Raw genomic sequence first — 56,963 nt, forward strand, 5'->3', positions numbered from 1 at the left:
CCTGAAAGGCCGGCGCGAAGACCGGGCATTCCGTCACCGCGGCCTCCGATCCTACCATGCGGCCTCCACCTCGGCAGCGTTTCTACACAGCCTCGGTCGACTGCGGACTGGCCGCGGTGACGGCGGTCTGAGCCGGAGACGGGCAGGCGCGTTAAGATAGCAGCAGCCTTCCACTGACGGCGAGCCTTCCGTTTCGCGGTAAACCTTCGGCAGAGAGCGCGCCCTTCCCAACGCTCCCTATGATGTCGCGTCGGAGTGGTTGTCGTCTCTCTCGGTTAAGCGAGGCTTTTAAGGGGCAGAGGCTGGTGTGTCTGGACTTGGAGACACGTCTTCACGGCGTTGCTTGCTGGCGCGCCTCTACCAACTGCGGCCGTTCTGGGTGGTCAGGGTGCGGCGACATAGCCAGCAACTTCTGGAAATAGGCCCTGGCGTTCTGGCCGTTGCCGGCTCGCTTGGCCGCCTCGGCGGCACCATATAATGACCAGAACCGATTGGGCTCCTGAACAAGCGACGCTTCGAACGCTGCCAGCGCTTCCTCCGGCTGGTTGTCCGCTAATAGCATCTCACCCAGCATCTCCCGAGCCGGCGCCAACGGTCCAGGCGTTACAGACGCCAATTGGGTCTTGTCCTCAAGGTCAGCGGCCTGGCGCATGCCCGTCAGTGCTTCTTGGACACGACCTTCCTCTAAAGAAAGGGTTGCCGCAACTTCTCGCCGCTGAATATCCGTCTGCCCTGCCCAATAGTCCTCGCCCTGCTGGGCGAGCTTGTCGTGGATTTGGTCCAGCGATGAGATCGCCGACCGCGCGGCGGCCGCGTCTTTCAGGTGCGCCGCGCCCAGGCCCCGCGCAAAATAGGTGATCGATTCTGCGTAGGGAAACCGGCTCGGCGTCGGCTCGAGCTTGGCCGCGCTTGCCCAGTCCCGGCGTTCGAGCGCGTAACGCGCGGGGATCGCGGCGTGGGCGTAGTAAGCCGCCGAAGCAGGCGCGGCGCCGTTGGCTTTGGTGGGATCGAAGCGGGAAAACACTTGGACGGAGGCCTCGGCAAGCTGCCCGGCAGCCTTGTCCTGTCCAGTCTGCAGGTAGGCGTAGATCATGTAGTCGCTGGCGTGCAGTTCGTCGGCTGGTTGGTCGGCCGCCCGCGCCGAGGTCGCCGAAGCCAGGTTGGTGTCGATCGAGGCCTGCCAGTCGCCGATCCGTGTGAAGGTGTGGGAGGGCATATGCAGGGCGTGGGGCGTCGAGGGCGCGATCGCGCCGTAGCGCTTGGCCGCCTCGGCGGCGCGTGACGCCAAGGCCGGCTCGTCATAGGCGTGGATGATGTAGTGGGCCAAGCCAGGATGGTCGGGGTACCTGGCGAACAGGCCTTCAAGGATCGCGCCGGCCTTCAGCTGCTTGGCGTAGGTCTTGTCGGCGGGATCGGCGGCCGCTGCGAGCGCCAGGGCGTAAAAGATCCTCGCTTCGGTGTCCTTGGGATAGTCGGCGGCCAGTCGCTCCATCGCGCGTTCGTAAGCGACGCTTCGAGCGTCCTGGTCCAAGATCGCCGTCTCGGTGTAGAGGTGCGCTACCGCCTCGATATAGGCGCGTTCGCGCGAGGTCTTGGCCTTCAGGACGCGGCCGGCCTGGACCGCCTCGAGGCCTTGTTTCAGCTGTAGCGGCGACTTGAAGCCGGCAAACGGGTTGCTCCAGCTGCTCAGCGCGATCCCCCAATATGCGATGGCGCAACTGGGGTCAGCCGCGAGCGCTCCACGATAGCCGTCGGTCGCCGGACCAAATTGGAAGGAGTGCATGAGCGCCACGGCGCGATTGAAGCGCAGCTGCGCCTCCGCGTTGCACGATGTCTCGAAGCTGACGCTGCCAAGCCGCTCCATCGCCGCATGGTCATGCCCCACCATCTGTGCCGACGCCGGGCCTACAGAGAGCGCGACCAGGAGCCATGCGGCAAGAAAAATCTTCAATCTCATGAGCCTGGCCGTTCAGATAAGGACTCGGGACATAGACATTTTGCCCGTCGAAAAGTCCATCGCTGTGGACGTAGAAGACGGGCGAGTCTCAACCTCCGCATGATGATAGTGGTTTGCAAGCGCAATTTCGCTTGAGCAGGAACGGGTAAAGCGACTTTGAATGGCGAGTTTCAACAAAGGCCGACGCTCACATCAACGAAGCGGAATGTCGTAAGCGGCTCAAGACCGGACGCGAAGCGGTTGATGAACGAACGGCGGCAGAGCTGCTCGCGCCGTCCAAAACCGGCCGGTCCGGACTGTCCCCGACCCCAGTCATAGCTTGGCTCACGTTTCGGACCAAATTGACGCCCTCAGACGCCTCGGCGCGGCGAGATACCGGTCAAGAACCACGCGCCTCAACGTTGATCGAACATCTGACCGACTCCTTGCCCTTCAGCGACCGCATCCATCACTCCTTGATCGCGGCTTCGTTCGCCTTCATCAGCGCAATCGCCTGTCGCTGCGCGACCCATTGATCGGGATTGCTCACCTGCAACAGCCGGTTACCGGCATCCCATTGATTGCGGTGCATGGCGTGCGCCGCCCGCTGCTCCGGCCAAAGCCAACTTTCCGGCATCGATCGCGCGATGGCCCCGGGGAGGATGGCAAAGAGGATGATGCCTCTGAACCTGATCCTGCATGGTCCTCACTCCTTCAAACACCGCAGCCGGCGCCGGAATGGCGGGGGGCGCGGCAGGAGCGGACCGACAGGCACGTCGACGAGGCGGGCTGCACCCGTAGGGCTGCAACGCAGTGGAAGACCTGGGCGCAGCCCAGGTTGCGGCCTGCCGCGATGGGACTACAGGGCAGCGACGCTCCCCCGCCAGACCGACGCCGGCGGCCAACGCCATCGCGCCTGCGCGATGTCCATCACGCCGGGCGGGGCGGCTGGCCTTGCCCATCTTCCCTGACTAATAGGCGCTGTTAGGTGCTTGCTGGGGAACCACGGTGCATCTCAGGCGCGGCCCCCTTGCGCTGCGCCAGCGCCATCTCAATCCTGATCACGGGGCGCCATTGGATCACAAGCGAACCAGGACCATGCCATCAGGACCGAGAACCCAGAACGCATTCTCCGCCTCAACGCCGTGCTCGATCGTACGGGCCTCAGTCCCGCGACATTGTATCGCAAAGTCCAGGTCGGCACCTTCCCGAAGCAGATTCGTATCGCTTTACGCTGCGCTGGCTGGCGAGAATCTGAGGTCAACGAATGGATGAGGAACCCGATGTTTTATCAGGCGAACGATGCCACACGCTGATGGCCGCGCTCGCCGTATCCTTGCGCCATTACACTGTAATTCGGCCGGGTTGCGTATTGCCCCCTAACAATGGCGAAATGCGCGCCCGCGGGAAGGTGATCGAGTCCAGATCCTATTCACCCAGTTCCGACGAACGGCGCACGAGAGAGCAGACGAGGGAACGCCTCACCCCGGCTTGAATAAAAATTCTTTGAAATAAAATGGTTATGTCAGAAAATTGGATGCCCCGTGAGGATTCGAACCTCAATTAACGGAGTCAGAGTCCGTAGTCTTACCTTTAGACGACAGGGCATCACTGACAGGCGGCGCAGATAGGCAGCCTGAGCGGCGCTGTCAACACGCTGAGCGGCTCTGACGAGGCACGCCCTTGCCGTTAGCGCGCGCTGCCACTACTCTTGGCGCCAAGTTCCGTCGGCAAATGCCGAACGGCGAAACAGAAGAGACAATATTATGGCGCAACGGCCCGGTCAGGCCGCGCCGCGCCCCGGTACAGCAGCGGGGGGCAGAGCGCATATGCTGCCGCCTCGCGGTGGCCCCAGACACAGCTATGCCGCGCTCGATCTCGGCACCAACAATTGCCGGCTGCTGATCGCGCGCCCGTCGGACGATGGCTTCGTGGTGGTCGATGCCTTTTCACGGATCGTCCGGCTCGGCGAGGGGCTCGGGGCAACCGGCCGATTGTCCGACGTGGCGATGGACCGCGCGGTCAGCGCTCTGTCCATCTGCGCGGACAAATTGCGGCGGCGCCATGTCGCGCTCGTCCGTTCGGTCGCGACCGAAGCCTGCCGCCGCGCCACCAACGGCCCTGAATTCGTCCGCCGGGTCTATCGCGAGACCGGCATCGCGCTCGAGATCATCACGGCCGAGCAGGAGGCACGGCTGGCCGTGCTCGGCTGCCATGCCTTGCTCGAGCCCGGCGAAGGCAAGGCGTTGATCTTCGATATCGGCGGCGGATCGACCGAACTGGTGCTGATCGACGTCGACAGCGGCAAGCCGGTCGTCCACGACTGGTACAGCGCGCCGTGGGGCGTGGTTTCGCTGACCGAGAGCGAGCCGCATATCGGATCCGATCGTGACGGGCTGATGGAAAGCTATGCCCGGATGCGCGCGCGGGTGGCGGACAGTTTTTCGGGCTTTGCGGCCAAGCTGCGCGCCGCGCAGGTTCCGCCCGGGCGGCTGCTCGGCACCAGCGGCACGGTGACGACGCTCGCCAGCGTCCATCTCGATTTGCCGAGTTATGATCGCCGCGCGGTCGACGGGCTGATCGTGCCCGCCGAGGCGATGCGCGGGATCAGCACCAAATTGTCGGGCATGACGGTGGCCGAGCGCGCGACCCTGCCCTGCATCGGCAATGAGCGCGCCGATCTGGTGGTCGCCGGCTGCGCAATCCTCGATGCGATTATGGACATATGGCCCGCCGACCGGCTGGGCGTCGCCGATCGCGGCATTCGCGAAGGCATATTGCGGTCACTGATGGCCCGCGAAAGGATATCGGCATGACCCGCGGCATCGGCCTCAAACAACGGGTGAAGACCGCGCGCGGACGGACGGCGGCGTCGACCCGCTGGCTCGAACGCCAGCTCAACGACCCCTATGTGAAGAAAGCCAAGGCCGAAGGCTATCGATCGCGCGCGGCCTATAAACTGATCGAACTCGACGAGCGCTTCCACATCCTGCGCGGCGCGACCCGGGTGATCGATCTGGGCATTGCGCCCGGCGGCTGGACCCAGGTCGTGCGCAAGCAATGCCCGAAGGCGAAGGTGGTGGGGATCGATCTGCTGCCGACCGATCCGATCGACGGCGCGATCATCCTCGAAATGGATTTCATGTCCGACGAGGCCCCTGGCCTGCTGGCGGCGGCGCTCGACGGCAAGGCCGATATCGTGCTGTCGGACATGGCGGCGAACACCGTCGGCCACACGCGCACCGATCATCTGCGCACGATGGGGCTGGTCGAGGCCGGCTGCCAGTTCGCGAGCGAAGTGCTGCGCCCCGGCGGGACCTATGTCGCGAAGGTGCTGGCAGGCGGCGCCGACAACAATCTGGTCGCCGAGCTCAAGCGGCTGTTCGCCACGGTGAAGCATGCCAAGCCGCCCGCGAGCCGCAAGGATTCGTCCGAATGGTATGTGATCGCGCAGGGGTTCAAGGGCGTGGTGGGGAGCAATGGGGCTGAGGTTTAGGCCGCAGTCTTACCGAATCTTGACCGCCGCCGCAGGCGCCGCGCCGCCCTGCGTGGCCGGGCAGGTGCGATAATGGAACGCCGTGTCGAGGCACAGCCACACTTCCTGCAGCCAGCCGTCCTTGCCGACGTTCAGCCGCATCTGATCGGCCCTCAGCCCTTTGTTGGCGGCCGCGAAGGCCTGCTGGAAGGTCAGCGCCGCCACCGTCTTGCCGCGGAAAGGCGCCATGTCGGGGAAATGCAGCGCGCGATACAGGCCCGAGCCTTTGCGGAAGAAGGGGGCCGGATCATGCCCCATGCACGTCCCATGCTTTTCCCATTCGTGCTGGATCAGTTGCACCGAGGGAGTGTTGCACAGATTGTCGCGGATCACCGCATCGGGCACCAGCCGCGCGGGCGTGCAATATTGCGGCCATTTCTCGGCCACGCCGTCCGGCCATAGCCCATGCAGGGTGAAGCCGAATTCGCCGACCGCACCGCCGCACTGCAGATGGTCCTTCGGGCTGGTCATCCGGCTCGCGCAATATTGTGGGGACCAGCTTACCGATAATGTGTAGCCGCCGATCGGCAGCAGGCGGCGCGGTTCATCACGGGTCGGCCCTTCGAGCATCGGCTTGGGCAGATCGGCGGGGACCGCACAGCTCTTGCCTTCCGACGTGGTCGCCAGCGGCTTATAGGCGGCATAGCTGTTCGCCGCCCGCGAGCCAAGCGCCTGCGTCGAAACGGCCAGGGTGGCGACGATCATGAGGGCGATTCGCATCGCCCATATTAGGCACTAGAGCGTGCGGAAATCGAGACCGATATCGGCGGCCGGCGCCGACTGGGTGAGCCGGCCGACCGACACGAAGGTGACGCCGGTCGCGGCGATCTCGCGGATCGTATCGAGGCGGACGCCGCCCGAGGCCTCGGTCGGCACGCGGCCGCCAACCAGCGTCACCGCGCCGCGCAAGGTGGGCGGGTCCATATTGTCGAGCAGCAGGTGGGTCGCCCCCGCCGCCAGCGCGGGTTCGATCTGGTCGACGCGATCGACCTCGACGATGATCCGCGCGATCCCGGCGGCCACCGCGCGACGCACCGCCTCGCCGATGTCGCCGGCCACCGCGACATGATTGTCCTTGATCATCGCGGCATCGTCGAGCCGCATGCGATGATTGGTCGCGCCGCCCATCCGCGTCGCATATTTCTCCAGCACGCGCAGGCCCGGGATCGTCTTGCGCGTATCGAGGAGGATCGCAGGCGTGCCGGCCATCGCATCGACATAGGCCCGCGCGAGCGTGGCGATGCCGGTCAGATGCTGGACGGTGTTGAGCGCCGATCGCTCGGCGGTCAGCATCGCCCGCGCACGCCCGCGCAGCCGCATCAGCACGCCGCCCTTCGCCACGCGCGCGCCATCCGCCACCAGCGTCTCGATCGCCACATCGGGATCGAGCGCGCGGAAGAAGGCTTCGGCGATCGGCAGCCCGGCGACACTGATATCCTCGCGCGTCGCCATCACGCCTTCGAACATCGCATCGGCCGGGATGACGGCGGCGGCGGTGATGTCGCCGCCCTGCCCCAGATCCTCGGCCAGGGTGGAGGCCACGAAGGCCGCGAGATCGAAATCGGGGAGTGCGAAGGTCATGTCGCGCGCCCTAACCGAGCGGCCCGACGGGAGCAAGCGGGGCATGTTCGATCCTATATTTCGATGCAAACATCGGTGGTGACGCTGCCGAGGTGCGTGCCACCTTAATCCTCCCCAACGCCGACCAGCATGAATGGGGCCCATGCGTTCGGCTGGGCCCAGGTTTGGTTAAGCCCTGCATCGTTGATCCGATCGGCACGCGGATCCTGCCGGATCCTGCGCATCGCCTCGCGAAGGGCCTCCGATCGCAGCATGCCGGGGTTCGCGCGCTGAAGCTTGACTGCGAGGGTGGTAAGTTCGGCGGCGACATCGTCGCGAACGGGCCAATAGGATGCGAGGATGCTGCGCGCACCGGCAAAGAAGAAAGCGCGGGCCAATCCGGTCAACCCGCTCGATCCTTCCATTCCGGCGGCAGTGTTGCATGCGGACAGGATCACCCAATCGGCATCAAGATGCAGCGTCGCCGCTTCCGATGCGGTCAACAGCCCGTCATCCTCCGTCCGTGCCCTTGCGGGGGGCGTGAAGACAAGCCCCGGTTCACCGCCGCCCCCTTCTGAGGCGGTCAGACCATGCGTGGCGAATGCCAGCACGCGGACGTGTGACAGATCGCTGGTGCGGATCGCCGTCTCGGTGTTGGCTTGCGCGAGGTGCAGCGCATCGGGCTTTGCCCCGAATATATTCGCCATCTCGCGCAATTCGCCCGCGGTGTGCGGAAGGCGACTCAGGTTGCGGAGCATGGCGAGATCCGCAAGCCCCGGTTGGGGAGAGGTCCCGTTCCCCCCTCGCAGCGCGGTCGCGCCCTGCCAGTCTGCCCCGTATCGGGCACCGCGCCCACCAACCGGGCTCGGTGGGCCGTCAACCACGGGGTCTCCAAAGCCGGCGAAGCTGCCGGGCGCCGTGGGTACCACCGCCCTTGCGCCGAGCTGGCGCAACGCGACGAGCGACTGGAGCGACGGCAACTGGATCAACGCAAAATCGTCGGCGAACCAGCGCGTGGCGCGCAAGGCGGCAGGATCGTTGTCAGCGCCTTGCGGTTCGCCGCTCACCAGCAGGGAAAAGGGCATTGCCCCCAGCCGGCCGGCCGACGCGATAAAGACCTGGCGCTTGCCAGCGAGCGTCGGCAGCATCGGCTCAATCAGTTGCCGGAAAAGCGCATAGGCCGTTTTGCGCGGATAGCCATCGGCACCGCCGCCGGTGCCTGCATCCCAACGACGCTTTTCCGCAGGCGTGAATTTGACGTCGGCATAGGCGGCGTAGAGCAATTGGCGCGCCATATCGTCGATGTCGCGGCCGGGCAGCGCGGAGCGTCGCCACTGCACCCCCTCCCCCGTGACGGCAAGCGCATGGACGCCCGTCACACCAGGCACGAACAGGAGGACAGCCTCGTCGCGCCGGAGCGCAGCCCGTGCCTGCACCAGCGTGACCGAACCCGGGCGCAGCAGGTTGAAAAATTCGGGGAAACCCTCCCGGATCGTCGCGTCGGTGGCCGTGAGCTGGCCGGCGATCGCACCCAGCCGGGCAATCAGATCCAGCCGCTCCTTCTCGGGACGGTTCGACGCGAGGCTGGCGGCAAGCTGGCCTTCGATCGCACTCGCATCTTTTGCGAGCGCATCGCGGCGATCGAATTGTGCCGCCAGTGCCGGCGCAAACCCCTGCCGCAACCGTTCGGCCGCCATCAAGGCGATCGCGCCGTCGGTACTCGACACCATCGCATCCTGCGCGATGCCGAGCGCCTCGGCACTATGATCGCCGTTCGGGGCCTGGGCACCGAACAGCACGTCGAGCATCAGGGTGTAATAAGCGGATGTCCCCCGGAATATCGCATCGATTTCCGCGGCACTGGCCTGCCGCGTCGCGCGCAGGCGCCGGAATTGAGCGCCCTCCATGGCGATCCGGGCCTGCGCGAGCGCGGCCGCAGGGTCGGCTGTCATCAGGCTGCGCGCGTGGAAATAATGGAACAGGCTCGTCGTCGGATGATAGAGTCCGTCGAAGCGCAATTCGGTGCTCGCGGCAAGCCCGTACAGCCGCCGCGCCTCGTCCATCTTGCCCTGGCTGGACAGGGCATCGGCCAGCTGCCTTGCCGCACTTGCGGTCGCAGTCGCGCAGCACATGCGGTTCGGCCCAACCCATGACTCGATCCCGATTTTGCGCATTCGGAAATCGAACTGCGCGCGGAACAACGGCTCGGCGGCGGCGGCATCGCCCCGGGCGAGCAGAATAGCGCCCAGCCCGGCCTCTGCATTCATCCGGACGACCTCGTTGTCGCCAGCCAGCGGAATGGCCTTGCGGTAAGTCGCCTCGGCGTCGGCGACCTTGCCTTGCCGCGCGAGATTATTGGCGAGCCCGTTCAACACGATCGGCGCCGCTTCGGCACGATTTTTGCCAAGATCGTTTTCGGCCTGGGTGCCGGAAGGATCGCGGAGCCATTCCTCCCACAAGGGCTGGGCCGCGGCATAATCACCGACCAGTTCGTACAGGTTGATGAGCATATGCTTGGTCTGGTTCACGGCGAAGCGGTGTGCCGGCCCCGCCTGTGTGTAGAGCGCGAGCGCGAGCTGCGTTTCCAGCATCGCTTCACGATAGCGGCCCATCTTGCGCAGCAGGCCCGCAAGCAGATGCCGGTCACGTCCGAATGCCGCGGCATCGGGGGACGCAACCCCGGCCCAGGACGTGACGATCCCGCGTGCGATCGGCTCGGCTTCCTCGGCACGCCCTTGCGTGCTGAGCAGGCCCGCCAGCCGGCGCGACGCTTCGAGCCTGAGCGGGTCCGTGGCGGGCAACGCGGACAAGGTCTGGAAGGCCTTGCGCAGCCATGGTTCGGACTCGGATATCCTGCCGCCCCCGCCGAGCTGAAAGACATTGGCGGCACTCAGTTGCCAGCGGCCGAGATCGGTCGGCGCTGCGTGCGGATCCAATTCGAGCAGCGCAATCATCCGCTGCGCGGCGGCTAAAGCTCGGTCGATCTCCCCGGCCGCATATTCGGCAGTGTAGAGGTTCAAAAGAACGGTCTTGGCGAGCGGAATGTTGGCTTGATGGTGCCGCAGAATGATGTCGGCCGCGCGCCTGTAAACCGCGACGGCTTCGGCTGGCCCACGCTGCTGCAGCAGATTGCCGCCGTGGTTGGAAAGCGCGATTGCGTAAGCTTCGCTTTCCTGGCCGCGCAACAATCCCATGATTTCCGCCATTCGCGCACTGATCGGAATCGAGTCTGGCGAATTGCCGGCGCGATAGATCGCGTCGCTGGAGCGGGCAAGCGCCGCATATTCGGCCTCGAGCATGGAGGTCGCCGGTAGGGCCGGCACCTCGGCTTGCACGCTGCCCCACGTCACTGCGCCGTCATGGAGGATGATGCACAGGCCGAGCAGCGGCGCTATCCAGCGCCGCCCCGCGGCGAGATCAATCGGCATGCTTTTCCATGCTCTCGAGCAGTTGCTCATCACACCCGTTCGCGATCAACGTCGCCGCATAGGCCATGTTGGAGACGGGTACCGACGGGACGACGCGCAAGCCGATCGAAGATTCAGCACCCGATTTCGCGTCGCGAATCCGAAACGAATTCAATCCGTTGCGCAGGGCAAGACCCGATGGCCATTTCACGCGTCGATCATATTCATCAAATTGCACCATCGCATCGGGCCCACCCGATGCGGATTTCACCTGATATGCGACGAGCGAGTCGGCACGAACAAGGTAGGTCTGCCAGCCATCGATCACGCACTGCACGAACGAGGCCGTCGGCGTGATCGTGTTAACCGGCGCTTTGGGCGCACGCGAACCGGCAATGACGGCACGCTGCCCGCCCTCAAAATCGAAGAGCGAGATCGGCTTGCTCGGCGCGCTCGCTTCGGCAAGGTTCACAATTGCCGGCCCGCGCAATTCGCGAATGCCGCGATTATCGAGCAGCGCCAGGAAATCGCCCTGCTGCAGCTTCACGACGGCATTATCCGGAAGGTTCGTCCCTGCCCTGATGCGGGAGGCCAGAACGCCCGCCGATCGGACAACCAGCAGGTCCGCCTGCGCGCAAGCTGGCACACATGCCATCACCGCGGCGATTGCCAAGATTTCCGTTCGCACCCGCGCCCCCCACAGATCGATAAGCCCGAACAGCACAGCATGACGGCACGATCCCGGCTTATTCTTATGGGCTACGGCGATTTAGTAAACTGCCCGATAGCGCCACCGATATCGCTGATATTCGACTGGTGGTGTGCCGGTAAGGCAGTTCGCGCTCAAGCCCAGAAGGCCCGACCCCGGGCTTCGGACTGGTCGATGGGTCTCCGCATGGATCGAGCGGCGACAGTCGACGTTTTCGACGCACTTCGAGCCACTTCTAAAACCGTTACAAAAGAACGCCTGCCAAATACTTGATAATATTTAATTATTCGCAATTTTCGTCGCGAAAAAATTTCGCTGCGGACCACCGTTTCATCCGGTGTGCCGGTGATCATTATTACCACAAGGCGCCCGAAATGGGAAGACCGGCCAGCATCGATCGCGCCGTTCTGCGCTACGTCACCGGTCGTTCGATTGCCTCGCGGATGCGGCGCGACAGCATAGCCATCGTGAACGGCTTGGGCAGGAAATCGACGCCGTCGTCGAGCCGGCCGTCGCGCAGGATCGCGTCGCGCGTGTAGCCGGATGCGAACAAGGTCCGCAGGCCCGGTTGGCGCTGGCCAGCGATGCGCGCCAATTCCTGCCCCGTCATGCCGGGCATCACGACATCGGTGAACAGCAAATCGATCGGGCCGGCCCGCGCATCGAGCAACTGGAGCGCCGATGGGCCGTCGGGCGCCTCCAGCACATCATAACCAAGTTCGCGCAGCGAGGTGGTGGTGTGGGTGCGCAGTGGCGCATGATCCTCGACGACCAAAACCGTCTCCCCGGCGCCCGGCGCGCGCGACCATTCGTGGACCGGCCGCACCACCGGTTTCGCATCGACCGCCATGCGGGGCAGATAGAGGCGGACGATAGTCCCCTCGCCCGGTTCCGAATCGATATAGACGTAGCCGCCGGACTGCTTGACGAAGCCATAGACCTGGCTGAGCCCGAGGCCGGTGCCCTTGCCGACATCCTTGGTGGTGAAGAAGGGCTCGAACGCCTTGCCGACCACGTCGGCCGGCATGCCGATGCCGGTATCGCCGATCGCGATCATCACATAAGCGCCGGCCGCCAGCCCGATCCGCGTTGCTCCGCCATCGCGATCGATGGTGAGATTGGCGGCTTCGATCGTCAGCGTGCCATGGCCGTCCATCGCATCGCGCGCATTGACCGCGAGATTGATGATCGTCGCCTCGAGCTGGTTCGGATCGATCTCGACCGGCCACAACCCGTCGGCGAGCCGGCGTTCGACCAGGATCGCCTCGCCTGCCGCATGCCCGATCAGATCCGACATGCCATCGATCAGCGCGCCGATATCGGTGGGCTTCGGTTGAAGCGGCTGGCGGCGCGCGAAGGCGAGCAGCCGCTGGGTCAGCACCGCCGCATGTTCGGCGCCATGACGCGCGCTTGCGATCGATCGCTTGATCCGCGCTTCCGCGCCATCGCCCAGCTTGTGCGCCATCCATTCGAGATTGCCGATGATCACCGTCATCAGATTGTTGAAATCATGCGCGATGCCGCCGGTCAGCTGGCCCACCGCCTCCATCTTCTGCGTCTGGCGGAGCACCTGCGCCATCGCATCGGCCTCGGCCACCGCTTTCTCAACGCGCTGTTCCAGCGTGGCGTTGAGATCCATCAGCGAATCGTTCAGCCTGACATTTTCGAAGGCGATCGCGGTGGACCGGGCGAGTGCGGCGAGCAGCTGGACCGTATCCGGATCGGGCGCGCCCTTCTGCGCCCAATAGGCGCCGATCGCGGCAACCGGCTCCCCGAAGCCCACCGGGGTCATCACCATGCTTTTGACGAAGGTGGTGCGATAGGCGTCGACCGGCACCCGTTCGTCATCATAGATATCGGGGATCACCGCCGTCCGCCCGTTGAGCATCGCCCAGCCCGACACGCAGTGTTCGAGCGGGAAACGCTGCCCGGTCCACAACGGCTCGACCGCATCCTCGGCGATATAATGGCAGCACCCCTCGCTGCGCATGACCACGGCGATGCCGTCCGAAGCGCTGATCTCCCGCGCCTTGGCCCGCACGATCGACACGATCGCATCGAAACTGCGCGCTTGGGCGAGCTGCTCCACGGCGCTCACCAGGGCCATCCATCGGTCGGGGCGCGTCGTCAACTGATTCACACTGGGGAGAATATCGGCGGTTGTGATTCGGGGCGAGTCCTAAAGATGGCGGGGTCGTGCGCTGGCGGATGGCGGCGGCCACCGGATTCACACATGGCAGCCGCACCGACAGATTGTGCTGAAACAGCAGCTTCCTGGCACCCGTCATCCCAGCGAAGGTTCATAGGCGCGAACTTAGAAAGCCCTCTTTCTTTGGGAGAGCCTGATCTGAATTAAATATTACGTCCCCGTAATTCTCGTCGACGTCCCCGTAATTCTCGGAATTCCGGTCACTTGCCCTCGCGCACCAGCTTGATCGCGGCGGCGACCTCGGCGGGCGCCAGCTTCGACCGCGTACGAAGGTAGAACCGGATCGCTTCGACATCGGTATCGGCGATGTCGTCGAACGGCGGCATGCCGTTCGCCTTGAGCGCCCCGCCCTTGACGATCTGCCGGAACGCGAGCGCATTCACGATCATCGGCGAATAGCGAAGGTCCGGCGCCGATCCGCCCGATACGGCGCGATTGCCGTGGCAGCCCATGCATCGGATGAATGTCGCCTCGCCCTTGGCCGCCAGAGCGGCATCGGGCTTGAACGTCGGATCGGCCGGAATCGCCAGCGGCGGCAAGGCCGTCGGCTTGAAGCCGTCGGTACCGCCGATGGCGAAGGTGAGCACCTGACGGGTCAGGCGATAATCGGTCCGCCACGCCTCGCCGCCGATCGATCGCGTGCTCGCGCCCTCGCCGCCGGGGCCGGTAATCACCGTGATATATTGCTTCCCGTTCATCCGGAACGATATCGGCGCGCCCTGGACGGGAGCATCGGTGGGATAGTTCCACACTTCCCTGCCGGTCCGTGCGTCATACGCCATCAGCCGGCGATCGAGCCGCCCCTGAAACACCAGCCCGCCCGCGGTCGCCAGCACGCCGCCCGGCCATGCGCCCGGCAGCTTCTTTTCCCAGGCCAGCGTCTGCGTCACCGGATTCCAGGCGCGCAGAAAAGCGTGCCGCCCGCCCGGCAGATCGGCCTCGGGCACCAGCTTGACGCCGATCCCCTGGATCGGGCCGCCGGTCGTCCCGTCGCCGATCAGCGCGCCCTGCTGGATGATCGGCACATAGACCAGCCCGGTCTGCGGGCTATAGGCCTGCGGCGCCCAGGAATGCGCGCCCGTCGGGCCGGGCCACAGTTCGAACAGTCCGGGCTTGCCCTGATAGCGGATGCCGGGATTTTCGATCGGCCGGCCGGTCTTCTGGTCGATGCCTTTGGCCCAGGTCACCTTCGCGATCGCCCTGGCCGAGATGAACTGCCCGTTGGTGCGATCGATCACATAGAAGAAGCCGTTCTTCGGCGCCTGCATCAGGACCTTGCGATCCTTGCCGCCGATCTTCAAGGTCGCCAGCGTCATATCGGTGGTGGACGTGCAATCCCATTGTTCGGCCGGGCAGGTCTGATAATGCCAGACATATTCACCGGTATCGGCGTTGACCGCGACGATCGATGCCAGGAACAAATTGTCGCCGCCGCCGGGGCTGCGCTTGAGGTGGTCATAAGGAAAGCCGTTGCCGACGCCCAGATAGATCAGGTTGAGCGCGGGATCATAGCTCATCGCGTTCCAGACGGTACCGCCGCCGGCCTTGCGCACGCCATCCTTGCCGAACCAATCGCCCTTCCACGTCGGGCGCATCACCTGTTCGGCCTTCGTGGTGGCGGGCTGCGACGGATCGTTCGGAACCGTGTAGAACCGCCAGGCGAGCTTGCCGGTCTCAGCGTCATAGGCCGAGACATAGCCCTGGATCGGGCTCACATCGGCGCCGCCATGGCCGATCAGCACCTTGCCCGCGAATACCCGCGGCGGGCCGGTCATCGTGCGCATTTCGGAGATCGGGAAATCGCGTGTCTTCCAGATTTCCTTGCCGTTCGCGGCGTCGAGCGCGATCAGCAGGCCGTCGGCCGCCGCGACGAAAACCTTGTGGTCCCAATAAGCGACGCCCTTATTGCCCCAGCTGAGCTGGAAGCGCGATGTCGTCCGATCCCGCGCGCCGCTATCATATTCCCACAGCAGCTTGCCGGTCAGCGCGTCGAGCGCGCGGATGTGCCCGTGACCCTGGGTGAAGAAGATCTTGCCCTCGGCGGCGAGCGGCGTCGTCGGAGAATAATTGGGGGGGAGATCGAAATGCCAGGCGAGCTTGAGCGCGGATATGTTGCCCGTGTGGATCTCGTGCAGCGGGCTGTAGTGCGTCTCGTCACCGGTGCGCCCCCAGCTCGGCCACGCATCGGCATCGGCCATCATCGCCTCACCGATCGGCTGCGCCGTCAGGCCGTAGCCCCCAAGCATCAGCGCCGCAAAAGCGCCGCACGCAAGCTTAACCCGTCTTGACGGCCCCGTCATGATATCCTCCCGGTCATCCTCTTTGGCGGATCATCCGCTCTTATTTGCGGCAGGGTAACAGATATCGGGCCGATGGGTAGGCGGCATGCGGCATCGCGGTATGCGGATCGGCACCATCAGGCTGATGGCCGGCGTGATCGAAATTGCAGCGGAGAGCATTATCGGCTGTGATTCGGCGCGCGCCCTAAAGATGCGTGGGAATTGGGCCTCGGCGCATGGCGCGGGAGTGCCGGCTTAGTGTTAGAAGGGATTTCTGTTTCGTTGGCTACAGGCGGTATCAACTTAGGGGTTATTGCGGCTGTCACAGTAGCTCCATTATGATTCGACCTGCTGATTAAGTCGGAATTGGATCAATCTCAGGTTGCGCATCTCTGTGCCAGATGGTCCTGTCCACGCGGGGCATCATCGGGGGAACTTTATGCGTAAATCTGCAGTCGCTGCCATTTCTTCTTTTGCCTTGCTGCTGCCAAGCTGCACGATGATTACGCAGGATCTGCGGCATCCCGGTGGGTATCCGGCCTATGAGCTGGACAAGCGAACATTCAATGCAAGCCACTCGAAGCAAATCGTCCTGCTGCGTGCGGCCATCGTCGTGGCGATGGCCGCCAGAATGTCGAATGCGACCGTCCAGAATGTTGAAGAGGCAGATAGTGTAGCTCGATATCTCGGCGTCGCCGCGCAAGAGATCAACTATGCCGCCGCCGACATCTATCCAATCGGCGACGTCGATCCATGCTCGGTAGGACCTAATGCGGTTGCACGATCCGCTAAGCCGGTTGAAGCGCAGTTGGCGGACACCTTGCACGATGCGGCGCTTGCCGCCAATACAGCGCAGGCTGCCGCTCGCGATGCCTTGCAAGCGCGCGCGGATGTTCAAAAATTTTCCCAGGATATCACGGCGGCATTTCCCGGCGCTGCACCGGCAGTCGCCCCTATGCCCGCAGCGGCGGCAGACCCCGACCAGTGCAACGGGTATTATGTCAATTTCGAATCTGATCTTCCGTTACTCGACGGGCGTATCATCCGGCTCCTATATGCAACCTTACCCCAGGACCGGATCAAAGACTTCGCCGCCGACGTCGGGAAGGGCAATGTTATGGGTAGCGCCTGGAATGCCGTGAAAATCATTTTCGTCGGGGTCAAGGGTCTGCATTACGCGGCCGGGACGTACCGGTCGGGGCAAGAGGCGCTGGTCGCCAATTTCGGGAATGGCGGTGACGGCGTCTGCAGGGTGACGCCCAAAGGCAACGAAGCGGAGTTGACTGTGTGGGACGCGATCGATTGTCTCGGCCTGTCACATGATTCATTGCTCGGTGAGCAACCTGGCCCGGTCGCGCGCGACAAGATGCCCACCCAGATTACCCCGCGCACCTTCAACGCTATCATGGCGATCGCCCGCACATCCTGTGTGCGCTTGCCCCTGGGTTCGGGGTCAAGTTCCGCTCCGGAGCTGAAGGCACAGCAGCATTTGCGGCGCGAGGCCTGCGGCAAAATTTATTTCGATCCGACAAAGCGGCCAGCTCGGATTTGATCTTGCACACATAGTGCGCGGCATCTCTCGGATTGGCGAGGTGATCGTCAACCACATCAATCCTTTCGACTGAAAAGTTTGCCAGGTTATCCATTCTGCGCGTTCAGTCCCCCGGCAAACTCAGGGCGCGCCGCCGCTGAACAACCTGCCCCGTCAGCAGCGTCGATAATTTAGGGGTTGCTGCACCCGTCACCGGAACCCGCGAACATCGTCGGTGTTGGCGGATCTCGGGCGCGCGCTGGATGTTTTTGCTATCAGGATTGCTGACACCCGGCTTGCAGAGTGAAGGATGCCGATCGCATGGCTGAAAATCTGACCATCTGGACCTTCGACTGGGTGCCCAGGGGGCCGCGCGGGTTCGTCCGCGATATGCGGCTGCGCTGGGCAGCCGAGGAAGCCGGGCTGCGATATGACATTGGCACGGTTCCGTTCGAGGATCGCCAGCCAAGCCATTTCGATCGGCAGCCGTTCGGGCAGGTGCCGTTCCTGACCGATGGCGATATCACGCTGTTCGAAAGTGGCGCGTGCCTGCTGCACCTGGCGCGCAAGAGCGAGATCCTGATGCCGGGCGACGCGCGCGGCGAGGCCGAAACGATCGAATGGGTGATCGCCGCGCTCAACTCGATCGAGATGATCAGCGTCCCCTGGTGGTTCCTCGGGCTTTCGGGCGAGCGCGAAAATGGCCTGTCTGGCTGGATGGACAGCCGGCTTGCGCATATGGAGGCGGTATTGAGCCAGCGCGAATGGCTGGTGGAAGGCCGGTTCACCGTGGCCGACCTGCTGATGGCGGACGTGCTACGCATTCCCGTCGTCCGCACGCGTGGCGACCGCCCTGCGACCGAGGCCTATATCCAGCGGCTTGTGGCGCGGCCTGCTTTCGAGAAGGCGCATGCCGATCAGATGGCGCATTTCGCGGCCGGGGATGAGAGACGAGCAAGGGGCTGAACGTTGCGTTGCGGTGCCGGATGCAATGGCCAAGGCTGGTCAATTCATCCCAACGGCGTCGCGCGACACGTGTCAACCATGACTTGACACACAAAGTCGTGTCAACTATCACTTGACGCGTGGAGATCGAGAGCATCCGCCATAAGGGCCTGCGCAAATATTTCGAAACCGGCAATCCCAAGGGGCTGGTGGGCGAACCCGCCCGTATCGGCAAGATGCTCGCGTTCATCGTGGCCGCCGCCGCGCTTGAGGAGTTGCGCGTACCGCCGAACTACGGATTGCACGAACTTACCGGCGATCGCGCGGGAACATGGGCGATGACGGTTACGCGCAACTGGCCGTTCAGCATCAACGCGCAGGGCGCGTTGGAAGACATGGATCTGGAGGACTATCATGGCGCTTAAGATGCACCCCTCGCTCGCCGTCCATGCCGGCGACTGGCTGAAGACCGAGATCGTCGAACCGCATGGCATCACCGTGAAGGCGCTTGCCGCGCATCTCGGCGTATCGCGCCAGGGGCTGAGCAACCTGCTCAACGGGCATGCCGGCCTGTCCGCCGACATGGCGCTGCGCTTCGAGAAGGCGTTCGGCGTGAAGGCCGACACGCTGCTGCGGATGCAGATGGCCTATGATCTGGCGCAGGTTCGCGAACATGAGGATGAGATCAGGGTGGAGCGGGTGGCCAAAGCGGCCTGATCTGATTTATGCATCATGCTCCCGGAATTCGGGACATTGTTCGGCGGGATCAAGCGGGGCGCTCGCTGCCCAACCGCCCGTCACGCAAGAATCCTGGGAGCCGGCGATGCAGCGCATGACGATAGAGGAAAACCCACCCGAACCGGCGACCGCCCCGGCCGGCGCGAACGGCCACCGGCTGTGGGTCCGGCTGACGCACGGGCTGATCGCGGCGGCGGCGATCGTGCTGATCGTTTCCGGCGTCACCATCTTGATGGCGCATCCGCGGCTCTATTGGGGGACGGCGGGAAATGATCTGACCGCGCCGCTGCTGGAAATCCCGCTGGGGCCGAATGCCGGGCATCGCGGCTGGTCGAAGCCGACGCCCTTTTTCGCGGCGCCCGCGGGCCCGGTGACCGCCAACCGGCTGAACGAACCGTGGAACCGGAATAGCTGGGCGCGCAGCCTGCATTTCCTTGCGGCGTGGGGCTTCCTCGCCGGGCTGTTCTTCTATCTGCTGCTCGCCATTTTCACCGGCCATGCCCGGCGCAACCTGTGGCCGCGGCGCGGCGAGCTGGCGCGCGCGAACCTGTGGCAGGACGTCCGGGCGCATCTGCGCCTGCCGACGCCCGCGGCACCGCCCGGCCCGCCTTATGCGATCCTGCAGAAGCTGGCTTATGCGCTGGTGGTGTTCGTTGCGCTGCCGCTGATGCTGCTCACCGGGATCACCATGTCGCCGGCGATTTCGGCGAGCTACCCGATCCTGCTCGATGCGTTCGGCGGCACCCAGTCGGCGCGCACGATCCACTTCTTCACCTTCGCCTTCATCGCCCTGTTCCTGCTGGTCCATCTCGCGATGATCCTGCTCACCCGACCGCTGCGCCAGGTGCGCGGGATGATCCTGGGGAAGTGACATGACCGAAAGCCGCCTCTTGCTCTCGCGCCGTTCGCTCATCGGCGGGCTCGCCTCCACCGGCGGGCTGTTGCTCAGCGGCTGCAGCCGCAGCAACGATCCGCCGACCTATGGCAATATCCTGCGGATGGGCGACAATCTGACCTATCACGCCCAACGGCTGCTGCTCTCCGGCGGCGCGCTGGCGCGCGAATATGATCGATCGGAGATCAGTTCGATGCCGGCGATCGGAACGGTGGACCCGGCGTTCGGCGCGGGCGGCGACGCTTATGGCGCGGTGCGCCGCGATGGCTTTGCCGATTGGCGGATCGAGGTTTCGGGCAGCGTGGACCGGCCGCGCAGCTTCTCGCTCCCCGACCTGCGGTGCATGCGATCGCGCACGCAGATCACCCGCCATATGTGCGAGGAAGGCTGGACGGCGATCACCGAGTGGACCGGCGTGCCCTTGTCGGCCGTGCTCGCGGCCGTCGCGATCCGCTCCACCGCCCGCTTCGTCGAATATTACAGCTTCGATGGCTGGGCCGACAGCATCGACATGATCGATGCGCTGCACCCGCAAACCCTGCTGGCCTATGGCATGAACGGCCGCGACCTGCCGATCGCCCATGGCGCCCCCGTCCGCATGCGGGTGGAGCGGCAGATCGGCTATAAGAGCGTCAAATTCCTGCAGCGCATCGTCGTCTCGGATCATTTCAACGACTTCGGAAAGGCCAGCGCGATCCAGCAGGGCTGGGCCTGGCATGCGGGGATTTAGCGAAAGTCCGGCTGAATTGCGTCTTGCCGGGCTATACTTCGAGAATCCCGTCACCTTCCAGCGAGGACGCCATCATGGCCGGTGAAAAGCAGGAAACCCCATGGCCATTGCCGAGATTCAGTTTCTCGGTCACCGGCATGCCCGGCCATCCGGTCTTCCAGGAGGTCACCGGTCTTGAGACCAAAGGCCAGGTGATCGACGATCGCGCCCGCAAGAGCTCCATCTTTTCGCCCGTCCAGATGCCGGGGCACGCCAGGGTCGGCAATGTGACGATGAAGAAGGGCATCTTCGTCGCCGGTCCGCTGCTGTGGACCTGGTTCGAATCGATCCGGATGAACCGCATCGCGCGATCCAATATCGTCGTGAGCCTGTTGGATCAGACCGGCGCCGCACCCTATCGGTGGCAGCTCAACAACGCCTTTCCGACCAAAGTGACCGGCACCGATCTGAAATCGGACGGCAACGAGGTCGCGGTAGAAAGCATCGAGGTGGCGTTCGAGACGATGACCATCGCACTCGGGGGATCATAGGCGGTGGCGAGTGCCTATTATCCGCCGCCCGCCTTTGCCTTCTCGGTGGCCATCGCTTCCGGGGCTTCGACGGCACCGCCGGCGAACATCGACGCCGCGTTCCAGGAGGTTTCCGGAATCGATCCCAGGATCGATATCGAAGATGTCCGCGAAGGCGGCACGAGCAGCTATGTCCATCAGCTTCCGGGCGTCACAAAACATTCCAACCTCATCCTCAAGCGCGGCTACGTGACGTTGGGCTCTCCGCTCGCCGACTGGGCCGCGCAGACGGTGGGATCGACATTGGGCACGGCTATCAAGACGGAGACGCTGAACGTCTTCCTGCTCGGGCCGGCGGGGGAGGTACTGGTCACCTGGAGCTTCGCGAATGCGTGGCCGGTCAAATGGGAGGTCGGCGCGCTCGATTCGAGCGATAAAACGTCGGTGCTGACCGAGACGCTTGAGATCTCCTAAGCGACGGTCAGCAGAGTCATCACGGCGGCAAGCCGTTAGGTTGCGGTGCTCGCGGCCAACCCCCTTTGACCTAATTTATGCATGATGACCCCGAAATTCGTGCCAAAAAACTCAACTCTATCCACGTGAGCAGACTTTTTTGTTGCCCTGCAAAGAGGTTGTTTTTCACCTGCGAAAATACGTCTATCGAGTAAGCGAAGCAGCAATTTAGTGGGCCAAATGCGTGATCGATCAGAAGGCAAGCCAGCGCGTCGAGGAACTCAGGGCGCAGATATCGGCTGAGCTAGAGAAAGATAATCCAGACTGGCGGGTTATCGAGAATGCTGGCCGAGAGGTCGTTGACAGCGATCCTGATGCCGTTCGATTTTCAGTGGACGCCGCCCATATTCAGAGGCTGGGCGAGCAGTTGGTCGGTCGTCAAGAGACGGCCGTTTCTGAACTAATCAAAAACGCCTTTGATGCCGATGCGACCGAAGTCCTTCTGACTTTTGAGAGCCAGAATGCAAAGGGCGGCACGCTGGTCATCGAGGATGATGGCAGCGGTATGACCGATGCGGTCATCCGAAGCTCGTGGATGCGAATTTCGACGGATGCAAAATCGGTTGAACCGCGATCACCCATTTTCGACCGCATACGGGCCGGGAAAAAGGGTATCGGACGCTTTTCGGTCCAACGCCTTGGCGAAGAACTGATGTTCGAGACGAGGCCGCGTGGCCTTCCCTTCGGGTTCCGCGTGCGGTTTCAATGGGACACAGACTTTATCGTGGGCAGCGATTTGCACGACGTCTTCAACCGGATCGAACGCTTCGCAAAAGCGCCGGATGATCACGGAACCCGCCTTGAAATTTGCCGGCTTCGAGACGCATGGCCGACTCCGGCCATCGAGCGTGTCTGGCGTTCGGTCATTCTGTTACAACCACCATTCATAGCGCAGTCTTTGCTGGTATCAGGGGCAGCTTCACCCGTTACCCAGGCGACGAATATCGACCCTGGCTTCAGGGTAAATATTAATGGCACATCAAAAGAAGAAAAGGTCGAGCTATTTTCCCTAGAAAGAAGTTTTCTATCGCAGGCTCTCGCAAAAATTACTGCGTCCATAGATGCAGATGGAAGCGCCGTTGTGAAGGTTTTTTCAGATAAGCTGTCTGTCAATGACGAAACCAAAGTGGAAAAGAAATATACGCTGACCGGTCCGGTCGATCTGGAAGCAAGCTATTTCATCTACCAGCGAGATACCTTGTCGGGTATGAACATGGCCGTCGCGGCCAATATGGGGCGTAATTTCGGCGGCATGCGCATTTACCGGAACGGATTTCGCGTCCTCCCCTATGGTGAACAGAGAGACGACTGGCTCCGGCTTGACGAAGATGTTTCCCGCAGAAACCTCCTGATACCAGCAAATAACCGCAATTTCTTTGGCCAGGTTCTTCTCGACACGGACAAAAACCCACTTTTTGAAGAAACCAGCAGCCGGGAAGGATTACTTGAAAACGAAGCTTTTGATGAACTGCGCGCTTTCGCGCGCTGGGCGCTGGAATGGAGTACGCTGAGAATAGCATCCGCGCGAAATCGCAAGCGCACAGCCGGCGAACGTGGTTTTGTCCGTGAAGTCAACAGGCCCTCGGAACTCATAAAGCGCATTATAGAGAACAAGCCCGAACCGACAGCGTCGGAACCCATCATAAGTAAAATTCAATTTCTGGAAGTCCAGGACGCGGTCGAGGCCTATGAGAAGCACGTAGAAGAAGAACGAGCCTCAGCACTAGAATACGGTGAGATGCTAAGGATCCTCGCATCCCTTGGGCTTTCCATCAGCGTTTTCGGCCATGAGGTAAAGGGCGCGCAGGGTGCCTTGGGCACAGATCTTATGTTGCTTAAAGATCTGATCGATGAGATGCCCGACGGGGCGCTCAGACAGGAGATCGAGGCTCAGTTCGATGAGCTTCAGATCGCCTCCGACCGCCTTTTCGATATAGGCGGCTATATCGCAGGCCTGATGTCCAGCACGGAAAGCCGTGCACTACAGGAATTGTCAGTAAAGGGAGCGATCGAAAGGTTTGAGCGTCAGTTTTCTGAATATATGACTAAACAAAATATCATATTCCATGTCCGAGTCGATGAATCACACCTGCGTACGGCGCCAATGCATGCTAGTGAATTCGACTCTGTACTGCTGAATTTTCTGACGAACTCCATAAAATCGATGAAGAAAGCGAAGGTCTCCGAACGTCATGTCAGCATCGACGCCCGCCTTATCGGCGACCTAATTATCGTGGGCTTTGAGGATAACGGCGTAGGAATACCTCCGGAGAATGAAGAGCGAATATTCATGCCTTTCTTCACGACGACAATGGGGACCGAAGACGATGGTGTAACCGGCCCCGGCACAGGCCTTGGCCTGAAAATCGTTTCAGATATCGCCGAAAGCTATGGAGGTAGTGTTGCAGTTGCGGTACCGACCAACGGCTACACCTGCCGCCTTGAATTCAGCGTTCTTGCAAAAAAATAAGGTGGCTAAGAGATGTTAAACGGCTTCTTTATCGACGATGAAGATCTTAGCTACGCAAAAATGCTGACCACGCGAGGTGTTCTGGTCTTCGAGGGCAGAAAGACAGGGCCACTTACCCAGCTTGCCAAGACCATATTCTCAGCGCAACCTTCAATCGTAGCGCTCGACTATCGCCTCGATGAGGATCCGGGAGAAATGGATCCCGCAGACACGTACAAGGCCAGCGTGTTAGCACAGAAGCTACGTGACGATGCCATCGACCTTCCAACAAAAGATTTCCCGATTGTACTGGTCTCAAACGAGCCACAACTTGATGCTCTGTACCGACCCGACAAAACCGCCCACGATTTGTTTGATAGGGTCTATGGTAAGCGGTTCATTCTGAACAATCGAGCTCAAGTTCGGGCAGAGGTTATTTCCCTCGCAAAAGGGTACCAACTGTTGGCGGCCGTAAACGGAAATTACGACCTCGCGTCTCTGCTTGGCCTAGCGGCAGATGATAAACCTTTGCTCGACCACCAAGAACTCCAGGTTGCGGCAAAGTCTGCGGCTGCCCCTCATATTCTGGCCCGCGTCATTTTGCGCAACCTCATTTTGCGACCCGGGCTCCTTATCGACGATAGCGATGCCGCTGCTAGGCTCGGCATCGAAGAACCATCTTTTCAAGGCATTGCAGGCCGTATCGAAGGCGACGCCTCATATAAGGGCGTCTTTGCAGGCGGAGGCCGGCGGTGGTGGACGCACAAGCTCGTCGCCTGGGGCGAGCAAATTCTGGGGACCCGGATCACGTCGCTCACCGCGGCACAACGTGCAGAAGCACTGTCGGTCGCTTTGGAAGCTCCCTTAGCTCCAGCTGCCTCGACATGGGACGGTTCGGTTGATCAACTCGTCGCCATGGCATGCGCCTCGTGTCGCCTAGGCACCGATATATCACATTCTGTAACGGCCTTTGATCCTCATCTACCTCGATATGCTCTGCGAAAGAGGATCTGCTGGAATTGCGTTCAGACCGATCGGTACAAGGCTCAAACGCCTCCACTTCTCATTGACGAAACGGACCAGCGTGTAGCTACCCGCGTGCTCGGTCTCAAACGCCCTCCTAAAGTTAGTGGTGCGGCGTGACACTTGCTGCTGAAGATGCCGCAACTGCGCTGCGCTCAATCGCCACCAAACTCCTCGATGCGAAAATTATAACGGACTTAGGATACAGCACACTCTCAGAAGAAGCCCGACGCATTGGGATGGCTCGCACTGCTCGGACGTGGTCGCTCAAAATCAACCGTGGTGCCGAAGTCCAGTTCGACTGGTGCCTCGATAAGAACGGAAATGATATTCGTCCGACCATAATCGCTGATCTGGTTGTCGACCAAAATCACGCAATATTTCCGCCTTTTTCTTCACTCGTCATAGCGGTCGAACTCCATGATCTCAATAATCATCCAGTTGCCCGCTGGCACGTCGACCGCGCCAACTCAACAGGCAACGTACAGGATGGCCCCCTATTTCATCTCCAATATGGCGGACACAATGCGGAGAATCGCACATTTGACGCTGTGTTGAAAGAGCCGCGCTGGTGTCACCCACCCTTGGACGTCGGATTGTTATGCGAAATAGTCGCCGCGAATTTCTTTACGGAACGATGGGAAAAGGACCTGCGCTACGACACCGCTTGGTGCGACAGCATACAAACCTTCCAAAAGCTATGTTACACGACCTATATCAAGCAGATGCAGTCCTATCTGAACGCCAGCCATTCTACCGCCCTCGGTCAAATGTGGACGGATAGTTGGCACCCTCGCGTCTAGGGCAGTTTGCGTCTTTCTGGCCGTCTGCGCAAACGCATGCTTTGCAGCGCGTCTCGAAACAGTTTGGATGTTCGCCCAACAGCGATACCGCAAGCAGTGAAGATGAGCTTGTCGGCTAATTTCATGGCTTCAGCCTGCCCTCCTTCACGCAGCGCCTTATCGATCGCTGTTACCGCCTGGTCCAACATCTCTGGCTTCATTTTTGGCAGAAGGAGGTCGATGCGCTCCGCGTCCCGAGGCTCATGCTTGAGAACACCAGATCCATATCGGCGACCAACCAGTTCCGCCGATATCTGAGAAAAAGAAGTCAGCATGCTGATGCTAGCCAGCCTTTGAATATTTTCAGTGACATCAGCGTGGAAGAACACTCTGTGAACGGTGTTCGTGCTCACGCAATTCAGGTCATTCAGAACCAATCTTGGCCCTTCATGGTGCATCACCGGTAAAAATGCGTGCGGGCAGTTTCCATCGTTGGGAGCTGACCAGATCGTTCTTTTCTTGAAGGTTGAAATTTTGGCGCGTCGCTCGACGTCGAAACTTGCCAAATAGTCCCGAACGCGTTGGTTGTCCGGACTGCAACTAGAGTCGATGAGAAGCGCACGCCCCCCACCCTCAAGATATTCCGCCATGTCCGCCCGTTTGAATGACAATCCCTTTGTCGCGCGGAATTTTGCAAGCACTGGCGTACAGTCGGCTTCTTCAAGGCCGGCGGCGCGCGCACCTTCCTGCGAGAGGATGAAAAAATCATTATCTCCAGTGACAATCCCGATTTGTACGCGGGCGACCGCTCCCAATGTCGTGGCGACGGGCTTCGCCTTGAGCGCATCGAATGACGTGATCGCCAACTCGTCCATACTCAACATCGCAGGGCATATGGCCGTAGTAATGCCCCGCCATTCGCCCCCATCCCATTGGGGTATCAAGGCAGCCAAATCATCGACGGTCCGTGCTTCACCAAGCTCACTTTTTCGACCCACCTCTTTGTCGCCATAACCATCCGCCAAAAGCACGACTGTCTCCTCGTCCGTGCCTTCGGTCAGAAAGATCCGCTCACGAATCACGATTGCCAAGCTTCGCCTAAAATGCTCGGCAATATGAAGACGGATGGGCGCCGCGTAGTCGGCTTGCAAAAAGGCGCCAGGCAATACCCAAGCCATCCGTCCGCCCAACGCCAGATAGGACAGCGAGTGCGAGATGAAGTAGGCCCAAAGGCTGCTTCTGCCTCCAATGTCGGAGACCACACCGGGCTCGGCAGCCAGCTTTTTGAGTTTGCCGCGATCAATTTTATGGTGCGGGATATATGGCGGGTTGGCCAATATGGCGGAGAATTTGGCAGGCCATTGAGCTTCGTTCTGACGATCGAGAAAGTCACCCAAAACGAAGCCGCTCGTATCGACCGGCGAACCGAATACCTCAGCGAGATGATCAAAAGCGATGGGATCGATGTCGCAGCCGTAGATCGATTCGGACGGCATCGCACAGCCAAGCGCAATTAAGGCATCGCGTGCAGCCTCTAAAAACCCGCAGCCGCCAAAACTCGGCTCGAGCACGGTGTCCGCAGAAGTATTAATTGCCCAATCAGCCAAAAGCCTGCTGAGGCGAGGTGGTGTATAGAATGCTCCCAGCTGCCGGCGAACCGTTAGGTTCCGCTCGTTCCGGGCAAGGGCCTCAGCTATTCCAGCCATCATCATTCATTGGCAAACGTCCACCCACATCAATTTATTCGTTTTGAAGGCCTTAAAGCTCAACTTCCTGCAAGCAAACGGATTGAAGGACGCTTACGCCTTGGCTCTTCATTTGTCTCCAGGTTTGTATCTCGATCGAGTTCGGGGAACCGCCTCTGGTCCAACCGGCGGAACATCCACATGTCGGCGCAAAACGTGCCGCGCTGTGCCGGTAGTGTCTGCTTTCTAGGCTACGCCAATGGCACCGCTCCGGTCTGAAACGTCGGCCACGAGGTTGCCCCGCCCTACAACTTCGGCCTTCCCACATCCGGCCCGCTCACCCCGCCGGTCATCTCCAGCATCCGATCAAGCGACCGCTTCGCCGCCACCCGCGTCGGCTCGTCCACCTCGATCTGCGGCGTCAGGTCGCGCAGCGCGAGGTACAATTTCTCCAGCGTGTTCATTGCCATGTACGGGCAGGCATTGCAGTTGCAGTTGCCGTCCGCGCCCGGCGCGCCGATGAAGGTCTTGTGCGGGGCGGCCTTTTCCATCTGGTGGATGATGTGCGGTTCGGTGGCGATGATGAAGAGGTCGCTGTCCGATGCCAGCACATAGTCCAAAATCCCGCGGGTCGAGCCGACATAATCGGCGTGATCGAGGATGTGGACCGGGCATTCGGGGTGGGCGGCGACCGGGGCGCCCGGATACTCTGCCTTGAGTTTCAGCAGCTCGGTCTCCGAGAAGGCCTCGTGGACGATGCAGCTTCCCTCCCACAGCAGCATATCGCGCCCGGTCTTGCGCGCGAAATAGCCGCCGAGGTGGCGATCGGGGGCGAAGATGATCTTCTGGTCGGCGGGGAGCTGCGACAGGATGGTTTCGGCCGAGGAGGAGGTGACGATGATGTCGCTATGCGCCTTCACCGCCGCCGAGCAATTGATGTAGGTGAGCGCGAGATGATCGGGGTGCGCCGCGCGGAACGCCGCGAACTGATCGGGCGGGCAACTGTCCTCCAGGCTGCAGCCGGCATCCATATCGGGCAGGATCACGGTCTTTTCGGGCGAGAGGATCTTCGCCACCTCGGCCATGAAGCGCACGCCGCAAAAGGCGATGACATCGGCATCGGTGGCGGCGGCTTTCCGGGAGAGATCGAGGCTGTCACCGACGAAATCGGCGAGATCCTGGATCTCCGGCGCCTGATAATAATGGGCGAGGATCACGGCGTTACGCTCCTTGCGCAGCCGATCGATTTCGGCGCGCAGATCGAGCCCGATCAGGTTTTCGACGATGGCGTTCATGATAGTCTCCTCATCCGGCGATCAGGCCGCCAGACTCCATTGATCCCTGTCCTGCCGCACGATCCCGCGCAAGCGCAGATCGATCAGATGCGCGAGCACCGACAGGCCCGCCGCATCGTGCAGGCGCGCGTCGACGCCGGCATACATCTGCGCGACCATCGCCGGGATGTGGCCGGTGTTCTTTTCGAGCAGGCGCAAGATCTGCCCCTCGCGCTGCTTGCGGTGGCCGATCAGCCCGCGCACGAAGCGGTGCGGGCGTTCGATCGGCTCGCCATGGGCGGGATGATAGATCACGTCCTGCGGGCGGTTCATCAGCCGATCGAGGCTGGCCATATAAGCGGCCATATCGCCATCGGGCGGCGCGATCACCGTCGTCGACCAGCCCATCACATGATCGCCGGTGAAGACGGCCTGCGCCTCCGGCAGCGCATAGCAGACATGGTTGGAGGTATGGCCCGGCGTATCGATCGCCTCGAGCGTCCAGCCGTCGCCGGTGAGGGTGCGGCCGTCGGTCATCACATCATCGGGCGTGTAGCTGCGATCGAACGAGGCATCGGCGCGCGGGCCGGCATCGTCGATCGCCACCGGCGGCGCACAGCCGATGATCGGGGCGCCGGTGCGCGCCTTCAGCTCGGCCGCGGCGGGGCTGTGATCGCGGTGGGTGTGCGTGCAGACGATCGCCTTGAGCTTCGCATCGCCGATCGCCGCGACGATCGCATCGATATGCGCGGGCATGTCCGGGCCGGGATCGATCACCGCGACCTCGCGCGTGCCCACCAGATAGGTCTGCGTGCCCTTGTAGGTGAAGGCCGACGGATTGGGCGCGAGGACGCGCCGCACGAGCGGGTGCTGCGTCTGCGCGATGCCGGGGCGTTGATCGGTCATGGCGTGCATGTGGCATCCGGGGCGATGCATGTGAAGGGGGGAAGAATTTTAGCCTTCTCCCGCTTGCGGGAGAAGGTTGGATGAGGGTCTTCTTCTTCTGCCTTCCGCAGCCGCATCGGCGATTGCTTGCAGCACCCCATTGAAGCTCTCGTTTACGTCTATGTTCCAGAACCGTATGACGCGATAACCCCGCGCTTCGATATATGCCGTTCGCGCGGCATCCGCCGCCGCGTCATGCTGGCCGCCGTCCAGTTCGACGACGAGATTTGCTTCGGCGCAGAGGAAATCGACCACATAGCTGCCGATCGTGGCCTGGCGGCGAAACTTGAAGCCGGCGAGTTCGCGGTTGCGCAGGGCGTACCACAGCTTGCGTTCGACATCGGTCATGTCGCGACGCAGCGGGGTGGCGAACGGGCTGATCTGGCGGCGGACGGGTGGCACGGGTGTAAGTTATAGAAGAAAGAAGACCCTCACCCAACCCTCTCCCGCAAGCGGGAGAGGGCTCAAGGCTAGAAGGCGCCGCTCAGCTCTGCGCGACGCCTTTTTCTTCCATCAGGTCGGCGAGTTCGCCGGCTTCGTACATTTCCATCATGATGTCCGAACCGCCGACGAATTCGCCCTTCACATAAAGCTGCGGGATCGTCGGCCAGTCGGAAAATTCCTTGATGCCCTGGCGGATGCCCTGATCCTGGAGGACGTCGACCGTCGCATATTGGACGCCGAGATGATCGAGGATGGAGATCGCGCGGCTGGAGAAGCCGCATTGCGGGAACAAGGGCGTGCCCTTCATGAACAAAAGCACATCGGCCGAATTGACCGCGGATGCGATCCGCGCCTGGACGTCGTCGGTCATAATCAAACTCCTGTATTCGGAACGGCAGTGGTAAGCTGGAGCGCGTGCAGGACGCCGCCCATGCGGCCGCCCAGCGCATCATAAACGAGCCGTTGCTGCTTCACGCGGTTCAGGCCGCGAAAGGCCTCGCTTACCACGCGCGCGGCATAATGATCGCCGTCGCCGGCCAGATCGGTGATCTCGATCGTGGCATCGGGCAAGGCCGCCCGGATCATCGCCTCGATCTCGTCCGCCGCCATCGCCATTATTTGGCTTCCATCAGCTGCCGGCGCGCCTCGACCGTCTTCGATTCCAGCGCCGCACGGATGCTGGCATCGTCGATTTCGACACCCGCCGAGGTGATATCGCCGAGCAGCTTGCGGATCACATCCTCGTCGCCGGCTTCCTCGAAATCGGCCTGAACCACCGATTTGGCATAGCTATCGGTTTCCTCGGGGGTGAGCCCCATCAGGGCAGCCGCCCATTGGCCGACCAGGCGATTGCGGCGGGCGGTGACGCGGAACGCCATTTCCTGATCATGGGCGAACTTGCTTTCGAAAGCCTGTTCGCGTTCGTTGAAAGTCGTCATACCGTCCCCTGCTGGTCGCTTCGCTGTTCAGATAAGCATGCGCGGCCCAAGGCGCAACGGGCGCCGCCGACGTTTTTGCCCGCTTTCACGCCCGCCAAACAGACTCTCACAGCCAGGGGCGATCGGCCTTCATGCGGGCTTCGAACGCCGAAATCGCATTGTCGCGCGCCATCGTCATGCCGACCTCGTCGAGGCCGTTCATCAGGCAATGCTTGCGGAACGGATCGATTTCGAAGGCGAAGCGATCCTGGAACGGGGTCGTCACCACCTGATGTTCGAGATCGACGGTGATCGGATCGGTCTTCGCGACCTCGACCAGCCGGTCGACCGCTTCCTGCGGCAGGACGACGGTGACGATGCCGTTCTTGAACGCATTGCCTGAGAAGATGTCCGAAAAGCTCGGCGCGATCACTGCGGTGACGCCCATGTCGAGCAAAGCCCAGGCGGCATGTTCGCGGCTCGATCCGCAACCGAAATTGTCGCCTGCGACGATGATCTTCGCGCCGGCATATTCGGGATCGTCGAACACATTGCCCGGCTGTGCGCGGATCGTCTCGAACGCGCCCTTGCCGAGGCCGGTGCGCGTGATCGTCTTGAGATAATGCGCGGGGATGATCACGTCGGTGTCGATATTCTTGAGCGCGAGCGGAAAGGCGCGGCCCTCGACCTGTTTCACGGCGTCCATCAGGCGACCTCCACCAGTTCGCGAACATCGGCGAGATGGCCGGTGACCGCCGCCGCCGCCGCCATCGCCGGCGACAGCAGATGCGTGCGCGCGCCCGGCCCCTGCCGGCCGACGAAATTGCGGTTCGAGGTCGAGGCGCAGCGCTCGCCCGGCGGCACCTTGTCCGGGTTCATCGCGAGGCACATCGAACAGCCGGGCTCGCGCCATTCGAAGCCGGCCTCGATGAAGATCTTGTCCAATCCCTCGGCCTCGGCCTGGGCCTTCACCAGCCCCGAGCCCGGCACGACCAGGGCCTGCCGCACGTTCGGGGCGACATGGCGCCCCTTGGCGACGACGGCAGCCGCGCGCAGATCCTCGATCCGGCTGTTGGTGCAGCTGCCGATGAAGACATGCTCCACGGGCACATCCTGCATCCGCATGCCCGGCGTCAGCCCCATATAATCAAGCGATTTCTGCGCGGCGACCTGCTTGGAGGGATCGGCGAAGCTCATCGGATCGGGCACGACCCCGGTGATCGCCACGACATCCTCGGGGCTGGTGCCCCAGGTCAAGGACGGCGCGATCGTCGACGCATCGATCGTGACGACCTTGTCATATTGCGCGCCCGGATCGGTGGCGAGGCTCTTCCACCACGCCACCGCTCTGTCCCAATCGGCGCCCTGCGGCGCCATCGGGCGGCCCTTCAGATAAGCGAAGGTGGTCTCGTCGGGCGCGACCAGGCCGGCACGCGCGCCGCCCTCGATCGACATGTTGCACACGGTCAGCCGGCCCTCGACCGACATTTCGCGGAAGACGTTGCCGGTATATTCGATGACAAAACCGGTGCCGCCGGCCGCGCCGATCCGGCCGATGATCGCGAGCACGACATCCTTGGGCGTCACAGCCGCCCCCAGCACGCCTTCGACGCGGACTTCCATCGTTTTCGACGGGGTCAGCAGCAGGGTCTGCGTCGCCAGCACATGCTCGACCTCGGACGTGCCGATGCCGAACGCCAGTGCACCCATGCCGCCATGCGCCGAGGTGTGGCTGTCGCCGCACACGATCGTCGTACCGGGCAGCGAGAAGCCCTGTTCGGGGCCGACGACATGGACGATGCCCTGTTCGGGCGCGACCGCATCGATATAGCGGATGCCGAATGACGGAGCATTCTTCTCCAGCGCGGCGAGCTGCTGCGCGGATTCGCGATCGGCGATCGGCAGGCGTTTGCCGTCGACATCCTTGCGCGGCGTGGTCGGCAAATTGTGATCGGGCACGGCGAGCGTGAGATCGGGCCGGCGCACGGTGCGCCCGGCGACGCGGAGACCTTCGAAGGCCTGCGGGCTCGTCACTTCATGGACCAGATGGCGATCGATATAGATCAGGCAGGTGCCGTCGTCGCGACGTTCGACGACATGCGCGTCCCAGATCTTTTCGTAGAGGGTGCGGGGCTTGCTGGACATGGCCGCCGCTCTAATCGCGGCGACGGAAATGTCAAAGCAGAGAGATGAGGGCGGGGTATAGCGGCGCTTTGCGCGGCTCGCGAAAATCCACCCCGTTGCGGGCGAGGATCACATTATAGGATCATATTGTGAGCCCCCCCTTCGAACTGGACGCGACCCGAAACGCGATGTTAGGCCGCGCCGAAGCCGCTCATCGGAAAGCCGCCGCACATGAAGAGGGACATCGCCATGAATCCGAACGCGCCCGATGGCGATTACACGATGCTGATCGATCCGGGATTGCGGATGGCCGCGCCAGATGTCGGGGCGACCACGATCGATTTCGAACGGCTGTGGCGCAAAGGGCGGCCGCCAGCGCCACCCGAAGACAGCCTGCCGCTGCACCCTGACATCGCCGAGATCAGCATCCCCGGACCCGGCGGTGCACCCCCGCTCCCGCTGCTGGTGATGAATGCCGGCGCGCGCGGTGCGCCGCGGCCGATCGTGCTGTTCCTGCACGGCGGCGGCTATATCGGCGGATCGGTGCGGCGCGAGGCACCGCGCATGCAGGAGGTGGCCCGGGTTCATGACTGCATCGTCATCTGCCTCGACTATCGGCTGGCGCCGGAAGCGCCGTTTCCGGCCGCGCGCGACGATAGTTATGCGGCGCTCGCCTGGATTCACGCCAATGCCGAAGTGCTGGGCGGCGATGCCGCGCGGATCGTGGTGTTCGGCGAGAGCGCCGGCGCCGGGCTGGCGGCTCAGCTCACTTTGGTGGCGCGCGATCGCGGCGAATTTCCGATCCGCGCGCAGATCCTGGTCTATCCGATGATCGACGACCGGGCCGGCAGCAGCCGCATCCCCGCCCCCCATATCGGCAGCTTCATCTGGACGGGCGCATCGAACCGGTTCGGCTGGAAATGCTATCTGGGCACCGAGCCCGGCGGCGACGACATTTCGCCCGAAGCGGCGCCCGCGCGCGCCACCGATCTCGCCGGGCTGCCGCCAGCCTGGATCGGCGTCGGCGGGCTCGACCTGTTCGTCGACGAGAGCATCGCTTATGCGCAGCGCCTGATCGCCGCCGGGGTGCCGACCGGCCTGCTGGTACTGCCTGGCGCCTATCATGGCTTCAACCGGCGCGCGCCCGATGCCCCGATTTCGCGGGCGTTCAATGCGGCGTGGAACGAGGCGCTGACCGGCTATTTCGCCATGGGGGGCTGACGCCGCATCCGAAATTTCCGTCGGCGGCGCCCATCGCGAGATTTTTTCGCCGCCGATGTCACACCCGCCGAACCTGGCTCGTCATGTCACCGGAACCCACGAAAGGAACCGGAACCATGACTGCCCAAATCGATCTCTTTGCCGCCGCCCCCGCGCTCATGAAAAGCTGGATGGCGGTTTCGATCGCCGCCGCCGCCAGCCTCGAGCCGCGCCTGATCGAACTCGTCAAGATCCGCGCGTCGCAGATCAACGGCTGCGCCAATTGCATCAACATGCACACCGCCGAGGCGCGCCAGCAAGGCGAGAGCGAGCAGCGCATCTATCTCCTCTCGGCGTGGCGCGATGCGCCATGCTATGCCGACCGCGAGCGTGCCGCTCTCGGCTGGACCGAAGCGTTGACCCGGCTGTCCGAAGGACACATGCAGGCGGCGGCCACCGAAGCGCTGCGCGCCCATTTCACCGATGAGGAACAGGTGAAACTCACGATGATGATCAATGTCATCAATGGCTGGAATCGCTTCGCGGTCGGCTTCGGCCTGTGGATCGAGCCCGAGGCCGCGAAGGCGCCGCAGCCGGCCGAAGCCGCCTGATGGAGCGCGAGGATCCGGCGGACGCGGCGGGTGCGGCGGCGAGTTTCCACCCGCAGCGCCGCCGGCTTCTGCGCATCGCCTATCGCATGCTCGGCTCGGTCGCCGATGCCGAGGACATCGTGCAGGAGGCCTTCATCCGCTGGATGGGGGCCGATCGCGCTGCGGTGCACGAGCCCGCCGCCTTCCTCCACCGGATCGTGACGCGGCTCTGCCTCGACCGGCTCAAATCGGCCAGCCATCAGCGCGAGACCTATATCGGCCCGTGGCTGCCCGATCCGATCGTCGCGGAGGAGGAAGATGAGGATATCACCTTGCCGCTGATGCTCGCGCTCGAACGGCTGTCACCGCTCGAGCGCGCCGCCTTCCTTCTGCACGACGTGTTCGGGCTGGGCTTCGAGGAGGTGGCGGCGACGATCCGGCGCGATGCCGTCGCCTGCCGCCAGCTCGCGGCGCGCGCCCGCACCCATGTTCGCGAAGCGCGCCCGCGCTTTCCGGTCGAGAAGCAGCGCGGGCTCGAGATTGCCGGCGCCTTCTTCGCGGCGTCGCGCGGCGGCGACATGACCGCGCTGGGCGCTATGCTCGCCGCCGATGTCAGCATCCATTCGGACGGCGGCGGCAAGCGCCCCGCCGCCCCGCAGCCGATCCTCGGCTTCGCCCATGTGATGAAGGTCCACAAGGGGCTGGCGGTCTTGTTCGCCCGACATGGCTCACAGCTTGTCCGCACCGCCCTGATCAACGGGCTGCCCGGCTTCGTCACCCGCGAAGCCGATGGCGAACTGCAAACCACCGCGCTCGACATCACCGACGGCAAGATCAACGCCATCTATGTGATGCGCAATCCGGATAAGCTGCGGCATTTGCATTAGGGGGCGTGACTTTGCCGTTCGCCTTCTCCCGCTTGCGGGAGAAGGTTGGATGGGGGGTCTTTCTTCTTGTTTTCGGCCATGATCCGGATCGCGAGACGGAAAGCAGAAGACCCTCACCCAACCTCTCCCGCAAGCGGGAGAGGGGTTATGTCAGCGCGCATGGGAAGGTGCGCGCCTCACGTCAACGGCACCTGCCTCACGCTCGCAACGCCGACCGCAGAATATCCATCGCCTGATCGAAATCCCCTGCCAGCGCACCAAAACCGAGGCGGAAATGGTCGGGGCGGTCGAAGCAGTCGCCGGGGACGATGAGCAGGCCAATTTCGGCCAGCCGTTCGCAAAAGCCCCGGCAGTTCCGGCTATCATCGAACCAGGGGAAGGCGATCGTGCCGCCCTGCGGCTCGGCCCATGAGAGTATGCCGGCCGCCTCGCTTATCACGCCTTTCACCTGCGCCAGATTGGCCGATGCCACGTCCTGCAGCCGCGCCAGCACGGCGCCGCGATTGCGGAGCGCAAAGGCCGCAATCGCCTCGTTGATCGGCGAGCTGCTGATCGTGAAATAGCTGCGCGCATCGATGATCCGCTTGCGGCGGGCCGGATTGGCATCGATGATCCAGCCGAGCCGCAGACCCGCGAGCGACAGCGCCTTCGACATATCGCTGATCACGATCACATTGCCGATATCGGCGGCGGACGGTTGCGGATCGCCGAAATAAAGCGGGTGATAGACTTCATCGACGATCAGCGGCACGCCGCGGGCGGCCAGCCTGTCGGCGAGCGCCGCGATCTCGGCGCGGTCCATGACACTGCCGGTCGGATTGTGCGGCGTGTTCACCAGCGCGAGCACGGTCGCGGGATTGACGGCTTCGAGCACGGCATTCGCCGTCTGCCGATAGTTTTGCGCGCGCTGAAGCTGATAGAAAAGCGGCTCCAGCTGCCAGGCCTGCGCCATCGCGGCGAAGGCCGGGAAAGCCGGGGCCGGGAGCACCACGTTGCCGCCCGCGTTCGATGCTAGGCAGAGCAGGATCGAGCAGGCTTCGGACGCCCCCGTCGTCACGACCACCCAGTCCGGATCGACACCATGATGCGCGGCAATCGCTTCGCGCAGTTCGCGGCCGCCATCGGGCGGCGCATAGCCGATCGCGACATCCTCTATCGCGAAGCGGCTTTCGCCGAGCGCCTGCAGATCGCGCAGGCTCCAGCTGGGGCCGGTGCTCGATGCGAGATTATATCGGGGCGGGTTCGGCCGGAACTCATGCGATGCCATCCAATGGTCCAGCAAGAAGGGCGGCAATTCCATTTCGACAACAGCTCCCGGCGCGATTGCGCGACGTGAAGCCGGCGCACATCCAACAGATATCCGCAGAGGATGCCGGCGCAACCCTTTCCCTACTTGTCCTCGAAATTTACAGGCCAAGCCGCCAGCGCAGGAGCCGCACGAACGGCTCCGGATCGTCGAGCCGGAGGGCGACCGTGCAAAAAGGCGCCCGCCGCCGCAGGGGGGATCGGCGGGCCTGGGGCGCGTTGAGCCGGAGGAGGATGTTGGGCCAGGCGAGCAAGGCGGCGTTGAGGGTGGCGGGATCGCGAACATCGGCGCCCGCAAAGCTGGTCTCGACCTTGGCAATCCGATCGAGCGGTATCCGCTGGTCGATCAGGAAGCCGGCCCGGATGCGGACGCCATCGGGGGTGATCAGGACCGGCCGGAGCCGGAAGGATTTGATGAGCCCGACGAGGTAGATCAGCCCGACATCGCTGAGCACGAACATGACAAGCGCCGCCGCGCGGCTCCAATGCCCGACGAAGATATGATAGACGCCGACCTCGATAGCCGACAAAGCGAGCAGGATCGCGCTGATCGGCGCCAGATGCCGGTGATAGGCAAAGGCGCGGGCGTCGGCCGGCACATCGGCCGGCCCGCCCCAGCGAAACAGCGCCATATGCACCACCGACAGTTCGGCGGCGGCGAAGCGGACGAGCGCGGGCGGCAGGAATTCCGAGGCGGCGGCGATCCACCGCTCGTTCGCCGGGACGCCAGCCGATCGGAATAGGCGTCGCGCACGCAAGGCGGCCCATGCGGTATGGCTCAGGACCATGATGACCATGCCGACAGCGATGGCCGGCATGGCGACGAGCGCCTGCCGAAGTGCGGCGGGAGAACCCAGCCAGACGGCGAAGCTGGCGGCGGCCAGGGCGCCGAGCACCGCATGCCAGCCCGGGCGACGGCCGGGAGCGCGCGCGACGAGCGCCAGCACCATCGAGTCCGATGCGATCCAGAGGAAGAGGAGCAGTGCGATCGTGGGATATGTTGCGGCAAGCGCGGTTCGTGCAGCGAGCGCGGCCAGCGCGACGATGAGGAACGGCGCGACGGTCGTGGCGAAGTGCCTCGGGGTGACGTTGCTATACGTTCGGGTGTTCATGTCACACTCCACGTATGTGCCGGGCGTCGGAGCTTGCTGGGTACCCGGCAATTCACTTCATTGATCAGGTCGGTTACGATGGCAAGATCGGTAGCACGGGAACTTTTGCGCTTTGGAGGGGCAGCACTAGACCGCTATGACGACTCCTTTGGATTGAGTGGAGCATCAACGAAGCCCATACCTGTTGTACGTTGCCACTGATGTAAATGTAGAATAGATCCCCTAAAAATATCGGGGGATTAACATGAAGGTTTTTATCAGTTGGAGTGGGAGCCGCAGTAAAGACTTAGCTAACGCTCTTCGTCAATGGCTTCCTATGGTGCTCCAATATGTCGAGCCTTGGGTGTCTGACAAAGATATTTCGGCGGGAGAACGCTGGGCCCAGGCAATCGCGGGGGAGTTAGAATCGGCCAATTTCGGGATCATTTGCATCACACCCGAGAATATTAATTCAGAATGGATTTTGTTTGAATCTGGAGCGCTTTCAAAATCCATGCTTGATGGAAAAGTAATACCACTCTTATTTGGCCTTGAGTTAAGCGATCTGAGTGGACCGCTCTCTCAATTCCAAGCTCAAAAAGTTGAGCAAGCCGGAATCATGGAAGTTGTAAGGGCAATTAACAAAGTTGCCGAAAAACCAGCATCTCAGCAAATTGTCGATCAACTGGTTCCTACACTTTGGCCTCAACTTCAAGAAACCCTATCGAAAATTCCGGCCATTGCCCCTTCGGAAAAACATAAGCGGCCTTCACATGAGATTCTTGAAGAGCTTGTAACGGGTGTTCGTGGCATTAGTTCAAGAATACGCGACTTTGACCCAGAAACAACAGACAAAGAACGCAACATTCGCAGAAGAAAAACAAGACTACACCCCTCTCTTATTAAAGAAATAGGATTTATATCCTCGGAAATAGACGATAAACCTACTATTTTACTGTTCCTTTCCGGAGTTCTTCGAGAGGATTTTCCTTGGCTGTCGGAGATTTTGACCGAATCTTATCGTGAAATTCGATTCAGCGGACCAGATGAAATCGAAACGTCATTTAACCGACTTCGTCACATGGTTATGCATTTAACGCACCACCCTGTGATGCGAGAGTTATCTGGCTATTCGAAAGAATCTATGATGCTTGCTGAGGAACTGCCGATGATTTTGGACATGGCCTTTAGCAGCTTATTAGATCGCAATACACCGCGTCGTATGGTTAACACATTAGCGAAAGGCAAATAAACGGCGATATTTTGGGTTACGGGGTTACGGTGCCACGTGCATAAATCCCTTTTCTTTGGCGGATGCTAAAAAGATGGGGATGTCGAGGCCGACGATCCGCGCAACAAATCCGTGACAATATGCGCGATTCATGCTATAGTATTGAAATGTCTTCTGAAACTCATCAGCATCAGATCCTAATGCGTTATTCGCAAGGCGAGACGAGCACCATGCAGGTGCGCGGCGCCCTCGGCGATATCAGCTTCGGCGAACTTTTGATGAAAATGGGGGCGGAAGGCCTGCCCCTGCCGGTAACGCCCATACAAGGGCGTGAAGGCGTCGTTCGGCGGCTGCGCGAGGTTCTGTTTCCGCGGTCATGAACACCCATGAACGCATAAGGCTGTTCGTCGTCGAATCCGGGCCGCTCATTACGCTCGTGGCGGGGCGATAGCGGCCTGCCAGCGCATGGATTCCCCACCCCACGCCCAACTCCATGACGGGAGCGAAAAACCCCTCCACGACCTCCTCATCATCGGCGGCGGCATCAACGGTGCCGCGATCGCGCGCGATGCCGCCGGGCGGGGGCTCTCGGTGCTGCTCGTCGAGAAGGACGATCTCGCCAGCCATACCTCGTCGGCGAGCACCAAGCTGATCCATGGCGGCCTGCGCTATCTCGAATATTATGAATTCCGGCTGGTGCGAGAGGCGCTGGGCGAGCGGGAGCGGTTGTTGGGGATTGCGCCGCATCTGATCCGGCCACTGCATTTCGTGTTGCCGCAGCCGCCGGGCGGGCGGCCGGGGTGGCTGATCCGGATCGGCCTGTTCCTCTACGATCATCTCAGCGGCCGTGGGACGCTGGAGCGATCGAAGGCGGTGCGGCTAAGCGGCAGCGGCTATGGCGACGGGCTGAAGCGCGAGACGGCCAAGGGCTTCGTCTATTCGGACTGTTGGGTCGACGATGCGCGGCTGGTCGCGCTGACCGCGCGCGATGCCGCCGATCGTGGCGCCGACATCCGGACGCGCACCGCCTTCGTCGCGGCCCGCCGCGACGGCGCGGTCTGGTCCGCGACGATCCGCGATGGCGGCGGCGCGCAGGCGGTGCGTGCGCGGGCGATCGTCAATGCGGCCGGGCCGTGGGTCGGGCAGGTGCTGGGGCTGACCGAGGGGGTCGCGCCAGAGCGGCCGCCGCGGCTCGTGAAGGGCAGCCATATCGTCGTGGGCCGGCGCTTCCGGGGCGAGCATGCCTATATCTTGCAGAATCCGGACGGGCGGATCGTCTTCGCGATACCCTATGAGCAGGATTTCACCTTGATCGGCACCACCGACGTGCCCTTCTCCGCCGACCCGCAGGCGCCCGCGATCGACGCCGACGAGACCGCCTATCTGTGCGAGAGCGTGAACCGATATTTCGCCGCGCCGATCGGCCCGGCCGATGTGCTGCACAGTTTTTCGGGGGTACGGCCGTTGTTCGACGACGGATCGGACGACGCATCGGCGGTCACCCGCGATTATGTGCTGAAGCTCGGTTGTGACGAGGGCCCGCAATATCTGTCGGTGTTCGGCGGCAAGATCACCACCTGCCGCCGGCTCGCCGAACATGCGCTGACCGATCTGGCGCCGTTCCTGCCCGCGATGGGGCCGGCGTGGACCGCCGATGCGCCGCTGCCCGGCGGGGATATCGCGGGCGGCGATTTCGATGGCTTTGTGGCCGGCGTGCGGGCGCGCTGGCCGTTCCTGCCGGGGCCGATGGCGCTCCGGATGGCGCGGGCTTATGGGACGCGGATCGATCGGATCATCGGCGATGCGCGGTCGATCGACGATCTGGGCGAGGATATGAGCGGCGGGCTGCACGCGGCCGAGGTCGATTATCTGGTGGCGCAGGAATGGGCGCGGACCGCCGACGATATATTGTGGCGGCGGACGAAGATCGGGCTGCATACCGGCGCTGCGACGCGGGCGAAGCTGGAGAAGCGGCTGGCCGGCGCGGGGGGGTAGCCTTGCGTGAGCGGAACCAATTCCTCTCCGAGCTTGGCTCGGGGAGGTGGCAGCGCGAAGCGCTGACGGAGGGGCAATGCGCAACCGTTCCGCAGGCCCCTCCACCACCCGCTACGCGGGCACGGCTGCTCTGCAGCCGGCTCCTTCCGCAACATGCCGCCGGCATGTTGCGAGCATACGCCCCCCTCCCCGAGCCAAGCTCGGGGAGGAATTTGACGTGCCGCCCGGCTTGCGGATCGGAGGAGGCAAGTCCAGCATGAGGATAAAATCAGCGCGGAGCGGAGATGATCGGGAAGCGGCATATATTGGCGATCGATCAGGGCACGACATCGACGCGCAGCATCGTCTTCGATGCCGCCGGCAGCCCGATCGCGACTGCACAGGCTGAATTCGCGCAGCATTATCCGCAGAGCGGCTGGGTCGAGCATGATCCCGAGGATATCTGGCGCGACACGATCGCCACCGCGCGCGCGGCGATCGCGCAAGCCGGGCTCGATGCGGCGGCGATCGCGGCGATCGGGATTACCAACCAGCGCGAAACAACGGTGCTGTGGGACCGGGCGACCGGCAAGCCGATCCACAATGCGATCGTCTGGCAGGACCGGCGCGGGGCGCCGCTCTGCGCGGATCTGAAGGCGGCGGGGCATGAGCCGATGATCCATGAGCGGACCGGCCTGCTGCTCGATGCCTATTTCTGCGCGACCAAGCTCGCCTGGCTGCTCGATCATGTCGATGGCGCGCGGGCGCGGGCCGAGGCCGGCGAACTGGCGTTCGGGACGATCGACAGCTTCCTGCTGTGGCGGTTGACCGGTGGACGGGTGCACGCGACAGACGCCACCAATGCCAGCCGCACCCTGTTGTTCGATATCCACCGGCAGGACTGGTGCCCCGATCTGCTGGAGCTGTTCGGCATCCCGCCCGCGATCCTGCCCGCGGTGCGCGACAATGCGTGGCTGTTCGGCGAGACCGAGCCCGATCTGTTCGGCGCGCCGATTCCGATCGCCGGCATGGCGGGCGACCAGCATGCCGCGCTGATCGGCCAGACCCGCTTTGCGGCGGGCGAGGCGAAGGCGACCTATGGCACCGGCTGCTTCATGCTGCTCAATATCGGCGATGTGCCCGTCACGTCGGACAATCGCCTGCTCGTCACCATGGCCTATCGGTTCGACGGGCGACCGACTTTTGCGATCGAGGGATCGATCTTCGTCGCCGGCGCCGCGGTGAAATGGCTGCGCGACGGGCTCGGGCTGATCACCCATGCGTCGCAGACCGACGATATGGCGACCCGTGTTGCCGACAATGGGGGCGTCTATATGGTGCCCGGCTTCGTCGGGCTGGGCGCGCCGCATTGGGAACCCGATGCGCGCGGGCTGATCACCGGGCTGACACTCGGCACCACCGCCGCGCATCTCGCCCGCGCGGCGCTGGAGGCGGTCGCATATCAGACCGCCGACCTGATCGACGCGATGGCGCGCGACGGCGCAAAACGGCCCGATGTGCTGCGGATCGACGGCGGCATGTCCGCCAATGACTGGCTGTGCCAGTTCCTGGCCGACATCCTGAATCTCACGATCGAGCGACCGGCGGTGCTGGAGACGACCGCGCTGGGCGCGGCCTATCTGGCGGGGATGACGGTGGGGCTGTGGAACGGGTGCGACGGCGTCGCCGCCTTACCGCGCCGGATCGACCGGTTCGCGCCGCTTCTGGATGCCGATGGCCGCGAGGCGCTGTTGCGCGGCTGGCGGCGAGCGTTGCGGCAGGCGTTGATGGTGGAATAGCGGGCTATCGGGCCTCGTCGACGAGCGCCGCCAGCCGCGGATGCGGTTTGTCGGCGAGCGGGTTGACGACCGTCAGCCCCCGCGTGACGAAGCCATGCTGCATATCTTCGGATAGCAGCAGCGCGCAGCCGGCATCGGCTGCTGCGGTCAGGATCAGCGCATCCCAGAATTGCAGCTTGTGATCGACGGCGAGATCGGCGGCGGCCAGCGCGGTTCGATCCTCCGAAGCGGATGTTCCGAATGCCCCGGCAAATTCGATCAGGATGGCGCGTGCATCTTCGGGCGATGCGCCGCTGCGCCGGAGGACGACGAACAGTTCGCCGAGCGCCTGCGCCGGCGCAATCAGGGTGGCGCCCGCCGCAAGCCGGCGGATGATCGTCCGCGTCCTGGCGATCTTCTCTTCATCGTCAGCGGTGCGCTGGACCCCGGCCAGATAAGCGAGGATGTTCGTATCAAGCCCGATGCGGATCATTCGTAGAGATCGTCGCGCGACCAGTTGCCCGCGGTGCGGCGCGGCAACCGCTCGACGAAATCGAGCAACATTTCGACCGCCCGCTGCTCCTGCACCCGATCGATCGGAAGCAACCGCGCGACCGGGCGCCCGCGCGATGTCACGGTGAAGCATTCGCCATCCGCGACGTTGCGGAGCAGTTCGGAGAAATGCTGATTGGCTTCGCTGGCGCTGATCGATCGGTCCATGCGCCATATCTAGGCGAAACCACTAGATTTTGCAACGCCTGCCGGGACATGCCCCAAGGCTATGGGCGTCGCTATCCGCTCACTTATCCAGCCCCGGCCAGTCATGAAACGGCTGGCGATAGAGCATGTCGAGCACTTCGAGCTGCATGCCGGTCGGTTCGACCGCGTTCGAATTCCACAGCATCGCGACACCCGCTTTCAGCACCGGATCGAACAGGATCAGCGAGCGATAGCCGTCGACCGCGCCGCGATGGCCGATCACCTCGCGCCCGGCATAATGATAGATCCTCCAGCCGAGGCCATAGGACGCCTCCTTGAGCGCCCGATCCCAATCGCGCAGTGCGTGGCTGGAATAGGTGCGGATGCGCGGGGTGTGCAGGGTGCGCAGCACGGCGGGCGAGAGCACGCGCGGCGCCTCCCCCATCTGCGCGCGCATCCACAGGCCGAGATCGATGATCGACGAATTGACCGCGCCGGCGCCCGGTATCCGATAATAAGCGTCGCTGACCGTCTTCTCGCGGCGGCCGTCATGCGGGCGCGCCCAGCTTGGCGCGGATTCGAGCCCTGCCTTCGATGTGGTGGCCGATTGCATGCCGAGCGGACCGAACAGCTGATCCTGCACCAGCGTGCCATAAGGCGCATGGCCGGCATGTTCGGCGATCTCGCTCGAGGCATCGTAAGCGATATTCTGATAGCCATAGCATTTGCCGGGCGGGCACATCGCGAACAGGGCGCTTAACCGGCTGCGGATCGCCTTGGGATCCTGGCCGTCCTCCAGATCCGAATCATAGGCATTCTTGACGATGCCGAGACTTTGCGAGAGCAGATTATCGACGGTCGCGATCCGCTCATTGCCCTTCGGCAGCTTCAGCGACGGCGCCCAGCGCGCCACCGGATCGGTGAGCGACAACTTCTTCTGCTCGGCCATCTTCGCGAGCAGCGTCGCCGCGACCCCCTTCGACAGCGATGCCCAGCGGAACACGGTATGCGCGGTCACCGGCGGGCCGCCGTCGGTCGTCACGCCATAGCCCTTGGCGAAGCTGATCTCGCCATTTTCAATAGTGACGATCGCGACCCCGACCACCGACTTGCGCTCGGCCAGCCGCTTCATCCGCGCATCGAGGCGGGTATAATCGATCCGCGTCGGGCCGCTCTTGGTGATGCCGATGCGGCTGAGATCGATCGACAGCCGCTTGAAGACAGGCTTTGGCGCGACCGGCGACGAGCGCAGATAGAAGCCGCCCACGGCGATGAATGCGATCAGCAGCGTCAGCAGCACAGCACCCGCCACCACCAAGCCTCGTTCGACCGAAACGACGGCGGGTACGGGTGCATCGGGATCGACGGAGGGATTTTTTATGTTTTTGGGATCAGGCATGAACGAGATAGGAAACCCTGAAAGGCCAAAGGAGACGCGGCATAGCATCGCGGGAGCCGGTTGGCGGCAAAGAACCGCCACGCCTCATCGCAGGTTAGGCACGGTCTGCCCCTAGCGGCCGTCCATTCCGATCCTCCCCCGCCAGGGGGAGGTGGCAGCGCTAAGCGCTGACGGAGGGGGAGGACGGCGGCGCTCCCGCAACCAGAAAGTCGCTTCTGCCCGCCCCCTCCGTCGCCTCCGGCGCCACCTCCCCCTGGCGGGGGAGGATCGAAATGGGCCACCGCGAGCGCCGTGCGCGCGTCGCGAGGAAGATTCAGGCGGCGTAATGCGCCGTCGTCCTGGCGGCGACGTCCTCGGCGGTCACGCCGGGCGCCATCTCGACGAGCCTGAACGGCGATTTGTGATCGGGCCGCTGAAACACGCACAGATCGGTGACGATCATGTCGACGACATTCTTGCCGGTCAGCGGCAAGGTGCAGGCCGGGATGAATTTGGGATCGCCATTTTTCGACGTATGTTCCATCACCACGATGATCTTCTTGACCCCGGCGACGAGATCCATCGCGCCGCCCATTCCCTTCACCATCTTGCCGGGGATCATCCAGTTGGCGATATCGCCATTTTCGGCGACTTCCATCGCGCCGAGCACGGTCAAATCGATATGGCCGCCGCGGATCATCGCGAAACTGTCCGCGCTCGAAAAATAGCTCGACGAGGGCAGTTCGCTGATCGTCTGCTTGCCGGCATTGATCAGATCGGCGTCCTCCTCCCCTTCATAGGGAAAGGGGCCGATGCCGAGCATGCCGTTTTCCGATTGCAGGGTGACCGTCATCCCTTCGGGAATGTTGTTGGCGACCAGCGTGGGGATGCCGATGCCCAGATTGACATAATAGCCGTCCTGCAATTCCTGGGCGGCGCGCGCCGCCATCTGGTTGCGATCCCAGCCTTTGATTTCCGCGGCCATCATGCCACCTCCCTCTGCCGGACCGTCCGGAATTCGATCCTTTTGTCATAGGGCGCGCCGAGCACGAGCCGCTTGATATAGATGCCGGGCACATGGATCGCATCGGGATCGAGGCTGCCGACCGGCACGATCTCCTCGACCTCGGCCACCGTGTGGTGCGAGGCTGTGGCCGCAGGCTGGTTGAAATTGCGCGCGGTCTTGCGGAAGATCAGGTTGCCGCTCTCATCCGCCTTCCACCCCTTGATGATCGACAGATCGGCACGGATACCGCGTTCGAGCACGTAGGTCTCGCCGTCGAACTCCTTCGTTTCCTTGCCCTCGGCCACCAGCGTGCCGACGCCCGTCTTGGTATAGAAGCCGGGGATGCCGGCGCCGCCGGCGCGCATCCGTTCCGCCAAAGTGCCCTGCGGGCAGAATTCGACCTCCAGCTCGCCCGACAGATATTGCCGTTCGAATTCCTTATTCTCGCCGACATAAGAGGAGATCATCTTCGCGATCTGATGGGTGCGCAGCAATTTGCCGAGCCCCTCGCCATCGATCCCGGCATTGTTCGATGCAACAATCAGGCCCTTGACCCCCGACGCCACGATCGCGTCGATCAGCCGATCGGGCACCCCGCACAGGCCGAAGCCGCCCGAACAAATCGTCATTCCATCGAACAGCAAACCTTCGAGAGCGGCTGCAGCGGAGGAGAAAATCTTCGACAATGCATCTCTCCGACACGAGGATCAGTCGCTCTTGGTGTAACGACCCCACCTGTGACCGGTCAATGGACGAGCAGCGCCACGGCGCATGAAAATGCGCGAATCCCCATGCTGCACCGCACAAATGCAAAGAAACGCACGATATTCTTGCAACAATATCCAGAAATCGCTGTTGAGTCCTTGACCCACAAGCGCAGTTCCCCGAACAGATGCTAAACCGGAGGGCAGGATGATCAAGGAACTGGCAGAGCTCGATATCAGGCCCGGGCAGGAAAAGGCGTTCGAGGACGCGGCCCGGCAGGCGATGAAGTTGTTCCTGACGTCAAAGGGCTGCCATGCCTTTCGCCTCCACCGATCGATCGAACAGCCTTCGCGATACAAATTGTTCGTCGAATGGGACACGATCGAGGATCATATGATCGAATTCCGCAATTCGGAATCGTTCATCGCCTGGCGCAAATTGTGCGGCCCCTATTTCCTCTCGCCACCGCGGGTCGAGCATCTCCAGATCGTGATCGAGGGCCGCGGCGAGCCGGTGTTCGAAGGCAAGCCTGCGCTGGTTGCCAGCAACTGATATCGCGCCTCAACGCGCTCCAAAAGGGCTCGCGCCACGCGTAGCTCTGACTTGCCCGTCATCCGCCATATGCCACTTCCCAGATAACTCTTCATTGTCACCCCCGCGAAAGCAGGGACCCATGGACGGAGGCAGCTGCTGATTCCGGCGTGCCGTCACTGTAGGTTCTCGCTTTCGCGGGAATGACGGTTGGGGGGTATGGCACCCTATGCTATTCGACAGACTGCATAATCCCTTAATTTTGGGCATATGGGCCGGAAGCGGTCTCATAAGGTTTCGGCCTGAAGCAATTTCTTAAGCAAGACGGCTTATGCCTGCCGCCAAGACCCAGCCGGAAATTTGAGCCGGAATTCGGGTATGCGGACGATCGACGATGCGCCCGCGTTGCGGGACGATGCCACCCGATGTGCGTGTCAGAGGTCATGGATTGCGGTTATGAAGACGGGTGCGCGAAGCAGGCGGAGGCGGGGTGAGCGAAGCGCTTCAGCGCAGCCAGCGCTGCGCCTGCATGCTGATCAGCGCGGCGCAGCGGCGCTGGAATTCGCGCTGATCGCGCCGATGCTGTTCGCGCTGCTGCTGGCCGTCACCGAAACCAGCCTCGTCTTCTTTGCGCAGGAAGGTTTGCAGACTGCGCTCGACGTCGCGGCACGCAAGATCATGACCGGCCAGGCACAGAATGCCGGCATGACGCAAGCCCAGTTCCAGCAAACCGCCTGCGCCGCTTTGCCGCCCTATCTGGCGTGCAGCAACCTGATCGTCGACGCGCAGACCGCGTCATCGCTGGCCAATGTCAATACCAGTGCGCCCACCATCACGTTCGACAAGACCGGCAAGGTCACCAACAGCTGGAATTACAGCGTGGGCGGCGCGGGCGACATCGTGGTGCTCCGCCTCCTCTATCTCTGGCCGCTGCCGACCGGCCCGCTGGGCTTCACCCTCAACGATGCATCCGGCACGCAAAAGCTGCTGATCGCGACGTCGGTTGCCAAGACCGAGCCCTATTGATGATCGGCTTTCGCTTCCTGCGCAGGATCGCTGGCAACGTTCAGGGCATGGCCGTGGTCGAATTCGCGCTTTGTCTGCCATTCCTGGCCCTGCTCTATCTCGGCAGTTATCAGTTGATGGATGCGCTGGCCTGCAATCGCAAGGTCACCGTCACCACCCGGGCCATAGCAGACCTGACATCGCAATATTCGACGCTCGGCACGGCTGACGCCGATCAGATCTTGTCGGCATCGGCGCAAATCCTAGCCCCGTATAACGCCGCCAATGCGCTGTTCCGCGTATCGCAACTCTATACCGACAAGAACGGGACAACGACCGTGATGTGGAGCCGCGCGAAAAACGGATCCGCGCTGGTGAGCGGCGCCACCGTTACACCGCCAGCGGCGATCTTGGTGAACGACAATTATCTGATCTACGCCGAAGTCAGCTACACCTATACGCCGATTGCCCGCTACGGCCTGCTCGCGCCCATCGCGCTGGCCGACACGGTCTATATGAGTCCGCGCGTTTCTTCATCGGTGAAGCTGCAATGATGCGCCCGCGCCAACGCTCCCACACGATGGCAGCCACGTTGCGCGTGTGGCAGGCCCGCTGCCGCCTTTTCCTGGCTGGACTGGCGATGGACCGGCGCGGCAATGTGCTGATGATCGTTGCTGCCGCTCTCCTGCCGCTGACCTTCGCGGCCGGCATGGGGATCGACTATAGCCGCGCCATGCGGATTCAGACCAAGCTCAACGCCGCCGCCGATGCCGCCGCGCTGGCAGCCGTGACGCAGCCGATGATGAACCAGTCGAGCGCCACCGCCTGTGCAGTTGCCCGCAAGATGTTCGTCGCGCAGGCAACGAGCCTGGGCGGGCTGGTGATGAACGACAGCGATCCGGCGCAGCTCACGATCACCATAGCCGACAGCGCCACCCCGACCAGCGGATCGACGACGACGACCTGCGCCAACGGCGGGGCGAGCAGCTCGACGACCGCCAGCTACAGCCGCACCGCCTCCGTCACCTATCGCATGCAATCGCAGAATGCCTTTGGCGGCATCCTCGGCATGGACTCGCTGACCGTCAAAGGCTCGTCTCAGGCGAACAGCGCGGTGGCGCCGAGCATCGATTTCTACCTGATGCTGGATACGTCACCATCGATGCTGCTGCCCGCGACATCGGGCGGGCTGGCATCGATGATCGCCGCGACATCGGCACAGGGCGATATCGCACCCAAGGGCTGCGCCTTCGCCTGCCATCAGACCAGCACGACATCGAGCGACCCCGGCGGCACGCCGCAATCGGGCGGCGTCTATCTCGATAACTACCAGGTCGCACGCAACAACGGCATTGCGTTGCGGACCGATCTGGTGACGAGCGCGGTGCAGCAGCTGACCACCGACGCGCAAACAACGTCGGCCGCAAACCATGCCAGCTATCGCATGGGCATTTTCGATTTCGATTATATGTTCCGGCAGATCTGGCCGACCTCGGCGATCGGCGGCGTCTATGTCGACAGCAACCTGACCCAGGTCAGCAGCCATGTGACCGATGCCAAGGTGCTTACCTACTGCCGCAACAACCAGCGCGTGTGCGGGACGAGCGATAGCGACATGGGCACCAATTTCACGGCCGCCTTCACCGGCGCGCTCGCGAATATGCCGACGAAGCCGGGCAGCGGCACCACCAACCCCGGCGACACGCCGCAGGCGATCCTGTTCGTGATCACCGATGGCATGCGCGACGAGAATGTCAGCGGCGGCCGCGTCATGGGGCCGATCCCCGGCGCACAATGCACGACCATCAAGAATCGCGGCATCCGCATCGCCATCCTCAACACGCAATATCTGCCAGCATCGGCATCCGATTCCTGGTCCGTCGCCAATGTGAAGACGCCGTTTCTGGTGCCGGACAAGATAACCCCGGCACTGACCGCCTGCGCCTCGCCGGGCTTGTTCTATCAGGTGACAACCGACGGCGACATTGCGGCGGCGCTATCGGCGCTGTTCCAGAAGGCAGTCGCCACCGCGCATCTGACGCAGTGAGGCCAGCGGCATAAGCGACAACGGCGTCGGCCGCGTACAGCAGGTTCATTCTTTCGGAATAGTTCGGCACAGAATGCTGATATGCCGTAATGGACCGCTTGCCCCATCACCCTTGACCCAGGTTCTCTCGTGACATGAATAGTCCAGTTCGCGGGGCACATTTCAGGGCTGCAATGCGCGCGCTTTTCGTTGCGCTATGCTTGATCGGGAACGTAGAGACGCCCGGCCAGACACCGCCGGAAATCCTTGACCTCCCCATCAAATTTGATCTGGCCAAGATCAAGCCTTCGGCCGGGTTCGGGTTGGCAAGATGCCATGCCGATCGCAATTCCGAAGACATCATGGTTTGCGGTAGCACAAAAAAAGCAGACCCAAATCGATTGCCGTTGCGCGACGACGTGGCCGTTGGGATCGCGAAATCGAACGACGTACGAGCGCTGACCGCGGGTGCATCCGGCATCGGCAGTTGCTCCGCCAGCGGTCCGGGTGGCATCGTGGGATGCTCCTTACATGAATGGAAGGCCGCGGCGGGCAAGGAATGACCATATCCATAATGATCGGCGCCGCGGAAAGCCCCGGTCGACGAGACGACCGCACACAGGCACCATGTCTGCACAATCCAAGCGGCCGCCACGGGTGATTTAGAAGGTGCTCTCTCTTCGAAAACCGCCTCGCATATCGGGCTACCGTTTCAGGCCGATCTGGTTCGCAACTGCCCCTCATAGTCCCGCTTGCCGAGCGGCACGCCGCGCGAGCGCAGGATGTCGTAAGCGGTAACCGCGTGGAAATGGAAATGCGGCAGCGAGAAGGAAAGGATGAAGGTCTCCGACGTGAAGGCGAGCCTCCGCGGGCCGATCTGAAGGTCCAGTTCCTTGCCCGCCCATTCGTTGACCTCGTCGGGCGTGAACGCCTCCAGCGCGGTTTTCGCCTTGCCGATCATCGCCTGCAGATCGGCGAACGGGACGGGTCCGACCAGGGCCGGCGGGGCGAACATGCCGGTTTTCAGGGCCTCCACCCCCCACACGGAATGGTGCCACGCCGCTTCGATTTGAAAATGGAAGGGTGCCATGTCTTCGAAGAGGCGCAGGTTTACGAAATTATCGGGATCGGCCCCCGTCTCCGCGCAATATGTCGCCGCGCCGCCGAGGAACCCTCCGATGGACCTCACAGTCTGCAGGAATGTCGGCACGCTGAGGTCGTAGAGTGATGTTGGCATCGGATTTCCCTCCCATCGAGCAGCTCGATTTCTGCCTATGCGGCTTGTGGTAGAGGCAGCCCGATCAGCGTTGCTTCTTCGCCGTGGTCGCTGTGAAATCGGGGTCCTTGTTCGCCACCCAATCGACAAATTTGCGGACGTTGGGGTTCGCCAGCAGCCCCTCGACATCCATTCCATGGCGCTGCAGTTCGGAATTGGTGAAATTGGCGATCAGCGTCTGTTGGCAAACGGGGTGCATCGGCACGACATCGCGCCCGCCCCGGCTCTTGGGTATGGGATGGTGCCAGACGATGGTCTTGCCCGTAAGCCGGCCACACAGCCAGCAGGATGGCACGATTACCGGACCCTCATCATCGCGATGCAGATCGCCATAGGGATCGTGTTTCGAATGTTTGCGGGCCATGCGTCTGCCTGAATTGCCTGAATTTGCGAGGCACCACCTATAGCGGTGTGGCCAGCATTACCACATCGGCGTCCCCTGCGCCTGGCACCGCTTTCTCGCATCGCCCTGAATCCATCGAGCTCGATTGCCGAAAGCAACCAAATCGATCCCGCGCCTAGAACTTATAGGTTGTCCGCACGCCATAGGTCCGCGGTTCTCCCGGAAGGTAAGATGTCGTGCCCAGCGCCGTATCCTCAAGGCTCAGCAGCCGCGAATAATATTTCTTTTGGAGGATATTGCGACTGTAGAACGCGACTTCGAGCTTCTTGTCGAGAAGGGCGAGCGCCACCTGCCCGTTCAGCAGTCCGTAGCCGGCGATCCGGCCGACATCGGGGTGGGTCGCACCGAACAGGCCAGGGCCGATGTACGGGAATGTCTGCGTGAAAGTGGATGTACGATGCGAATAATCGGCGTGCAGGTTCAGCTCAACCGCGCCGATCGGAACGGTGTAGTCCGCGTCGATCGAATAGCTGAACTTGGGGGCAAAGGGGAAAGGAGTTGCGCTGACGTCGGTGCTCGTCGTCGCCGAGGTCAGGATCGTGAAGTCGGTGTACTTCGTATGGAGATAGGAACTGCTGACTCCAAGCTGGAAGCCGCGGAACGGCAGGACGGTCAGCTCGGCTTCCACACCGTGGATCTTCCCCTTCGCGGCATTCTGGGTGCCCGAGGCAAGGACCAGCGATCCCGGCGTCAGGATGGGGATGCCCCGCTGGATATCGTTATACTGGCTCATATAGGCCGCCACGTTGAAGCGCAGCTTCCTGTCCAGCAGGTCCAGCTTGGCGCCGACTTCATAGTCGGTCACCCGCTCCGGCCCGAAGCCCGCCGCCAGGCCACCCAGGACGGCGCGGGTGTTGAAGCCACCCGAGCGATAGGCCCGGCTGGTCTTGGCGTAAACGAAGGCGTTGCGGTTTATCTGCCAGTCCACCCCGGCGGTATAGGATAAATAGTCGAACGTCGCCGTATTGGTCGCCTGGCAGGTCGTTCCCGCGTCGATCGTGGCAGGGACCAGGGTGCAAACGAATGTCCCGCTCGCCGCCGGTCGTTCGGACCGGTTGAAGCGAACCGCCTCACGATGATCCTCGGTATAGCGCAGGCCGCCGGTTATGCGGATGGCATCGGTGATGTGATAGGTCGCCTGGCCATAACCCGCGTAGCTCTTGTTCCTGACGTTCGCGTCCAGATAGTTCAGCGCGGTGCTGAGAGGATAAAGCGACCGTGACCGCGAGTGATCATAGCCGTGTTCCGTGAAATAGAACGCACCCACGATCCAGTCGAGCTTGTCGGCGAAGACCTTTCCAGTCAGCTGCAATTCTTCCGAGAACTGCCTCTGCCTGATGAAATTGCCCTCGACCGGCGCCAGTAGCGGGCCTGTCAGGAGATAGGGCGAACCGGCAAAGGGATTGAGCGAGGCGGTTTTGACCCCACGATAAGCGGTGATCGACTTGAGGTTGATGTCCTGGCCCAGCGCATAGTCCAGCGTGCCGCTGACTCCGCCGGATTTGGCGTTGCCGAACTGGGACGGGGTGTAGCTGTAGGATGTGTAGAAATTGCCCTTTCCGATCACATCGGTGGCATAACGGGCGAGGCTGTCGCCCGCCGGCGTCTTGACCGGGCAGCGCGGATCGGCGGAAGGCCCCGAACATAAAGCGATCAGCGCGTTGAGGGTTGCGTTGGGCGTAAACGATTTCAGCCCGACGATCTCGCCGCCGGTCCTGCGATCGGTATAGTCGGCCTGGATCAAAACGTGGAACGGCTGGTCCGAGGGCGCGATCAACAGCGATGCGCGGACGAGATCGGTATTGTCGCCACCGATCCGGTTGCCGGAGATACCGTCACGGCCATAGCCGTCATACTGGCTGTGCTGATAAACGGCGCGGACCGCGAGCTGATCGCCGATCAGCGGCACATTCAGCACGCCGACCGCTTCACGCGTATCGAAATTGCCGTAACGCAGGCGCACCATGCCTTCGAGATTGCCGGTCGGCTTCTTGGCGATGAGGTTGATCGCGCCGCCGGTGGTGTTGCGCCCGAACAAAGTGCCCTGCGGCCCGCGCAGCACTTCGACACGCTCGGTGTCGACCAGATTGAACAGGGCGCCCGACGAACGGGCCATATAGACGCCATCCAGATAGACGCCGATCGCCTGATCGTTCGCCAGCAGCGCGTCAGTCGAGGATTGCCCGCGCATCGAGAGCGATGCGGATCCGGCCTGCGATGTCGTCGGCTGGATCACCAGCCCCGGCGCCAGCCGCTGCAATTGATCGATATTGGTGACCTGCGCCTTGTCGATCGCGGCACTTGTGACGGCCGTGACGGCCACCGGGGTCGATTGCAGCCGCTCCGACACACGCCGCGCGGTCACGGTGATCTCCTGGATACCATCGCCCTGCTGCTCATTCGCGGGCGCAGCCGTCTGCGCTTGCGCAGATCCGACAAACGCCATCACCACGCAGGGTATCCCCACCAAGAGGCTCTTCGACATCTCCGTCTCCCAGGCTTTATTGTTGCTTGCGACTTTATCGTTGTTTGCAATTGGGTGGCACAATGCTGCCCGTTTGCAAGTTTATTCCATCAACGTACAGATTGCGCCCCACGCTTCTTCGGGCTGTCGCGCGAGATGTTGCGTCGATGACCGGTGGCAGAAGCCGTTGCAGATCGGTATTTCCGACAATTGAGCAGATCGCGCGGGCCGGCTTCACGCATTCGCCTGAGACATTGAATTCGGGGAAACTCCCCTGAGTGATTTCTTCAGACGCCGAAATGGGTTGCCCAAAGAAGATCCTGATGCCGCGTTGTCGCATCCTACCCGCAGGTCACGGGCAGAAGCACGTTCCTGACGACAGACTAATCATTCAGGGTTACTTGACGAACACAGGCTCTTTTACAGGCCTGCTACTTAGGGAGAAACGGGTTCGAGAAGTCCCGCCGACGATGCATGATTCATCCGGCATCAGCCCGCAGCCGATCATGCAGGGCCGGATTCCGCCCGCTCAGATCAACCCCGCCAGCGGGCTCGACGGATCGGCATACATGCGGCGCCCCATCCGCCCTGCCCGATACGCCAGCCGGCCGCTTTCGACCGCAAGCTTCATCGCGGAGGCCATCATGATCGGGTTCTTCGCCTCGGCGATCGCCGTGTTCATCAGTACGCCCGCGCAGCCGAGTTCCATCGCCGAGGACGCCTCTGAGGCGGTGCCGACACCCGCATCGACGAGCACCGGCAAATTCGTGCCCTCGACGATCAGCCGGATCGTCACCCGATTCTGAATGCCGAGGCCCGAACCGATCGGCGCGCCCAGCGGCATGATCGCGACCGCGCCGACATTTTCGAGCCGCTTGGCAGCGATCGGATCGTCGACGCAATAGACCATCGGCTCGAAGCCTTCCTTCGCCAGGATCTCGGTCGCGCGCAGCGTTTCGACCATATCCGGATAGAGCGTCTTCGCCTCGCCCAGCACTTCGAGCTTCACGAGCGTCCAGCCGCCGGCTTCGCGCGCCAGCCGCAGGGTGCGGATCGCGTCCTCGCCGGTGAAGCAGCCGGCGGTGTTCGGCAGGTAGGTGATCTTCTTCGGATCGATAAAGTCGGTCAACATCGGCGCCTTCGGATCGGCGATGTTCACGCGGCGCACCGCGACCGTCACGATCTCCGCGCCACTGGCTTCGACCGCAGCGGCATTCTGAGCGAAATCCTTGTACTTGCCGGTGCCGACGATCAGCCGCGAGCGGAAAGTGCGCCCCGCCACCGTCCAGCTATCGTCATCGATCTTTTCATTCACCGACACCGCATGATCTCCACCGCCGACAAAATGGACGATCTCGAGATCGTCGCCATCCTCCAGCCGCACCTGCCCCAGCGTCGAGCGCGGCACAACCTCCAGATTGCGCTCGACCGCCACCTTGGCGGGATCGAGCCCTAGGTCGTTCGCCAGTTCGGCGATAGTCATGCCTGACATGACGCGGCGATGTTCGCCGTTGATCCTCACCTGGATCGTGCCGTCCGCCGTCATGCCATGCTCCTTCGCTTGGATCCCGCCCATATCGCTTTGCGCTTTGCGGGCGAGCGCCATATAGGAAAGCCGGTCGCCGTATCGCAATGGAAAGGGACCATGTGGCCGATCGCCCGATCATCTTCGTACTGAATGGCCCGAACCTGAACATGCTGGGCACGCGCGAACCGGAAATCTACGGGCATGATACGCTCGACGATATCGCCGGCCGGCTCGAGGATCGCGCGCTCGAACTCGGCGTCCAGATCGACATGCGCCAATCGAACCACGAAGGCCATCTGGTCGACTGGATCCAGGAGGCCGGCGCCACCGGCGCCAGGGCGATCCTGCTCAATGCCGGCGCCTTCACCCACACGTCGATCGCGATTCACGATGCGATCAAGGGCGTGAACGTTCCCGTGATCGAGGTTCATCTCTCCAATCCGCACCGACGCGAAGCCTTCCGCCATATCAGCTATGTGGGGCAGGCCGCGAAGGGCACGATCGCCGGCTTCGGCGCGGCATCCTATATGCTGGCGCTGGACGCAGCCGCCGGCTTCTGACAGTAGCGGCGCCAATCACACCATATTCGATCTATCCAGAACGAGAATTGCCAATGTCTGAACACATCCAGGGTAGCGCAATGCAGGTTGATCCCGAACTGGTTCGCCAGCTTGCCGTGCTCCTCGACGAAACCAACCTCACCGAGATCGAGGTGCAGGATGGCGAGCGCAAGATCCGCGTCGCCCG

56 protein-coding genes and 1 tRNA gene (1 of these 57 running past the window's edge) are annotated in these 56,963 nt (G+C 62.6%); 28 read left to right on the forward strand and 29 right to left on the reverse strand.

All coding sequences use genetic code 11. The annotated features are described in order from the left end of the window. Window positions 1-331: 331 nt before the first annotated feature. A complete protein-coding gene (locus BLS13_RS09755; RefSeq protein ID WP_143011923.1) occupies window positions 332-1,951 on the reverse strand; it encodes a tetratricopeptide repeat protein in 1,620 nt (539 codons plus the stop codon). 454 nt (window positions 1,952-2,405) lie between these two features. Next, window positions 2,406-2,528 carry a hypothetical protein gene (locus BLS13_RS21020; RefSeq protein WP_256325794.1) on the reverse strand — a complete coding sequence of 41 codons (123 nt, stop codon included), beginning with the start codon at window positions 2,526-2,528 and terminating at the stop codon, window positions 2,406-2,408. A 511-nt stretch (window positions 2,529-3,039) separates the two neighbouring features. On the opposite strand from BLS13_RS21020, the gene BLS13_RS09760 reads away from it, so the two are divergent. Continuing rightward, window positions 3,040-3,252 carry a helix-turn-helix transcriptional regulator gene (locus tag BLS13_RS09760; protein WP_093451738.1) on the forward strand — a complete coding sequence of 71 codons (213 nt, stop codon included), beginning with the start codon at window positions 3,040-3,042 and terminating at the stop codon, window positions 3,250-3,252. 218 nt (window positions 3,253-3,470) lie between these two features. On the opposite strand, the gene BLS13_RS09765 is transcribed toward BLS13_RS09760, so the two are convergent. Beyond that, window positions 3,471-3,544, reverse strand: a tRNA-Gln gene (locus BLS13_RS09765). A gap of 158 nt (window positions 3,545-3,702) precedes the next feature. Between BLS13_RS09765 and BLS13_RS09770 the strand changes: the two genes are divergently transcribed. Further along, window positions 3,703-4,752 (forward strand): Ppx/GppA phosphatase family protein, encoded by a 1,050-nt coding sequence (locus tag BLS13_RS09770; protein WP_093451740.1) that lies wholly within the window; start codon window positions 3,703-3,705, stop codon window positions 4,750-4,752. Next, window positions 4,749-5,432 (forward strand): RlmE family RNA methyltransferase, encoded by a 684-nt coding sequence (locus BLS13_RS09775; protein WP_093451741.1) that lies wholly within the window; start codon window positions 4,749-4,751, stop codon window positions 5,430-5,432. Before BLS13_RS09770 ends, BLS13_RS09775 begins: the two co-directional genes overlap by 4 nt. Window positions 5,433-5,441: 9 nt before the next feature. Here the strand turns inward: BLS13_RS09775 and BLS13_RS09780 are convergent, their stop codons facing one another. The 6 genes from BLS13_RS09780 to BLS13_RS09805 form a co-directional block, all read right to left on the reverse strand. Continuing rightward, the gene (locus tag BLS13_RS09780) at window positions 5,442-6,176 is read right to left on the reverse strand and encodes a ribonuclease T2 family protein (protein WP_256325795.1); all 735 of its coding nucleotides are present in this window, start codon (window positions 6,174-6,176) and stop codon (window positions 5,442-5,444) included. A 30-nt stretch (window positions 6,177-6,206) separates the two neighbouring features. Beyond that, window positions 6,207-7,052: a carboxylating nicotinate-nucleotide diphosphorylase gene (gene nadC, locus BLS13_RS09785; RefSeq protein ID WP_093451996.1), complete on the reverse strand. Its 846-nt coding sequence runs from the start codon at window positions 7,050-7,052 to the stop codon at window positions 6,207-6,209. Window positions 7,053-7,156: 104 nt separating this feature from the next. After that, complete coding sequence (locus BLS13_RS09790; protein ID WP_176943524.1) at window positions 7,157-10,459, reverse strand: CHAT domain-containing protein; 3,303 nt, start codon at window positions 10,457-10,459, stop codon at window positions 7,157-7,159. Further along, window positions 10,449-11,126, reverse strand: a complete 678-nt coding sequence (locus BLS13_RS09795; RefSeq protein WP_143011924.1) for a hypothetical protein — start codon at window positions 11,124-11,126, stop codon at window positions 10,449-10,451. Before BLS13_RS09795 ends, BLS13_RS09790 begins: the two co-directional genes overlap by 11 nt. 433 nt (window positions 11,127-11,559) lie before the next feature. Continuing rightward, window positions 11,560-13,245, reverse strand: a complete 1,686-nt coding sequence (locus BLS13_RS09800) for a GAF domain-containing hybrid sensor histidine kinase/response regulator (RefSeq protein WP_176943525.1) — start codon at window positions 13,243-13,245, stop codon at window positions 11,560-11,562. Window positions 13,246-13,556: 311 nt separating this feature from the next. Then, the gene (locus BLS13_RS09805; protein ID WP_256325796.1) at window positions 13,557-15,656 is read right to left on the reverse strand and encodes a PQQ-dependent dehydrogenase, methanol/ethanol family; all 2,100 of its coding nucleotides are present in this window, start codon (window positions 15,654-15,656) and stop codon (window positions 13,557-13,559) included. A gap of 418 nt (window positions 15,657-16,074) precedes the next feature. Between BLS13_RS09805 and BLS13_RS09810 the strand changes: the two genes are divergently transcribed. The 11 genes from BLS13_RS09810 to BLS13_RS20335 all read left to right on the forward strand — a co-directional run bounded on the left by BLS13_RS09810 (window position 16,075) and on the right by BLS13_RS20335 (window position 25,771). After that, window positions 16,075-17,187, forward strand: coding sequence for a hypothetical protein (locus tag BLS13_RS09810; RefSeq protein ID WP_093451749.1), 1,113 nt, complete (start codon window positions 16,075-16,077; stop codon window positions 17,185-17,187). Window positions 17,188-17,487: 300 nt separating this feature from the next. Further along, a complete protein-coding gene (locus BLS13_RS09815; protein ID WP_093451999.1) occupies window positions 17,488-18,132 on the forward strand; it encodes a glutathione S-transferase family protein in 645 nt (214 codons plus the stop codon). A gap of 119 nt (window positions 18,133-18,251) precedes the next feature. Then, window positions 18,252-18,536 (forward strand): type II toxin-antitoxin system RelE/ParE family toxin, encoded by a 285-nt coding sequence (locus BLS13_RS09820; protein WP_093451751.1) that lies wholly within the window; start codon window positions 18,252-18,254, stop codon window positions 18,534-18,536. Then, window positions 18,526-18,828: a HigA family addiction module antitoxin gene (locus BLS13_RS09825; RefSeq protein ID WP_176943526.1), complete on the forward strand. Its 303-nt coding sequence runs from the start codon at window positions 18,526-18,528 to the stop codon at window positions 18,826-18,828. Before BLS13_RS09820 ends, BLS13_RS09825 begins: the two co-directional genes overlap by 11 nt. Window positions 18,829-18,934: 106 nt before the next feature. Beyond that, a complete protein-coding gene (locus BLS13_RS09830; protein WP_218123261.1) occupies window positions 18,935-19,720 on the forward strand; it encodes a cytochrome b/b6 domain-containing protein in 786 nt (261 codons plus the stop codon). A 1-nt stretch (window position 19,721) separates the two neighbouring features. Next, window positions 19,722-20,474 carry a molybdopterin-dependent oxidoreductase gene (locus tag BLS13_RS09835; protein ID WP_093451755.1) on the forward strand — a complete coding sequence of 251 codons (753 nt, stop codon included), beginning with the start codon at window positions 19,722-19,724 and terminating at the stop codon, window positions 20,472-20,474. 74 nt (window positions 20,475-20,548) lie between these two features. Continuing rightward, window positions 20,549-21,004 carry a phage tail protein gene (locus tag BLS13_RS09840; protein ID WP_093451757.1) on the forward strand — a complete coding sequence of 152 codons (456 nt, stop codon included), beginning with the start codon at window positions 20,549-20,551 and terminating at the stop codon, window positions 21,002-21,004. Window positions 21,005-21,007: 3 nt separating this feature from the next. After that, entirely contained in the window at window positions 21,008-21,457 is a 450-nt protein-coding gene (locus tag BLS13_RS09845) for a phage tail protein (protein WP_093451758.1), read from the forward strand. Window positions 21,458-21,680: 223 nt separating this feature from the next. Next, window positions 21,681-23,966 (forward strand): sensor histidine kinase, encoded by a 2,286-nt coding sequence (locus BLS13_RS09850; RefSeq protein WP_093451760.1) that lies wholly within the window; start codon window positions 21,681-21,683, stop codon window positions 23,964-23,966. Between the two features lie 12 nt (window positions 23,967-23,978). Then, complete coding sequence (locus BLS13_RS09855) at window positions 23,979-25,088, forward strand: hypothetical protein (protein WP_093451761.1); 1,110 nt, start codon at window positions 23,979-23,981, stop codon at window positions 25,086-25,088. Continuing rightward, window positions 25,085-25,771 carry a hypothetical protein gene (locus tag BLS13_RS20335; protein WP_143011926.1) on the forward strand — a complete coding sequence of 229 codons (687 nt, stop codon included), beginning with the start codon at window positions 25,085-25,087 and terminating at the stop codon, window positions 25,769-25,771. Before BLS13_RS09855 ends, BLS13_RS20335 begins: the two co-directional genes overlap by 4 nt. On the opposite strand, the gene BLS13_RS09865 is transcribed toward BLS13_RS20335, so the two are convergent. The 9 genes from BLS13_RS09865 to leuC form a co-directional block, all read right to left on the reverse strand. Beyond that, window positions 25,768-27,462: an N-6 DNA methylase gene (locus BLS13_RS09865; protein WP_093451764.1), complete on the reverse strand. Its 1,695-nt coding sequence runs from the start codon at window positions 27,460-27,462 to the stop codon at window positions 25,768-25,770. The two genes, BLS13_RS20335 and BLS13_RS09865, sit on opposite strands and share 4 nt — an antisense overlap. 278 nt (window positions 27,463-27,740) lie before the next feature. Further along, a complete protein-coding gene (gene nadA, locus BLS13_RS09870; RefSeq protein ID WP_093451765.1) occupies window positions 27,741-28,730 on the reverse strand; it encodes a quinolinate synthase NadA in 990 nt (329 codons plus the stop codon). 21 nt (window positions 28,731-28,751) lie between these two features. Then, the gene (locus BLS13_RS09875; RefSeq protein WP_371128200.1) at window positions 28,752-29,624 is read right to left on the reverse strand and encodes an MBL fold metallo-hydrolase; all 873 of its coding nucleotides are present in this window, start codon (window positions 29,622-29,624) and stop codon (window positions 28,752-28,754) included. A 39-nt stretch (window positions 29,625-29,663) separates the two neighbouring features. Continuing rightward, window positions 29,664-30,056, reverse strand: a complete 393-nt coding sequence (locus BLS13_RS09880) for an endonuclease domain-containing protein (protein ID WP_093451767.1) — start codon at window positions 30,054-30,056, stop codon at window positions 29,664-29,666. 82 nt (window positions 30,057-30,138) lie between these two features. Continuing rightward, window positions 30,139-30,468, reverse strand: coding sequence for a Grx4 family monothiol glutaredoxin (gene grxD, locus BLS13_RS09885; protein WP_037526389.1), 330 nt, complete (start codon window positions 30,466-30,468; stop codon window positions 30,139-30,141). A 2-nt stretch (window positions 30,469-30,470) separates the two neighbouring features. Further along, window positions 30,471-30,713, reverse strand: coding sequence for a BolA family protein (locus tag BLS13_RS09890; protein ID WP_037526284.1), 243 nt, complete (start codon window positions 30,711-30,713; stop codon window positions 30,471-30,473). Next, on the reverse strand, window positions 30,713-31,036 hold the full coding sequence (locus BLS13_RS09895) for a DUF1476 domain-containing protein (protein ID WP_093451769.1): 324 nt from the start codon (window positions 31,034-31,036) through the stop codon (window positions 30,713-30,715). The genes BLS13_RS09890 and BLS13_RS09895 overlap by 1 nt, the downstream gene beginning before the upstream one ends. A 106-nt stretch (window positions 31,037-31,142) precedes the next feature. Then, window positions 31,143-31,721, reverse strand: coding sequence for a 3-isopropylmalate dehydratase small subunit (gene leuD / locus BLS13_RS09900; protein WP_093451770.1), 579 nt, complete (start codon window positions 31,719-31,721; stop codon window positions 31,143-31,145). After that, entirely contained in the window at window positions 31,721-33,160 is a 1,440-nt protein-coding gene (gene leuC, locus BLS13_RS09905) for a 3-isopropylmalate dehydratase large subunit (RefSeq protein WP_093451771.1), read from the reverse strand. The genes leuD and leuC overlap by 1 nt, the downstream gene beginning before the upstream one ends. Before the next feature lie 210 nt (window positions 33,161-33,370). Here leuC and BLS13_RS09910 point away from each other — a divergent pair, with 210 nt between their 5' ends. The 3 genes from BLS13_RS09910 to BLS13_RS09920 all read left to right on the forward strand — a co-directional run bounded on the left by BLS13_RS09910 (window position 33,371) and on the right by BLS13_RS09920 (window position 35,816). Next, the gene (locus BLS13_RS09910; protein WP_093451773.1) at window positions 33,371-34,360 is read left to right on the forward strand and encodes an alpha/beta hydrolase; all 990 of its coding nucleotides are present in this window, start codon (window positions 33,371-33,373) and stop codon (window positions 34,358-34,360) included. A 116-nt stretch (window positions 34,361-34,476) separates the two neighbouring features. After that, window positions 34,477-34,950 (forward strand): carboxymuconolactone decarboxylase family protein, encoded by a 474-nt coding sequence (locus tag BLS13_RS09915; RefSeq protein WP_093451774.1) that lies wholly within the window; start codon window positions 34,477-34,479, stop codon window positions 34,948-34,950. Further along, the gene (locus tag BLS13_RS09920) at window positions 34,950-35,816 is read left to right on the forward strand and encodes a sigma-70 family RNA polymerase sigma factor (protein WP_093451776.1); all 867 of its coding nucleotides are present in this window, start codon (window positions 34,950-34,952) and stop codon (window positions 35,814-35,816) included. The genes BLS13_RS09915 and BLS13_RS09920 overlap by 1 nt, the downstream gene beginning before the upstream one ends. 196 nt (window positions 35,817-36,012) lie before the next feature. Here the strand turns inward: BLS13_RS09920 and BLS13_RS09925 are convergent, their stop codons facing one another. Further along, window positions 36,013-37,083, reverse strand: a complete 1,071-nt coding sequence (locus BLS13_RS09925; protein WP_256325798.1) for a pyridoxal phosphate-dependent aminotransferase — start codon at window positions 37,081-37,083, stop codon at window positions 36,013-36,015. A 139-nt stretch (window positions 37,084-37,222) separates the two neighbouring features. Beyond that, complete coding sequence (locus BLS13_RS09930) at window positions 37,223-38,233, reverse strand: hypothetical protein (RefSeq protein ID WP_093451779.1); 1,011 nt, start codon at window positions 38,231-38,233, stop codon at window positions 37,223-37,225. Between the two features lie 244 nt (window positions 38,234-38,477). Between BLS13_RS09930 and BLS13_RS09935 the strand changes: the two genes are divergently transcribed. The 4 genes from BLS13_RS09935 to glpK all read left to right on the forward strand — a co-directional run bounded on the left by BLS13_RS09935 (window position 38,478) and on the right by glpK (window position 43,216). Then, the gene (locus tag BLS13_RS09935; protein ID WP_093451781.1) at window positions 38,478-39,464 is read left to right on the forward strand and encodes a toll/interleukin-1 receptor domain-containing protein; all 987 of its coding nucleotides are present in this window, start codon (window positions 38,478-38,480) and stop codon (window positions 39,462-39,464) included. 209 nt (window positions 39,465-39,673) lie between these two features. After that, window positions 39,674-39,823 (forward strand): hypothetical protein, encoded by a 150-nt coding sequence (locus BLS13_RS20865; RefSeq protein WP_218123262.1) that lies wholly within the window; start codon window positions 39,674-39,676, stop codon window positions 39,821-39,823. Between the two features lie 85 nt (window positions 39,824-39,908). After that, the gene (locus BLS13_RS09945) at window positions 39,909-41,438 is read left to right on the forward strand and encodes a glycerol-3-phosphate dehydrogenase (protein ID WP_093451784.1); all 1,530 of its coding nucleotides are present in this window, start codon (window positions 39,909-39,911) and stop codon (window positions 41,436-41,438) included. A 284-nt stretch (window positions 41,439-41,722) separates the two neighbouring features. After that, window positions 41,723-43,216 carry a glycerol kinase GlpK gene (gene glpK / locus BLS13_RS09950; RefSeq protein ID WP_093451786.1) on the forward strand — a complete coding sequence of 498 codons (1,494 nt, stop codon included), beginning with the start codon at window positions 41,723-41,725 and terminating at the stop codon, window positions 43,214-43,216. Between the two features lie 4 nt (window positions 43,217-43,220). Here the strand turns inward: glpK and BLS13_RS09955 are convergent, their stop codons facing one another. The 5 genes from BLS13_RS09955 to BLS13_RS09975 all read right to left on the reverse strand — a co-directional run bounded on the left by BLS13_RS09955 (window position 43,221) and on the right by BLS13_RS09975 (window position 46,964). Continuing rightward, window positions 43,221-43,688: a PIN domain-containing protein gene (locus BLS13_RS09955; protein ID WP_218123263.1), complete on the reverse strand. Its 468-nt coding sequence runs from the start codon at window positions 43,686-43,688 to the stop codon at window positions 43,221-43,223. Next, complete coding sequence (locus BLS13_RS09960) at window positions 43,685-43,915, reverse strand: type II toxin-antitoxin system Phd/YefM family antitoxin (RefSeq protein ID WP_093451787.1); 231 nt, start codon at window positions 43,913-43,915, stop codon at window positions 43,685-43,687. The genes BLS13_RS09955 and BLS13_RS09960 overlap by 4 nt, the downstream gene beginning before the upstream one ends. Window positions 43,916-43,994: 79 nt before the next feature. Further along, entirely contained in the window at window positions 43,995-45,293 is a 1,299-nt protein-coding gene (locus BLS13_RS09965; protein WP_093451789.1) for a serine hydrolase domain-containing protein, read from the reverse strand. Between the two features lie 313 nt (window positions 45,294-45,606). After that, a complete protein-coding gene (locus BLS13_RS09970; protein WP_176943538.1) occupies window positions 45,607-46,257 on the reverse strand; it encodes a 3-oxoacid CoA-transferase subunit B in 651 nt (216 codons plus the stop codon). Continuing rightward, window positions 46,257-46,964, reverse strand: coding sequence for a CoA transferase subunit A (locus tag BLS13_RS09975; protein ID WP_093451791.1), 708 nt, complete (start codon window positions 46,962-46,964; stop codon window positions 46,257-46,259). Before BLS13_RS09975 ends, BLS13_RS09970 begins: the two co-directional genes overlap by 1 nt. A gap of 226 nt (window positions 46,965-47,190) precedes the next feature. Between BLS13_RS09975 and BLS13_RS09980 the strand changes: the two genes are divergently transcribed. The 5 genes from BLS13_RS09980 (at window position 47,191) to BLS13_RS10000 (ending at window position 51,108) form a co-directional block, all read left to right on the forward strand. Continuing rightward, window positions 47,191-47,535 (forward strand): antibiotic biosynthesis monooxygenase family protein, encoded by a 345-nt coding sequence (locus tag BLS13_RS09980; RefSeq protein ID WP_093451793.1) that lies wholly within the window; start codon window positions 47,191-47,193, stop codon window positions 47,533-47,535. A gap of 435 nt (window positions 47,536-47,970) precedes the next feature. Further along, window positions 47,971-48,540, forward strand: coding sequence for a TadE/TadG family type IV pilus assembly protein (locus BLS13_RS09985; protein ID WP_176943528.1), 570 nt, complete (start codon window positions 47,971-47,973; stop codon window positions 48,538-48,540). Then, entirely contained in the window at window positions 48,540-49,073 is a 534-nt protein-coding gene (locus BLS13_RS09990) for a TadE/TadG family type IV pilus assembly protein (protein ID WP_093451796.1), read from the forward strand. The genes BLS13_RS09985 and BLS13_RS09990 overlap by 1 nt, the downstream gene beginning before the upstream one ends. Before the next feature lie 26 nt (window positions 49,074-49,099). Continuing rightward, on the forward strand, window positions 49,100-50,566 hold the full coding sequence (locus BLS13_RS09995) for a TadE/TadG family type IV pilus assembly protein (RefSeq protein WP_256325799.1): 1,467 nt from the start codon (window positions 49,100-49,102) through the stop codon (window positions 50,564-50,566). 173 nt (window positions 50,567-50,739) lie between these two features. Continuing rightward, a complete protein-coding gene (locus BLS13_RS10000; protein WP_093451797.1) occupies window positions 50,740-51,108 on the forward strand; it encodes a hypothetical protein in 369 nt (122 codons plus the stop codon). 149 nt (window positions 51,109-51,257) lie between these two features. Here BLS13_RS10000 and BLS13_RS10005 read toward each other — a convergent pair whose 3' ends face one another. The 4 genes from BLS13_RS10005 to thiS all read right to left on the reverse strand — a co-directional run bounded on the left by BLS13_RS10005 (window position 51,258) and on the right by thiS (window position 56,234). Continuing rightward, the gene (locus tag BLS13_RS10005; protein ID WP_093451799.1) at window positions 51,258-51,782 is read right to left on the reverse strand and encodes a DUF1993 domain-containing protein; all 525 of its coding nucleotides are present in this window, start codon (window positions 51,780-51,782) and stop codon (window positions 51,258-51,260) included. 64 nt (window positions 51,783-51,846) lie between these two features. After that, the gene (locus BLS13_RS10010; protein WP_093451801.1) at window positions 51,847-52,185 is read right to left on the reverse strand and encodes a hypothetical protein; all 339 of its coding nucleotides are present in this window, start codon (window positions 52,183-52,185) and stop codon (window positions 51,847-51,849) included. A gap of 154 nt (window positions 52,186-52,339) precedes the next feature. After that, window positions 52,340-54,709 (reverse strand): TonB-dependent receptor, encoded by a 2,370-nt coding sequence (locus tag BLS13_RS10015; RefSeq protein ID WP_093451802.1) that lies wholly within the window; start codon window positions 54,707-54,709, stop codon window positions 52,340-52,342. Between the two features lie 508 nt (window positions 54,710-55,217). Continuing rightward, the gene (gene thiS, locus BLS13_RS10020) at window positions 55,218-56,234 is read right to left on the reverse strand and encodes a sulfur carrier protein ThiS (protein ID WP_093452009.1); all 1,017 of its coding nucleotides are present in this window, start codon (window positions 56,232-56,234) and stop codon (window positions 55,218-55,220) included. A 101-nt stretch (window positions 56,235-56,335) separates the two neighbouring features. Here thiS and aroQ point away from each other — a divergent pair, with 101 nt between their 5' ends. Both aroQ and accB read left to right on the forward strand, forming a co-directional pair. Then, on the forward strand, window positions 56,336-56,776 hold the full coding sequence (aroQ, locus tag BLS13_RS10025; protein ID WP_093452007.1) for a type II 3-dehydroquinate dehydratase: 441 nt from the start codon (window positions 56,336-56,338) through the stop codon (window positions 56,774-56,776). 53 nt (window positions 56,777-56,829) lie between these two features. Then, a protein-coding gene (accB, locus tag BLS13_RS10030) for an acetyl-CoA carboxylase biotin carboxyl carrier protein (RefSeq protein WP_176943529.1) crosses the window boundary here: on the forward strand, window positions 56,830-56,963 show its 5' end (the start). Its footprint extends 346 nt past the window's final position; 134 of the gene's 480 nt are visible here — the first part of the coding sequence; its start codon is at window positions 56,830-56,832; the stop codon falls past the right edge of the window.

This window comes from Sphingomonas sp. YR710 (assembly GCF_900101455.1).
Taxonomy (GTDB): domain Bacteria; phylum Pseudomonadota; class Alphaproteobacteria; order Sphingomonadales; family Sphingomonadaceae; genus Rhizorhabdus.

Coding starts and splice junctions, on each gene's coding strand:
- BLS13_RS21020 (WP_256325794.1), bottom strand. CDS start 2,528: ATGCACCGCAATCAATGGGATGCCGGTAACCGGCTGTTGCAGGTGAGC.
- BLS13_RS09770 (WP_093451740.1), top strand. CDS start 3,703: ATGGCGCAACGGCCCGGTCAGGCCGCGCCGCGCCCCGGTACAGCAGCG.
- BLS13_RS09775 (WP_093451741.1), top strand. CDS start 4,749: ATGACCCGCGGCATCGGCCTCAAACAACGGGTGAAGACCGCGCGCGGA.
- BLS13_RS09780 (WP_256325795.1), bottom strand. CDS start 6,176: ATGATCGTCGCCACCCTGGCCGTTTCGACGCAGGCGCTTGGCTCGCGG.
- nadC (WP_093451996.1), bottom strand. CDS start 7,052: ATGACCTTCGCACTCCCCGATTTCGATCTCGCGGCCTTCGTGGCCTCC.
- BLS13_RS09790 (WP_176943524.1), bottom strand. CDS start 10,459: ATGCCGATTGATCTCGCCGCGGGGCGGCGCTGGATAGCGCCGCTGCTC.
- BLS13_RS09805 (WP_256325796.1), bottom strand. CDS start 15,656: ATGACGGGGCCGTCAAGACGGGTTAAGCTTGCGTGCGGCGCTTTTGCG.
- BLS13_RS09810 (WP_093451749.1), top strand. CDS start 16,075: ATGCGTAAATCTGCAGTCGCTGCCATTTCTTCTTTTGCCTTGCTGCTG.
- BLS13_RS09815 (WP_093451999.1), top strand. CDS start 17,488: ATGGCTGAAAATCTGACCATCTGGACCTTCGACTGGGTGCCCAGGGGG.
- BLS13_RS09825 (WP_176943526.1), top strand. CDS start 18,526: ATGGCGCTTAAGATGCACCCCTCGCTCGCCGTCCATGCCGGCGACTGG.
- BLS13_RS09830 (WP_218123261.1), top strand. CDS start 18,935: ATGCAGCGCATGACGATAGAGGAAAACCCACCCGAACCGGCGACCGCC.
- BLS13_RS09835 (WP_093451755.1), top strand. CDS start 19,722: ATGACCGAAAGCCGCCTCTTGCTCTCGCGCCGTTCGCTCATCGGCGGG.
- BLS13_RS09840 (WP_093451757.1), top strand. CDS start 20,549: ATGGCCGGTGAAAAGCAGGAAACCCCATGGCCATTGCCGAGATTCAGT.
- BLS13_RS09855 (WP_093451761.1), top strand. CDS start 23,979: ATGTTAAACGGCTTCTTTATCGACGATGAAGATCTTAGCTACGCAAAA.
- BLS13_RS09865 (WP_093451764.1), bottom strand. CDS start 27,462: ATGATGATGGCTGGAATAGCTGAGGCCCTTGCCCGGAACGAGCGGAAC.
- nadA (WP_093451765.1), bottom strand. CDS start 28,730: ATGAACGCCATCGTCGAAAACCTGATCGGGCTCGATCTGCGCGCCGAA.
- BLS13_RS09875 (WP_371128200.1), bottom strand. CDS start 29,624: ATGCACGCCATGACCGATCAACGCCCCGGCATCGCGCAGACGCAGCAC.
- grxD (WP_037526389.1), bottom strand. CDS start 30,468: ATGACCGACGACGTCCAGGCGCGGATCGCATCCGCGGTCAATTCGGCC.
- BLS13_RS09890 (WP_037526284.1), bottom strand. CDS start 30,713: ATGGCGATGGCGGCGGACGAGATCGAGGCGATGATCCGGGCGGCCTTG.
- BLS13_RS09895 (WP_093451769.1), bottom strand. CDS start 31,036: ATGACGACTTTCAACGAACGCGAACAGGCTTTCGAAAGCAAGTTCGCC.
- leuD (WP_093451770.1), bottom strand. CDS start 31,721: ATGGACGCCGTGAAACAGGTCGAGGGCCGCGCCTTTCCGCTCGCGCTC.
- leuC (WP_093451771.1), bottom strand. CDS start 33,160: ATGTCCAGCAAGCCCCGCACCCTCTACGAAAAGATCTGGGACGCGCAT.
- BLS13_RS09910 (WP_093451773.1), top strand. CDS start 33,371: ATGAAGAGGGACATCGCCATGAATCCGAACGCGCCCGATGGCGATTAC.
- BLS13_RS09915 (WP_093451774.1), top strand. CDS start 34,477: ATGACTGCCCAAATCGATCTCTTTGCCGCCGCCCCCGCGCTCATGAAA.
- BLS13_RS09920 (WP_093451776.1), top strand. CDS start 34,950: ATGGAGCGCGAGGATCCGGCGGACGCGGCGGGTGCGGCGGCGAGTTTC.
- BLS13_RS09925 (WP_256325798.1), bottom strand. CDS start 37,083: ATGGCATCGCATGAGTTCCGGCCGAACCCGCCCCGATATAATCTCGCA.
- BLS13_RS09930 (WP_093451779.1), bottom strand. CDS start 38,233: ATGAACACCCGAACGTATAGCAACGTCACCCCGAGGCACTTCGCCACG.
- BLS13_RS09935 (WP_093451781.1), top strand. CDS start 38,478: ATGAAGGTTTTTATCAGTTGGAGTGGGAGCCGCAGTAAAGACTTAGCT.
- BLS13_RS20865 (WP_218123262.1), top strand. CDS start 39,674: ATGCAGGTGCGCGGCGCCCTCGGCGATATCAGCTTCGGCGAACTTTTG.
- BLS13_RS09945 (WP_093451784.1), top strand. CDS start 39,909: ATGGATTCCCCACCCCACGCCCAACTCCATGACGGGAGCGAAAAACCC.
- glpK (WP_093451786.1), top strand. CDS start 41,723: ATGATCGGGAAGCGGCATATATTGGCGATCGATCAGGGCACGACATCG.
- BLS13_RS09955 (WP_218123263.1), bottom strand. CDS start 43,688: ATGATCCGCATCGGGCTTGATACGAACATCCTCGCTTATCTGGCCGGG.
- BLS13_RS09960 (WP_093451787.1), bottom strand. CDS start 43,915: ATGGACCGATCGATCAGCGCCAGCGAAGCCAATCAGCATTTCTCCGAA.
- BLS13_RS09965 (WP_093451789.1), bottom strand. CDS start 45,293: ATGCCTGATCCCAAAAACATAAAAAATCCCTCCGTCGATCCCGATGCA.
- BLS13_RS09970 (WP_176943538.1), bottom strand. CDS start 46,257: ATGGCCGCGGAAATCAAAGGCTGGGATCGCAACCAGATGGCGGCGCGC.
- BLS13_RS09980 (WP_093451793.1), top strand. CDS start 47,191: ATGATCAAGGAACTGGCAGAGCTCGATATCAGGCCCGGGCAGGAAAAG.
- BLS13_RS09985 (WP_176943528.1), top strand. CDS start 47,971: ATGAAGACGGGTGCGCGAAGCAGGCGGAGGCGGGGTGAGCGAAGCGCT.
- BLS13_RS09990 (WP_093451796.1), top strand. CDS start 48,540: ATGATCGGCTTTCGCTTCCTGCGCAGGATCGCTGGCAACGTTCAGGGC.
- BLS13_RS09995 (WP_256325799.1), top strand. CDS start 49,100: ATGGCAGCCACGTTGCGCGTGTGGCAGGCCCGCTGCCGCCTTTTCCTG.
- BLS13_RS10000 (WP_093451797.1), top strand. CDS start 50,740: ATGCGCGCGCTTTTCGTTGCGCTATGCTTGATCGGGAACGTAGAGACG.
- BLS13_RS10005 (WP_093451799.1), bottom strand. CDS start 51,782: ATGCCAACATCACTCTACGACCTCAGCGTGCCGACATTCCTGCAGACT.
- BLS13_RS10010 (WP_093451801.1), bottom strand. CDS start 52,185: ATGGCCCGCAAACATTCGAAACACGATCCCTATGGCGATCTGCATCGC.
- BLS13_RS10015 (WP_093451802.1), bottom strand. CDS start 54,709: ATGTCGAAGAGCCTCTTGGTGGGGATACCCTGCGTGGTGATGGCGTTT.
- thiS (WP_093452009.1), bottom strand. CDS start 56,234: ATGACGGCGGACGGCACGATCCAGGTGAGGATCAACGGCGAACATCGC.